This window comes from Streptomyces sp. NPDC029041 (genome assembly GCF_040637515.1).
GTDB lineage: Bacteria > Actinomycetota > Actinomycetes > Streptomycetales > Streptomycetaceae > Streptomyces.
Genome location: NZ_JBEZWO010000004.1, coordinates 579650 through 627314, shown reverse-complemented (window position 1 = coordinate 627314; position 47665 = coordinate 579650). Strand labels below are relative to the sequence as shown.

General features: G+C 70.5%; 39 protein-coding genes and 1 pseudogene (1 of these 40 only partly in view). 22 read left to right on the top strand and 18 right to left on the bottom strand.

Annotation, left to right across the window (positions count from 1 at the left end; genetic code table 11):
- Window positions 1–603: 603 nt before the first annotated feature.
- Window positions 604–1617, top strand: a complete 1014-nt coding sequence (gene trpS, locus AB0F04_RS13215) for a tryptophan--tRNA ligase (RefSeq protein WP_362040759.1) — start codon at window positions 604–606, stop codon at window positions 1615–1617.
- Between the two features lie 139 nt (window positions 1618–1756).
- Window positions 1757–2335 carry a 2'-5' RNA ligase family protein gene (locus AB0F04_RS13210; protein ID WP_362040756.1) on the top strand — a complete coding sequence of 193 codons (579 nt, stop codon included), beginning with the start codon at window positions 1757–1759 and terminating at the stop codon, window positions 2333–2335.
- 13 nt (window positions 2336–2348) lie between these two features.
- Here the strand turns inward: AB0F04_RS13210 and AB0F04_RS13205 are convergent, their stop codons facing one another.
- Window positions 2349–3104 (bottom strand): decaprenylphospho-beta-D-erythro-pentofuranosid-2-ulose 2-reductase, encoded by a 756-nt coding sequence (locus tag AB0F04_RS13205; RefSeq protein WP_362040754.1) that lies wholly within the window; start codon window positions 3102–3104, stop codon window positions 2349–2351.
- Between the two features lie 22 nt (window positions 3105–3126).
- A complete protein-coding gene (locus AB0F04_RS13200; protein ID WP_362040751.1) occupies window positions 3127–4509 on the bottom strand; it encodes an FAD-binding oxidoreductase in 1383 nt (460 codons plus the stop codon).
- Window positions 4510–4642: 133 nt separating this feature from the next.
- Here AB0F04_RS13200 and AB0F04_RS13195 point away from each other — a divergent pair, with 133 nt between their 5' ends.
- From AB0F04_RS13195 to AB0F04_RS13180, 4 genes are read left to right on the top strand one after another with little or no spacing between them, the layout of a single operon-like run.
- The gene (locus tag AB0F04_RS13195) at window positions 4643–5164 is read left to right on the top strand and encodes a phosphatase PAP2 family protein (protein WP_362040749.1); all 522 of its coding nucleotides are present in this window, start codon (window positions 4643–4645) and stop codon (window positions 5162–5164) included.
- Window positions 5157–6101 (top strand): decaprenyl-phosphate phosphoribosyltransferase, encoded by a 945-nt coding sequence (locus AB0F04_RS13190; RefSeq protein WP_362040747.1) that lies wholly within the window; start codon window positions 5157–5159, stop codon window positions 6099–6101. Before AB0F04_RS13195 ends, AB0F04_RS13190 begins: the two co-directional genes overlap by 8 nt.
- The gene (locus tag AB0F04_RS13185) at window positions 6098–6550 is read left to right on the top strand and encodes a GtrA family protein (RefSeq protein ID WP_362040745.1); all 453 of its coding nucleotides are present in this window, start codon (window positions 6098–6100) and stop codon (window positions 6548–6550) included. The genes AB0F04_RS13190 and AB0F04_RS13185 overlap by 4 nt, the downstream gene beginning before the upstream one ends.
- Complete coding sequence (locus AB0F04_RS13180; RefSeq protein ID WP_362040743.1) at window positions 6538–7455, top strand: YihY/virulence factor BrkB family protein; 918 nt, start codon at window positions 6538–6540, stop codon at window positions 7453–7455. Before AB0F04_RS13185 ends, AB0F04_RS13180 begins: the two co-directional genes overlap by 13 nt.
- On the opposite strand, the gene AB0F04_RS13175 is transcribed toward AB0F04_RS13180, so the two are convergent.
- Window positions 7403–8710 carry a D-alanyl-D-alanine carboxypeptidase gene (locus tag AB0F04_RS13175; protein WP_362040741.1) on the bottom strand — a complete coding sequence of 436 codons (1308 nt, stop codon included), beginning with the start codon at window positions 8708–8710 and terminating at the stop codon, window positions 7403–7405. The two genes, AB0F04_RS13180 and AB0F04_RS13175, sit on opposite strands and share 53 nt — an antisense overlap.
- A gap of 91 nt (window positions 8711–8801) precedes the next feature.
- On the opposite strand from AB0F04_RS13175, the gene AB0F04_RS13170 reads away from it, so the two are divergent.
- The 3 genes from AB0F04_RS13170 (at window position 8802) to AB0F04_RS13160 (ending at window position 12157) form a co-directional block, all read left to right on the top strand.
- Window positions 8802–9041 (top strand): SCO4848 family membrane protein, encoded by a 240-nt coding sequence (locus AB0F04_RS13170; protein WP_003992504.1) that lies wholly within the window; start codon window positions 8802–8804, stop codon window positions 9039–9041.
- 22 nt (window positions 9042–9063) lie between these two features.
- Entirely contained in the window at window positions 9064–10422 is a 1359-nt protein-coding gene (locus AB0F04_RS13165; RefSeq protein WP_362040739.1) for a metallophosphoesterase, read from the top strand.
- Window positions 10423–10603: 181 nt separating this feature from the next.
- Complete coding sequence (locus tag AB0F04_RS13160) at window positions 10604–12157, top strand: ABC transporter substrate-binding protein (RefSeq protein WP_362040736.1); 1554 nt, start codon at window positions 10604–10606, stop codon at window positions 12155–12157.
- Window positions 12158–12172: 15 nt separating this feature from the next.
- Here the strand turns inward: AB0F04_RS13160 and AB0F04_RS13155 are convergent, their stop codons facing one another.
- The 4 genes from AB0F04_RS13155 to AB0F04_RS13140 all read right to left on the bottom strand — a co-directional run bounded on the left by AB0F04_RS13155 (window position 12173) and on the right by AB0F04_RS13140 (window position 17569).
- Complete coding sequence (locus tag AB0F04_RS13155) at window positions 12173–12919, bottom strand: TetR family transcriptional regulator (RefSeq protein ID WP_344458172.1); 747 nt, start codon at window positions 12917–12919, stop codon at window positions 12173–12175.
- A 32-nt stretch (window positions 12920–12951) separates the two neighbouring features.
- Window positions 12952–13461, bottom strand: a complete 510-nt coding sequence (locus AB0F04_RS13150) for a DCC1-like thiol-disulfide oxidoreductase family protein (protein ID WP_362040735.1) — start codon at window positions 13459–13461, stop codon at window positions 12952–12954.
- A gap of 12 nt (window positions 13462–13473) precedes the next feature.
- Window positions 13474–13881 carry a hypothetical protein gene (locus AB0F04_RS13145; RefSeq protein ID WP_362040733.1) on the bottom strand — a complete coding sequence of 136 codons (408 nt, stop codon included), beginning with the start codon at window positions 13879–13881 and terminating at the stop codon, window positions 13474–13476.
- Between the two features lie 199 nt (window positions 13882–14080).
- Complete coding sequence (locus AB0F04_RS13140; protein ID WP_362040731.1) at window positions 14081–17569, bottom strand: DNRLRE domain-containing protein; 3489 nt, start codon at window positions 17567–17569, stop codon at window positions 14081–14083.
- Window positions 17570–18118: 549 nt separating this feature from the next.
- Between AB0F04_RS13140 and AB0F04_RS13135 the strand changes: the two genes are divergently transcribed.
- Together AB0F04_RS13135 and AB0F04_RS13130 are read left to right on the top strand one after the other, a co-directional pair.
- A complete protein-coding gene (locus tag AB0F04_RS13135) occupies window positions 18119–25312 on the top strand; it encodes a polymorphic toxin-type HINT domain-containing protein (protein WP_362040839.1) in 7194 nt (2397 codons plus the stop codon).
- A 167-nt stretch (window positions 25313–25479) separates the two neighbouring features.
- Complete coding sequence (locus AB0F04_RS13130) at window positions 25480–25884, top strand: hypothetical protein (RefSeq protein ID WP_362040728.1); 405 nt, start codon at window positions 25480–25482, stop codon at window positions 25882–25884.
- A gap of 639 nt (window positions 25885–26523) precedes the next feature.
- Here the strand turns inward: AB0F04_RS13130 and AB0F04_RS13125 are convergent.
- The 6 genes from AB0F04_RS13125 to AB0F04_RS13100 all read right to left on the bottom strand — a co-directional run bounded on the left by AB0F04_RS13125 (window position 26524) and on the right by AB0F04_RS13100 (window position 31414).
- A complete protein-coding gene (locus AB0F04_RS13125; protein ID WP_362040727.1) occupies window positions 26524–27144 on the bottom strand; it encodes a Uma2 family endonuclease in 621 nt (206 codons plus the stop codon).
- A 154-nt stretch (window positions 27145–27298) separates the two neighbouring features.
- On the bottom strand, window positions 27299–28078 hold the full coding sequence (locus AB0F04_RS13120; RefSeq protein ID WP_030842154.1) for a succinate dehydrogenase iron-sulfur subunit: 780 nt from the start codon (window positions 28076–28078) through the stop codon (window positions 27299–27301).
- The gene (gene sdhA / locus AB0F04_RS13115) at window positions 28078–29832 is read right to left on the bottom strand and encodes a succinate dehydrogenase flavoprotein subunit (protein ID WP_362040725.1); all 1755 of its coding nucleotides are present in this window, start codon (window positions 29830–29832) and stop codon (window positions 28078–28080) included. Before sdhA ends, AB0F04_RS13120 begins: the two co-directional genes overlap by 1 nt.
- 19 nt (window positions 29833–29851) lie before the next feature.
- Window positions 29852–30334, bottom strand: coding sequence for a succinate dehydrogenase hydrophobic membrane anchor subunit (locus AB0F04_RS13110; RefSeq protein ID WP_031107857.1), 483 nt, complete (start codon window positions 30332–30334; stop codon window positions 29852–29854).
- Window positions 30335–30339: 5 nt separating this feature from the next.
- A complete protein-coding gene (gene sdhC / locus AB0F04_RS13105) occupies window positions 30340–30720 on the bottom strand; it encodes a succinate dehydrogenase, cytochrome b556 subunit (protein WP_031107855.1) in 381 nt (126 codons plus the stop codon).
- Between the two features lie 220 nt (window positions 30721–30940).
- Window positions 30941–31414 carry a 2-oxo-4-hydroxy-4-carboxy-5-ureidoimidazoline decarboxylase gene (locus AB0F04_RS13100; protein ID WP_362040723.1) on the bottom strand — a complete coding sequence of 158 codons (474 nt, stop codon included), beginning with the start codon at window positions 31412–31414 and terminating at the stop codon, window positions 30941–30943.
- A gap of 224 nt (window positions 31415–31638) precedes the next feature.
- Between AB0F04_RS13100 and AB0F04_RS13095 the strand changes: the two genes are divergently transcribed.
- The 4 genes from AB0F04_RS13095 (at window position 31639) to AB0F04_RS13080 (ending at window position 35114) form a co-directional block, all read left to right on the top strand.
- On the top strand, window positions 31639–33300 hold the full coding sequence (locus AB0F04_RS13095) for a glycoside hydrolase family 20 protein (RefSeq protein WP_362040721.1): 1662 nt from the start codon (window positions 31639–31641) through the stop codon (window positions 33298–33300).
- Window positions 33301–33395: 95 nt separating this feature from the next.
- Window positions 33396–33902 carry a hypothetical protein gene (locus AB0F04_RS13090; RefSeq protein WP_362040720.1) on the top strand — a complete coding sequence of 169 codons (507 nt, stop codon included), beginning with the start codon at window positions 33396–33398 and terminating at the stop codon, window positions 33900–33902.
- Window positions 33903–34010: 108 nt separating this feature from the next.
- Window positions 34011–34565, top strand: coding sequence for a hypothetical protein (locus AB0F04_RS13085; protein ID WP_362040718.1), 555 nt, complete (start codon window positions 34011–34013; stop codon window positions 34563–34565).
- Window positions 34566–34718: 153 nt separating this feature from the next.
- Window positions 34719–35114, top strand: a complete 396-nt coding sequence (locus AB0F04_RS13080) for a hypothetical protein (RefSeq protein ID WP_078956266.1) — start codon at window positions 34719–34721, stop codon at window positions 35112–35114.
- 1 nt (window position 35115) lies between these two features.
- Here the strand turns inward: AB0F04_RS13080 and AB0F04_RS13075 are convergent, their stop codons facing one another.
- Window positions 35116–36333 carry a peptidoglycan recognition protein gene (locus tag AB0F04_RS13075; RefSeq protein WP_362040716.1) on the bottom strand — a complete coding sequence of 406 codons (1218 nt, stop codon included), beginning with the start codon at window positions 36331–36333 and terminating at the stop codon, window positions 35116–35118.
- 212 nt (window positions 36334–36545) lie between these two features.
- Between AB0F04_RS13075 and AB0F04_RS13070 the strand changes: the two genes are divergently transcribed.
- From AB0F04_RS13070 to AB0F04_RS13055, 4 genes are all read left to right on the top strand, one after another.
- Window positions 36546–37163, top strand: a complete 618-nt coding sequence (locus tag AB0F04_RS13070; protein ID WP_362040713.1) for an RNA polymerase sigma factor — start codon at window positions 36546–36548, stop codon at window positions 37161–37163.
- A gap of 134 nt (window positions 37164–37297) precedes the next feature.
- Complete coding sequence (locus tag AB0F04_RS13065) at window positions 37298–38101, top strand: hypothetical protein (RefSeq protein ID WP_362040711.1); 804 nt, start codon at window positions 37298–37300, stop codon at window positions 38099–38101.
- 382 nt (window positions 38102–38483) lie between these two features.
- A complete protein-coding gene (locus AB0F04_RS13060; RefSeq protein WP_362040837.1) occupies window positions 38484–39158 on the top strand; it encodes an RNA polymerase sigma factor in 675 nt (224 codons plus the stop codon).
- On the top strand, window positions 39158–40162 hold the full coding sequence (locus tag AB0F04_RS13055; protein ID WP_362040710.1) for a hypothetical protein: 1005 nt from the start codon (window positions 39158–39160) through the stop codon (window positions 40160–40162). The genes AB0F04_RS13060 and AB0F04_RS13055 overlap by 1 nt, the downstream gene beginning before the upstream one ends.
- Before the next feature lie 265 nt (window positions 40163–40427).
- Here AB0F04_RS13055 and AB0F04_RS13050 read toward each other — a convergent pair whose 3' ends face one another.
- The gene (locus AB0F04_RS13050; RefSeq protein WP_362040708.1) at window positions 40428–41297 is read right to left on the bottom strand and encodes a L,D-transpeptidase family protein; all 870 of its coding nucleotides are present in this window, start codon (window positions 41295–41297) and stop codon (window positions 40428–40430) included.
- Between the two features lie 140 nt (window positions 41298–41437).
- Here AB0F04_RS13050 and AB0F04_RS13045 point away from each other — a divergent pair, with 140 nt between their 5' ends.
- The 3 genes and pseudogenes from AB0F04_RS13045 to AB0F04_RS13035 all read left to right on the top strand — a co-directional run.
- Complete coding sequence (locus AB0F04_RS13045) at window positions 41438–43018, top strand: methylmalonyl-CoA mutase family protein (RefSeq protein ID WP_362040706.1); 1581 nt, start codon at window positions 41438–41440, stop codon at window positions 43016–43018.
- Window positions 43019–43066: 48 nt separating this feature from the next.
- On the top strand, window positions 43067–43714 hold the full coding sequence (gene leuE / locus AB0F04_RS13040; RefSeq protein ID WP_362040704.1) for a leucine efflux protein LeuE: 648 nt from the start codon (window positions 43067–43069) through the stop codon (window positions 43712–43714).
- A 253-nt stretch (window positions 43715–43967) separates the two neighbouring features.
- Window positions 43968–44099, top strand: a pseudogene (locus AB0F04_RS13035) (TetR/AcrR family transcriptional regulator C-terminal domain-containing protein); the annotation flags it as partial.
- A 41-nt stretch (window positions 44100–44140) separates the two neighbouring features.
- Here AB0F04_RS13035 and AB0F04_RS13030 read toward each other — a convergent pair.
- The 3 genes from AB0F04_RS13030 to AB0F04_RS13020 form a co-directional block, all read right to left on the bottom strand.
- A complete protein-coding gene (locus tag AB0F04_RS13030) occupies window positions 44141–45061 on the bottom strand; it encodes a class I SAM-dependent methyltransferase (RefSeq protein ID WP_362040702.1) in 921 nt (306 codons plus the stop codon).
- A 64-nt stretch (window positions 45062–45125) separates the two neighbouring features.
- Complete coding sequence (locus AB0F04_RS13025) at window positions 45126–46232, bottom strand: acyltransferase (RefSeq protein WP_362040835.1); 1107 nt, start codon at window positions 46230–46232, stop codon at window positions 45126–45128.
- A 225-nt stretch (window positions 46233–46457) separates the two neighbouring features.
- Window positions 46458–47665: the 3' portion of an alpha-2,8-polysialyltransferase family protein gene (locus tag AB0F04_RS13020; protein WP_362040699.1), read on the bottom strand. The gene runs 124 nt beyond the window's last position; the window shows 1208 of its 1332 coding nt (coding positions 125–1332); the start codon falls outside the window, past its right edge; its stop codon occupies window positions 46458–46460.

Genomic DNA, 47665 nt, shown 5'->3' with positions numbered 1-47665 from the left:
GCCGCACCGCCCGGGCTGGGCGTCGCCGTGACATCGCCGTGTGGCGCTCCCGTCCCGTCAGGGTTCGGCGTCGCGGCCGCACCGCCCGGGCTGGGCGTCGCCGTGACATCGCCGTGTGGCGCTCCCGTCCCGTCAGGGTTCGGCGTCGCGGCCGCACCGCCCGGGCTGGGCGCCGCCGTGACACCGCCGTGTGGCGCTCCCGTCCCGTCACGGTTCGGCGTCCCGGCCGCACCGCCCGGGCTGGGCGCCGCCGTGACACCGCCGTGTGGCGCTCCCGTCCCGTCACGGTTCGGCGAACCGGCCGCACCGCCCGGGCTGGGCGTCGCCGTCACACCCCCGCACGGCACTCCCGCCCCGTCACGGCTCAGCGCCCGGCCTCGGCCCCGTACTCTCCCCGTCCTGCCCACTGCCCGCATCGGTCCCCCTCCGCCTCCGCCTCCGGGCCCGCGCCGCCCCGGTACGGCCCGGGACAGCCTCCCCGTGCCGGCCCCTCCGTACCCCCCGCGTGTCCCACACCCTTGTCACACCGCCGGGCCCGGCCGGGATTCCGTCTGTTTCCGGCCGGTTCCGGATCGGCCCCCGGGACCTGAGAGAATGGTGAGCATGGCCTCTGACCGACCTCGCGTGCTCTCCGGGATCCAGCCCACAGCCGGCTCGTTCCACCTCGGCAACTACCTCGGCGCCGTCCGCCAGTGGGTGGCCCTGCAGGAGACCCACGACGCGTTCTACATGGTCGTCGACCTGCACGCGATCACCATCCCGCAGGACCCGAAGGACCTGCGCGCGAACACGCGCCTGGCCGCGGCCCAGCTCCTCGCGGCGGGGCTCGACCCGGACCGCTGCACGCTCTTCGTGCAGAGCCACGTCCCCGAACACGCCCAGCTCGCCTGGATCATGAACTGCCTCACGGGCTTCGGCGAGGCCGGCCGGATGACCCAGTTCAAGGACAAGTCCGCCAAGCAGGGCGCCGAGCGCGCCTCGGTCGGGCTGTTCACGTACCCGATCCTCCAGGTCGCGGACATCCTGCTCTACCAGGCCAACGAGGTCCCGGTCGGCGAGGACCAGCGCCAGCACATCGAGCTCACCCGCGACCTCGCCACGCGCTTCAACGGCCGCTTCGGCGAGACCTTCACGCTGCCGAAGCCGTACATCCTCAAGGAGACGGCGAAGATCTACGACCTGCAGGACCCGTCGATCAAGATGAGCAAGTCGGCATCCACGCCGAAGGGCCTCATCAACCTCCTCGACGAGCCGAAGGCCACCGCCAAGAAGGTCAAGAGCGCCGTCACCGACACGGACACCGTGATCCGTTACGACGCCGAGAACAAGCCGGGCGTCAGCAACCTCCTGACGATCTACTCGACCCTCACCGGCGAGAGCATCGCCGAGCTGGAGGAGAGGTACACCGGCAAGATGTACGGCGCGCTCAAGACCGACCTCGCCGAGGTGATGGTCGAGTTCGTCACGCCGTTCCGGGAGCGCACCCAGCAGTACCTGGACGACCCCGAGACGCTCGACTCGGTCCTGGCCAAGGGCGCCGAGAAGGCCCGCGCGGTCGCCGCGGAGACCCTCGCCCAGGCCTACGACAGGGTCGGCTTCCTGCCCGCCAAGCACTGAACCGGCCCCGGCACACAGCCGTACCACCGAACAGCGCTGTACATCACTCCGGTTGCGCCTGCCCGTAACCCGGTCGTGGCCGTACAGTCGATAACCGGGTGGTCGTATCAGCGGCCACACTGACACGACGGGAGACGACGTGGGGACCGTAACGATCGGTGTTTCGATCGCGGTCCCGGAGCCTCACGGCAGCGAGCTCCAGCAGCTGCGCGCGGGCTTCGGCGACGCCTCTGCTCACGGCATCCCCACGCACGTCACCCTGCTGCCGCCGACAGAGGTCGACGAGAGCGCCCTGCCGGCCGTCGAGGCGCATCTGGCCGAGGTCGCCGCCGCCGGCCGCGCGTTCCCCATGCGGCTGTCCGGCACCGGCACCTTCCGCCCGCTGTCGCCGGTGGTGTACGTCCGGGTCGCCGCGGGCGCCGAGGCCTGCACACTGCTCCAGCAGCAGGTCCGCGACCCCGCCGGGCCGGCCGCACGCGAACTGCAGTTCCCGTACCACCCGCACGTCACCGTGGCGCACGGCATCGACGAGGCGGCCATGGACCGCGCCTTCGAGGAACTCTCCGGCTACGAGGCCGAGTGGCCCTGCACCGGCTTCGCCCTCTACGAGCAGGGCGCCGACGGCGTCTGGCGCAAGCTGCGCGACTTCCCCTTCGGCGGCTCGGTGGTCCCCCCGCAGGCCGGGCGGGTGGAGCGCGGTTCGGTGCCCACCCGCTGAGCCCGCCCGCGCGTCAGACCGGCAGCCGCCGGAACACCCCGCGCGGCAGGTGCCGCAGCGCCGCCATCACCACCCGCAGCGTCCCCGGCACCCACACCGTCTCCGAGCGGCGCCGCAGCCCCAGCTCCACGGCGCTCGCGACCGCCTCGGGCGTGGTCGCCAGCGGTGCCTCCGGCAGCCCGGCGGTCATCCGCGTCCGCACGAAGCCGGGACGTACGACCATGACGTGCACGCCCGTGCCGTGCAGCGCGTCGCCCAGTCCCTGCGCGAAGGCGTCGAGGCCGGCCTTGCTGGAGCCGTAGATGAAGTTCGCGCGGCGGGCCCGCTCGCCCGCGACGGAGGACATCACGACCAGCGAGCCGTGCCCCTGGGACTGGAGCGAGCGGGCGCACACCAGACCGGCCGAGACCGCGCCGGTGTAGTTGGTCTGCGCGACCCGCACCGCCGCCTCGGGGTCCCGCTCGTCGCGGGCCTGGTCCCCGAGCAGCCCGAAGGCGAGCAGCACCATGTCGACGTCGCCCTCGGCGAAGACCTTGCCGAGCACGGCCTCGTGGGAGGACGGGTCGAGGGCGTCGAAGGCGACGGTGTGCACGTCGGCCCCGAGCCCGCGCAGCTGCCCGGCGGCCTCCTCCAGGGCGGCGGAGGGGCGGCCGGCCAGCCAGACCGTACGGGTGCGGCGGGCGATCAGGCGGCGTGCGGTGGCCAGCGCGATCTCCGACGTACCGCCGAGGACGAGCAGGGACTGGGGGAGGCCGAAGGCGTCCTTCATGACAGCAGCTCCTAAAGGTTGCTCAGAGACTGAGGCGGCGGGCCAGGTCGGACACGAACACCCCGCGCGGATCCATCCGGGCGCGCAGCTCGCGGAAGTCGTCGAGGCGCGGGTACATCGCCGCGAGCAGGTCCGGGCGCAGCCGGGCGTCCTTGGCGAGGTAGACGCGACCGCCCGCGGCGGCGACCTCCTCGTCCAGTTCGTCGAGGAACGCGCCGAGGCCGGGCAGGCCCGCCGGGATGTCCAGCGCCAGCGTCCAGCCCGGCACGGGGAAGGACAGCCAGCCCGGGTCGGCCTCCCCGAAGCGCTTGAGGACGGCCAGGAAGGACGGGCAGCGGCGTTCGGAGATGCGGCGCACGATCCGGCGCAGGGCGTCCTCCCGGCCGTGGCCGACGACGAACTGGTACTGCACGAAGCCACCGCGGCCGTAGACGCGGTTCCAGTGGGGCACGCCGTCCAAGGGGTGGAAGAAGCCGGAGATCCGCTGGAGGCGGCCGATGCGGGCGCGGGGGGACTTGCGGTACCAGAGCTCGTTGAACAGGCCGACCGTCGTCCGGCTGAGCAGGCCCTCGGGGAGGATCGCGGGGGCCGCCGGAAGGCGGGGGGTGCGGAAGGCGAGCGGGTCCCGGCGCAGGCGGGTGGGGAGCGCGTCCAGCGGGGCGTGGTCGCCGCGGGTGAGGACCGCGCGCCCGGTGGCGGCGCCCCGGGCCAGCAGGTCGATCCAGGCGACCGAGTAGCGGTAGCGGTCGTCGGTCGCCGCGAGCCGGGCCATCAGGTCGTCCAGGTCCGTCGCCCGCTCGGTGTCGACCGACATCAGCGACGTCTCGACGGGCTGGAGCCGGATCGTCGCGGTGAGGATCACGCCGGTCAGGCCCATGCCGCCGGCCGTCGCGTCGAACAGCGGCGTGCCGGGGACCACGGTGCGGATCTCGCCGTCGGCGGTGAGCAGTTCGAGGGCGAGCACATGCCGTGCGAAGGAGCCGGAGACGTGGTGGTTCTTGCCGTGGATGTCGGCGCCGATCGCCCCGCCGACGGTCACGTAGCGGGTGCCGGGGGTGACCGGCACGAACCAGCCGAGCGGCAGCAGCACCTCCATCAGCCGGTGCAGGGAGACGCCCGCGTCGCACAGCACGGTCCCGCCGTCGGCGTCGATCGCGTGCACCCGGTCCAGGGCCGTCATGTCGAGCACGGACCCGCCCGCGTTCTGCGCCGCGTCCCCGTAGGCCCGTCCCAGGCCCCGGGGGATCCCGCCGCGCGCCCCGCAGTCCCGGACGGCCGCCGCGGCCTCCTCGTACGTCCGCGGCCGGATCAGCCAGGCGGCGGTGGGGGCGGTACGGCCCCAGCCCGTGACGGTGGTGTGGTCCAGGCCCATGACGTCCGGGTCGGAATCGGTGTCGGCAGACATGTCCGTGACCGTATCGCCCTACTGTGAGCGAATAGTTAGCGAACATGGCATCCCTCCCCGAAATGGGTGATTAATGGGATGTCGCCCAATATTGCCGGAGTTCAGGCCTGAGGGACGTGAACAGTGAGTCCACATGGACGACCTCGACGACCTGCACGACATGGACCACCGGATCGTTTCGGCGCTCAGGGAGTGCGGCACCGACCCGCGCGTCGCCGGCGCCGCCCGTGCCCTGTCCTGGGCGGGCGAGCACGCGGCGCTGTGGCTGGCGGCGGGGCTCGCCGGAGCCGCCGCCGACGGCGCGCGACGCGGCGCCTGGCTGCGCGGCACCGCACTGACCGCGGGGGCGCACCTGGTCAGCATGGGGGTCAAGCGGGTCGTGCGCAGGCCGCGCCCCGCACACGTCGTTCCCCTGATGCGCACCGCCGGCCGGCACTCCTTCCCCAGCTCGCACGCCGCCTCCGCGGCGGCCGCAGCCGTCGCCTTCGGCGCTCTGGGCGCCCACGCCGTCCCGCCGCTCGCCGGGCTGGTGTGCGTCTCACGCCTGGTCGCCGGAGTGCACTTCCCCACGGACATCGCCGCCGGCGCGGCCCTCGGCGCCCTCACGGCCCGGCTCGGCGCCCGCTGGATGCGGGAAGGCGCCCGCCATGACTGAGACGGCCGTCCTGCGCCAGCGCACCCACCAGGAACGGCCCGAACGACCCCGCAAGGGTGGTCTCCTGGCCGGTCTGCTCAGGACCGCGCGCCCCAAGCAGTGGGTCAAGAACCTCCTCGTGATCGCCGCCCCGGCCGCCGCCGGTGAGCTCTTCTCCCGGCACGCGCTGCCGCAACTCGCCCTCGTCTTCGGCCTCTTCACCGCCTGCGCCGCCGCCGTCTACCTCGTCAACGACGCCCGCGACGCCGACGCCGACCGCGCCCACCCCGTCAAACGGCACCGCCCGGTCGCCGCCGGGCAGGTCCCGGTTCCCCTCGCCTACGCCGTCGGCGGCTGCCTGGGCGTCCTCGCGCCCGCCGCCGCGGCCTGGCTGTGCGGCCCCGCCGTCGCCACCCTGCTGACCGCCTACCTCGCCCTGCAACTGGCCTACTGCGTCAGCCTCAAGCACGTCCTGGTCGTCGACCTCGCCGTCGTCACCACCGGCTTCCTGATGCGGGCCGTGGTCGGCGGACTCGCCCTCGGCATCCCGCTGTCGCGCTGGTTCCTGATCACCACCGGTTTCGGCGCGCTGTTCATGGTGTCGGCCAAGCGCTACTCGGAAGCCGTCCAGATGGCCGGGAAGGCGGGCGCCACCCGCGCGCTGCTCACCGAGTACACCACCGGCTACCTCCGCTTCGTCTGGCAGCTCGCGGCCGGCGTCGCCGTCCTCGGGTACTGCCTGTGGGCCATGGAGGAGGGCGGCGTCCCGCACACCAGCGTGCTGCCCTGGCGCCAACTGTCCATGATCGCCTTCATCCTGGCGATCCTCCGCTACGCCGTCTTCGCCGACCGCGGCACGGCCGGCGAACCCGAGGACGTCGTCCTGGGCGACCGCGCCCTCGCGCTCATCGGCATCGCCTGGGTGGCGATGTACGGCCTGGCCGTGGCGAACTGGTGACCCCGCGCACGTGGCGCGGTCCCACGCTCCCGGACCGCCGCGAACTGCTCGGCTTCGCCACCGTCGGCCTCCTCGCCTACGCCGTCGACCTCGCCCTGTTCACCGCCCTGCGCGGTCCCGCCGGACTCGACCCGATCACCGCCAAGTCCCTGTCCTTCCTGGCCGCCTGCACGGTCGCCTACGCGGGCAACGCCCTCGGCACCTACCGCGCCGCACGCGCACCGGGTCTGCGGGCGTACACCGTGTTCTTCGCGGTGAACCTCGCCGGAGCCGCCGTCCAGCTGCTCTGCCTGGCCGTCAGCCACTACGGCCTCGGGCTCACCTCGCAGCGCGCGGACACCGTCTCCGGCGCGGTCATCGGTATGGCGCTGGCCACAGTCCTGCGGTTCTGGGGTACCCGTACATGGGTGTTCCGGGCGGAGGGCAGAGTCGGATCATGGACTGGCTGAAAAGACTCCCGGTGATCGGGCCGTGGGCGGAGCGGCTGATGATCACCCATGCGTGGCGGTCGTACGAGCGGCTCGACCGCGTGAAGTGGACGCGGCTGGCCGCCGCGATGACCTTCACCAGTTTCGTCGCGCTGTTCCCGCTGCTGACGGTGTCCGCCACCATCGCCGCCGCCACCCTCAGCACAGCGCAGGAGCACAAGCTTCAGGACAAGCTCGCCGAGCAGGTCCCCGGCATCTCCGACCAGCTCGACATCGCCGGCCTGGTCGACAACGCCGGCACCATCGGACTCATCGCGGGCGCCCTGCTCTTCTTCACCGGCGTCAGCTGGGCCGGTTCCATGCGCGAGTGCCTGCGGGCCGTGTGGGAGCTGTCCGACGACGAGGAGAACCCCGCCCTGCGCTACGGCAAGGACGCGGGTGTCCTGATCGGCCTCGGCGGCGCGCTCCTCGTCACCATCGCCGCCTCCGCCGTCGCCTCCGCGATGATCGGCTGGATCACCAGGGAAGCCGGCATCGACGAGGGCGGCTGGGGCGGGGTCCTGCTGCACATCGCCGCGTTCCTGATCGCCGTGCTCGCGAACTTCCTGCTCCTGCTCTACGTCCTGACCCTGCTGCCCGGCGTCGAGCCGACCCGCCACCGCCTGTTCGTGGCGGCGCTGACCGGCGCGATCGGTTTCGAACTGCTGAAGCTGCTGCTCAGCGGTTATCTGCAGGGCGTGGCGGCGAAGAGCATGTACGGCGCGTTCGGGGTGCCCGTCGCCCTGCTGCTGTGGATCAACTTCACCTCGAAACTGGTGCTGTTCTGCGCCGCCTGGACGGCGACGCAGAGCAAGGAGGACGAGCTCCCGGACCTCACGGCCGGGTCCGGCGGCGCACCAGATCCGGCAGCGGCCACCGGCGGTTGACGAGGAACGCGGCGCCTGCGAGCAGTACCAGCACCCCGCCCGTGATGCCGAGCGCGGTCCCGATGCCGCTGGAGCCGTCCGCGGCCGAGGCGCCGGCCACCGGCTTCGAACCGGTCCCGGCCGTGCCGCTGCCGCCGTCCCCGGAACCCCCCGCCTCACCCGAGGGGTTCGCGCCGGGCTGGGCCTGCTCGGCACCCTTGGGGGGCACCAGCTCACCCACCGGCTGCACCTTCCCGGCCGCCTTGAAGCCCCAGTCGAACAGCCGGGCCGTCTCCTTGTAGACCTCGTTGTGCTCGGGCTTCTCCGGGTTCATCACCGTCACCAGCAGTACCTTGCCGCCGCGCTCGGCGACACCGGTGAAGGTGGCGCCGGCGTTGGTGGTGTTGCCGTTCTTGACGCCCGCGATGCCCTCGTAGACGGGCACGTCGGAGTCGCCGGCGAGCAGCCGGTTGGTGTTCCGGATCTCGAAGGGCTTACGGACCGTCTTGCCCTTCTTGCCCTTCTTCGTCTCGCCGGGGAACTTCGCCGTGACGGTCGAGGCGTACTCGCGGAAGTCCTCCTTCTGCATCCCGGAGCGGGCGATCAGCGTCAGGTCGTAGGCCGACGACACCTGCCCCTCGGCGTCGTAGCCGTCCGGGCTGACCACGTGCGTGTCGAGGGCCTGGAGTTCCTCGGCGTGCTCGTTCATCTCCGCGACGGTGTTCTCGACGCCCTTGTTCATCGCGGACAGCACGTGCACGGCGTCGTTGCCGGACTGCAGGAAGACACCGAGCCACAGATCGTGGACCGTGTACGTCTCGTCCTCCTTTATCCCGACCATGCTGGAGCCCGGGCCGATACCGGCCAGGTCGGAGGGGACGACCTTGTGCTTGGTGTCCCTCGGGAACTTCGGCAGCAGCGTGTCCGCGAACAGCATCTTCAGCGTGCTCGCCGGGGCGAGGCGCCAGTGCGCGTTGTGCGCGGCCAGCACCTCCCCGGACTCGGCGTCCGCGACGATCCAGGAGCGGGCGCTCAGGTCCTTCGGCAGCACCGGCACGCCGCTCGCCAGATTCACCTGCGTGCCCGGCCTGCCCAGCCGGGCGCCGCCCACGCTCGACATCGAGGCCGGGGGAGTGGCCGAGGGGCTCGCGCTCGCCGACGGGCTGCCCGAGGGCTTCGGGGCGGCGACGGCGGCGGGTGCGGCCAGGGCGAGGGACGACAGGACGGCGGAGGTGACCAGCAGGGATCGCCTGATGGTCTGCTTCGGAGCGGGCACGGTCGGAAACGTACATGCCGTACGGGGTGAAGTCCCGTCTCCGGCCCCACCCCGCGAACGGAACCGGACACGGCCTGGCGATACTGGGTGCATGAAGCTCAGCCGCCCCGTCTCCTGGTTCCTGCTCGCCTTCGGGGTGTGGAGCTGGGTCATCTGGATCACTTTCGTCAAGAACCTGGTCAAGGACGGCAGCGGGCTCGCCTTCGACGACGGTCGTCCCACGGCCTACTTCTGGGTGCACCTGCTGCTCGCCGTCGTTTCCTTCGTATTGGGGACGGTCATCGGGGCCATCGGGTTGCGTGGTCTGCGCGCACTGCGCCGGACGTCATAGGGCGATCGGGAGACACGGCACCGTGGTCATCGTTTTCGTACTCGTCGCAGTGCTGGTCCTGGCCGTCGTCGTGACGGCCAACTGGTACGTGTGGCGCCGCCTGTTCCGCGACACGACCAGCGGCCCGGGTCTCGTCCGCCGGGCGGGTGCGGTCCTCGTGGCGGGCGGCTGGCTCCTCGCGATCACCGCCCTGGTCGCCGAACGCTCCGGCGCCCCCTTCCGGCTCCAGCAGGTACTGGCCTGGCCGGGCTTCCTCTGGCTGGCCCTGTCGATATACCTGCTGCTGGCGGTGGTGGCCGGTGAGATCGTCCGCCCCCTCCTGCGCCGCTTCCTGGAACACCGGGCGAGACGGACGGACCGGGACCCCCAGGGGACCGGCACCGGCGCGCCCACCGCCGCGCCGCCCGCGCCCGAGCCCGCGACGGCACCGGCAGCGGCGCCCCGGCCCGGTCACGGCGCCCCTGCGACGCCCCCGCACCCGCCGGCCGGCCCGGTACCCGGCACCGATGGCGCACCCCAGCGGCTCACCACAGCGGACCACCCCGCCCCCGTCGGCCCCTCCCGCCGCCTCTTCGTCTCCCGGGTCGTCGCCGGGGCCGCCGCGGCCGCCGCCGTCGGGACCGTGGGGTACGGGACGTACGGTGTGCTGCGCGGGCCGAAGGTCAAGCGGGTCACCGTGCCCCTGGCCAAGCTGCCGCGCGCCGCCCACGGGTACCGGATCGCCGTGGTCAGCGACGTGCACCTCGGCCCGGTCCTGGGGCGCGGCTTCGCGCAGAAGGTCGTCGACACGATCAACGGGACCCAGCCCGACCTGATCGCGGTCGTCGGCGACCTGGTCGACGGCAGTGTGAAGGACCTCGGCCCCGCGGCGGCCCCGCTCGCCCGACTGAGGGCCCGTCACGGGTCCTACTTCGTCACCGGCAACCACGAGTACTTCTCCGGCGCCGAGCAGTGGGTCGAGGAGGTCCGCCGGCTGGGCATCCACCCCCTGGAGAACGCCCGCAGGGAGATGCCGTACTTCGACCTGGCCGGAGTCAACGACCTCGCGGGCGAGGACGAGGGCCAGGGCCCCGACTTCGCGAAGGCGCTCGGCGACCGGGACACCGCACGTGCGTGCGTCCTGCTCGCCCACCAGCCCGTCCAGATCCACGACGCCGTCGAGCACGGCGTCGACCTCCAGCTCTCCGGCCACACCCACGGCGGCCAGCTCTGGCCCGGCAACCTCATCGCCGCCGGCGCCAACCCCACCCTCGCGGGCCTGGACCGCTACGGCGACACCCAGCTCTACGTCTCGCGCGGCGCCGGAGCCTGGGGCCCGCCCACCCGCGTGGGCGCACCGTCGGACATCACCGTGATCGAGCTCGCGTCGAAGCAGGCCTGAGCGCGCACCCGGCCGGTGGGAACGCTGTGCGACAGGACCGGAAGGCCCGTCGGCAAGTTCTTTCCCAACTCATACGATCCGTCTTCCCCTCCGCGCGAAATCCTGTGATTGGGTGAGCCCGCCACAAAGGGGTGTGGCATTCGCACAAGGGCCCCAAGGGGGCCTGGGGAGGGCAAAGCCGATGCGATCGGTTCGCATACGGATACTCGCGGGGCTGCTGGTCCTGGCCGCCGCGGGCGTGGGCGCCTGGCAGTTCCTGCCGTCGAAGGACGACGGGAAGACCATCACGGTCGGCACGACGGACGGCGTCACCTCACTCGACCCGGCCGGTGCCTACGACGCGGGCTCCTGGGCCCTGTTCAGCAACGTCTTCCAGTCACTGCTGACCTTCGCGCCGGGCGGCACCGCCCCCGTACCGGACGCGGCGAAGAGCTGCGCGTTCGTGCACGGCGACCTCACCACGTACCGCTGCGAGCTGCGCGACGGCCTCACCTTCCCCGGCGGCCGGACGATGGACGCCGAGGACGTGAAGTACTCCTTCGACCGGATCCTGAGGATCAAGGCCCCCGTCGGCCCGGCGTCCCTGCTCGGCACACTCGGCTCCGTGGACGCCGCCGGCATGACCGTCACCTTCCACCTGACCTCGCCGGACGCGACGTTCCCCTTCAAGGTGGCCACCGGCGCCGGCTCGATCGTCGACCACACCGCGTACCCGGCCGGCAAGCTCCGCACGGACGCCGGTGCCGACGGGACGGGCCCGTACACCCTCACCTCGTACACGAAGGACCACGAGGCGGTCCTCGCGCCCAACCCGCACTACCGGGGTGCCGTCAGCGGCACCGGCCGGCCCGTCGAGCTGCGCTACTACGCCACCCCCCAGGCCCTGGACACCGCCTGGAAGGACAAGCAGGTCGACGTCGCGACCGACCAGCTGCCGCCCGGCGTCCTCGCCGGACTCAACCCGAGCGACCCCGCCCAGCACGTCTACGAGGCGGACGGCTCGGAGACCCGGAACCTGTACTTCAACACCCGCAAGGGCAAGCCGCTGCACGACCCGCAGGTCCGGCAGGCCATGGCCTGGCTGATCGACCGCGAGCAGCTGGCCGCCACCGTCTACGACGGCACCGTCGACCCGCTGTACTCCCTGATCCCGGCAGGCCTGACCGGGCACACCGCCTCGTTCTTCGACGACTACCCGAAGCCCGACCCGGACAAGGCCCGGCAGCTCCTCACCAAGGCGGGCGTCAGCCTGCCGGTGCACTTCACCTACGGCTACGCCAAGGGGCGCGGTGCCGGTGAGCAGGAGGCGGCCGGGATCAAGAAGGAGCTGGAGGCGAGCGGCCTGTTCCAGGTCACCCTCAAGGGCTACGAGTGGACCGCCTTCCAGAAACAGTGGGCGACCGGCAAGCTCGACGCGTACGCCGTCGGCTGGGTCGCCGACTTCCCCGACCCGGACACCTTCGGCGCCGCACTCGTCGGCACCGGCAGCGCCATGAACACCGGCTACAGCAGCAAGACCGTCGACCGGCTCATCAAGGACAGCCGGCGCTTCGCCGAGCGGACCGAGGCCGAGCGGGACTTCCGCTCGGTGCAGGAGACCGTCGCCGAGGACGTACCGGTGCTGCCGCTGTGGCAGGCCAAGGAGTACGTCGTCACCACCGAGGACGTCGGCGGCGGCCAGTACCTGTCGGACGGCACGGGCGTGTTCCGCCTGTGGAAGCTCACCGCGCTCTGACGGCCCGCCCCGCCGTCAGGAGTCGGTGCGCCGCCGTGCCGCCGGATCGGGGATGGCGTTGGTCATCCCCGGCAGGAACTCCGTGAACAGCTCGTGCACCTCGCGCACGAGCGGCCGCAGCACCCGGAAGCGGGCCAGGGCCACGCCCCGCGCGGTGAGCCGGGCGCCGCGCTCGGCCAGCCGGTAGCTGCGCTCGCGTCCCTCGGTGCGGTCGAAGATCCAGTACAGGACGAGTCCCATCTGGGACAGCCACATCAACTCGGGCAGGACGTCCCGCAGTTCCTCGGGCACCTTGGTCTTCGTGGCCCCGGCCAGCACCTCCCGGTGGACGCTGATGGCCTCCTCGCGCGCGTGCTCCGACTCGGGCGAGAAGGGGCTCAGCGGGCTGTCCGGGTCGGCGGCGTTCTTGAAGAACTGCACCGCGAACTCGTGGTAGGGCGCGGCGATGTCGAGCCAGGCCCGCAGCACCCCCGCGAGCCGGGCCTCCAGGTCGCGCTCCCGGTCCAGGATCTCCCGGACCGCCACCTGGTGCTCGGCGGCGATCCGGTCGTAGAAGCCCTGGATCAGGTGCTCCTTGCCCGCGAAGTAGTAGTACGCGTTGCCGACGGAGACCCCGGCCTCCTTGGCGATGGCCCGCATCGTCGTCTTGTCGTAGCCGCGCTCCTGGAACAGCCGCATGGCCGTCTCCAGGATCAGGGCGCGGGTCTGCTCGGACTTGGTGGGGAGGGCGCCGTCGTCGGGGCCGTCGTTCTTCGCGGACACGGGAAGAGAGCCTAACGTCAGCGCCGGGGCCGCTACCGGGGGGCGCAGGTGCCGTCGGCGCAGCCCGGCGCGGTGTGGCTCCAGCCGCTGCCGGGGTCGTACGACCAGCCGTCCGCGCGCCGGTACACCTGGCCGCCCCACTGTGCCCCGCCGCCCTGCCCCCGGTGCCACTGCGCCCCGCGCCACTTGGCGGCGGCGAGCACCGCGCCCTTGGCCAGCCGGGCACCGGCCGGGGTGCTCAGCCGGTGGGCCAGCGGCCGGTGTTCGCGCAGCGCCCACAGGGTGACCACCCAGGCGGCCGGGCCCCGGTAGATCTGCCCGGCGTCGCCGACGACGGTGATCTCGTCGAGGGTGGCGCCGTGGTCGAGGCCGGGGAAGCGCCGCCGGGCCTCCTCGGAGGCGGCCGGGACCAGCTCCAGCGGCACCAGCTTCGGCTGCCGCAGGAGCCAGTCGCGCAGGAACGCGCACAGGGAGCACTCGGCGTCGTACAGGACGGTGAGCCGGCGGACCGGGGCGGCCGCGGGCGTGCCGGTGGCGTTCACGTGGTTCTCCGCTCAGGCCTGCGGCTGCGGGGCGACCCAGCCCTGCGGCGGGACCGGCGGCACCTGCTCGCGCTCCATGGCACCCCGGCGCCGGATCCTGTTGAGCACGTAGACGTTGCCCAGGTGCATCACGCCGAGCACGAGCAGCACCACGCCGAGCTTGGTCGACAGGGCCTCGAAGATGCCGCGGGCGTCGGTGATGGTCCCGTCGCCGCTCAGGTACAGCGCGACGAACCCGAGGTTGACGAGGTAGAAGCCGACCACCAGCAGGTGGTTGACGGCGTCGGCGAGCTTCTCGTTGCCATGCAGCACGTCGGCGAGGAACACCTTCCCGTTCCGGCTGAGCGTACGGGCCACCCAGACCGTCAGGCCGATGCTGACCAGCAGGTAGATGACGTAGGCGACGACCGTGCGGTCCATTGCCCCACCCTTCTTGAACACGTTCAAAACGCTGTCGGGGATGACTCTAGACCTACTTTTGAACATGTTCAACACGTGGGCGGCGGTGGTCGTCAGGGGTGCCTGGTGCGGTTGGAGACCCGCAAAGGGAGATCGAGCTGTGAAAAGGGCCAGGGCGGACTCCTCCAGGAGAGTCCGCCCCGGCCCGTGCCCCGCCGCGTCACCCGATGTCGATACGCGTCTTCCAATAGTCGGCCCGGGCGATGACCTCCGTACCCGAGCCGCTCAGAGCGGTCTTGCCGCCCGGATGGAAGCGCACGGATCCATCGGCCAGGACGGCCCAGATGTCAGGAATGGTGTCGCCGTCGGCGCTCGGGGTGCCCATCAGGTGTGGCTTCGCGCTGCTCGCCCAGCCGGAGGCGCCGTACTCGTTGTCCTCACCGCCTGAGGAGTTCGCCGCCGTCGCCAGCGAGTTGAGATTGACTCCCCCACCGGATGCGGCGACGCCCTTGCGCAGCCACAACTTACCGGACACGTCGGATCGGTAGACGAGGTCGGTCACGCCGTCACCGGAGACGTCCTGCGCGACCACCAGGTCGCGCTCCTTCCACGCCGAGGAGCTGAGGCGGACGGCCTGGTCCACCGTTGCGCCGTGGTAGCCGGTGAAGGCCCATAGTTCGTCGTCGGTGCCGGCGCTGTTCCGCACCGTGGCGAAGAAGTCGGGGCGGCCGTCTCCTGTGACGTCTCCCGCGCAGACGATCTGAGTGAAGTCGACGGGGGCGGGCGCCCCTTCCGGCAGAAGGATCTCCTGACGCCGGTCGACGTTCACGGCACCATAGCCGTCCCCGGGGTAGACCCAGAGTTTGCCGGCGAGGCGGACGACGAGGTCCTGCAGTCCGTCACCGCCGTATATATCGCCGTTGTGAGTGATCAGGGCTCCCTTGAAGTGCCCTGACGGCGCCGGGACGTACGGGGGCAGGTCGTCTCCGTTGGGGTCCTTGTCCGGGTTGGACCGATAGGCCCCGGCCATCGAGTAGTCCAGGTCGCCGGTGCCCTTGGCGAGATCGTCCTTGTCGGCCTGGGACGGGTACATGGCCAGGTTGCCGCCCTCGGTCACCACCATGAGGTCGGGCAGCTTGTCGCCGGTGAAGTCGCCGGGGCTGTCGGCCTGGTCCCGCGGGGAGACGTAGAAGAAGTACTTTGTGGGATCAGAGGGATTGCCCGCGCCGTCGATGACCCGGACGTAGAGCACGTTGGGCCCGGCAGTCGGAGGCTTTGCCCCGGACAGAGCGGCACTTACGCTTGTCGCCGTACCGCTCGTCCGCCCGACACTGCCCGTGTAGGTGGCCGAATTGAAGCCGTACTCGTAGCGCACGACGTCACTGTTCAGGGCCCGCACGGTGAACGACCCAGGTGTGCCGAACTTCTTGGCCGACCAGTTGGCGTCCTCGGCGTCATTGCCGAAGCCGTTCTGGTTTCCGTCCGCGTTGGGGTAATCGGTGGAACTGACCACGGGCGGCCGGGGAGCGGAGGTGTCCAGCACGAACCGGCAGGGTGCCTTCACCGGGTAGTACGGCGACGTCGTGCCGGCATCGTCGATGGCCCGGACCCGCCACGAGTACGTGGTCCCGTTCTTGAGTTTGCTCGTGGAGAACTCCTTCGTCGACCGCAGAGCAGTGCCGGTATCGCCTCCTACGGACACCTTGCCGGTCGAGCCGAGCAGATCTCCGGCGGAATTCCACTGTCCGGTCGGCCAGAGGTCGAAGTCGAGGTAGTCCAGGTTCTTGTCCTTGTCGGTGCCCTTCGCGGTGAAGGTCAGGGCACCGGAACCCATGCGAACGTACGGCTTGGTCGTGGTGCACTTGCCGTCCGGACCCATGTCCAGCGAGTTCGAGACGACAGAGGGCCGACGGTTGTAGACCAGCTCGAGGACAGGTGCGTAGTCCTGATTGGCGTGGAACTTCTTCCATGCGTACTGGGAATTCTCGTCGCGAGCGCGCAACCCGAAGGTGATGTTGTCGTCACCCTTGTCCGCCACCTTCTGCGCACCCTTCTTCACGTCGAAGGTCTCGAAGGCGTCCCGGCAGCCGGACTTGTAGCCGTGCGCGAAGCTCTTGGTCGCCAGTTTGTTGCCATCGTGGAGCTTGGGGGCGTTCTTCCAGTTGGTGTGCGAGTCGATCTCTCCGGTGAGGTGCACACTCATCGAACGGGCGCTGCAGGACCAGGAGTAGGACTCGAGCAGCCGCAACTTGGCTTTGGTGATCTTCGTGCCCTTGAGGTCCTTGTCGAAGGCAATGTTGAAGAACGAGCGGGAGGTCCCCCAGGTGTCGGACTCGAAGCCCACGCGCGCCTCGTGGGTGCCGCCCTTGTTGAAGCCTTTCCCGTTGTAGAACGTGGCGTTGGGGTGGCGGTTGTAGGCGGTGGTCCAGTCCTGAGTGTGCTTTTTGACGGACGGGTCTATGAACACCGGGTACGTCGTGGCCGGGTCGTCGAGGAAATCCTTGTCCGGTGTGAGTTTCCACTGCCCGGCGGACAGGTCCGCCTCGACGAGTTCACCCCGTGAGTCGGGAGAAGGACCCTCCAGGGACGGCAGACCGAGCGTCGCGGCGGAACCCGACTGCGACGGTGCCGGAGTCGGCTCCGCCGGCGCGGAGGGCAGCGGCGACTCTGCCGTTTCAGGGACAGAACCGTCGCTCGCAGAAGGGAGCACCTCGACGTCCGTGTCGCTCTGCTCGTCGGACTCGACAGCTTCCTCTTCGGAGGTAGGGGAGGGGCTTTCGTCGGGAAGCCCGCCCGTGTCCGCCGGGTCGGGGGTCTCGGATCCGGTCGGTTGGGCCGTCGCTCCGACACCGCCATCGGTGATGGCCGGCTGCCCGCTGCTGTCCCACATCAGCGGGGTGGGCGACATCGCGACTTCTTCGTCATCGGCGTTCTCGGCGCTGACGATTCCGGTGACCGGGTCGAGACGGAAGGTCAGCTGGGCGGAGTGCAGGCCGTAGACCAACTGGCGGACGTGCGGGTCGGATGCCGCCTGACGGTTCTTCAGCACCATCAGCTGTCCGAATCCGTCGTCGTCGGCGGTGAGCACGAGGTCTCCACCGGGGAAGATCTCGGGGTACAGCGCGCGGTTGCCGTCGATGATCGGTGTCGGGACGGGGCCGGGCCAGGTGAGCTGGATCTTGTACTCGCTGCCGGCACCGACATACAGAGTGACCAGCGGATTCTCGGTGGCGTCAGCGACTGTCCGCCGTACCAGGGACACGCGTCGCACCGTGGCGCGGGAAGCACGCTGCCCGCCCTGCTTTTCGGACCCGGGCGAGAACACCATGCGGGTGTTGGTGGCCTTTGGCTCCCACCCGCTCCCCGTGCGGCGCAGATTCGGATCGATCTTCCTCCACTCACCGTCCACCTTGGCGCGAATGGGCGTGGAGCGGAGCTGTTTGGCCATCAAGCCGTCCGGGCGGGCCCACGTCGTGGAACGGGCGGTGCGGTCGGCCGTGACCTCGACGGGTTTCCCGGTTCGCGCCGCCTGCTTGAGGGCGTTTGCTTCCGTGACGGTGCTCGAGCCCGACCGGTGGTCGCGGCTGTCCGGTGCGGGACCACCGTCCAGTCGTAGTCCGGCGTAGACGATGCCGGTGGTGGCGACTGCGGTGGCGAGCAGCGCCACACCACCTCGACGGCCGGGCCTCGAGCGCCAGTTGCGCGTCATCGGGCGGGTTCCCTTCCCCCGTAGTTCCCCCTGGAATCCGGCGTGCGACTGGGCGCAGCCGGGCGAGCCGATGATGACCCATGGGGAATCTGTCGTCACCCTGTGGAGATTCGAGGGGCCCGACATGAGAGCCGGTGACCGGACATTCGTATAGAAGGCACGAGAGCCCGGTAAGGCATGGAGAGCCACTTCGGCGCGTGTCTACAAAAAGGGATGAACCGGCCCTAGAGGTGTTCTTCTGTAAGCCGCTTTGCGGGCGCCTGTCTTATACATGCGAAAAACACCACTGAGGGGCGGAACTGTTCCGCCGTGCAGCGCTTTCCCGGGTTGACCTCCTTTCGTTGCGTAACCGCCCGCTACATTCCGTGATGATGATCACAGCGAAGCGTCACCTCTGGCTTTCCTTCACAGGGTGATCACAGAATCTTCTGCTGTCTGATACGTCGTCACGCGTGGTCCGTAGCCGGTCCCGCTCCAGTGGTCCGGGGGGACCTCGCCGTGTTCGATCGACTTTCGCATGCCCGCAAGCCGCGCCTGGCGCGTACCGCCGTGCCGGTGACCGCTGCCGCACTGCTGCTGGGGCTGCTGCCCGTGCCGGCGCTCGCCCTTCCCCCGGACCCGGCCAGGGAGGAAGTCGGGCGCGAATCACTGACGCTCGAGGAACTGGAACGCGACGAGCCGGTTCCGGGCGGCGAGTTCAGCCGACACCTCAGCACACTGAAGGCCGACGTTCCCGACGATCTGCTCGCTGCCCCGACGGGCACCATCAATCCGCCCTCCAACCAGACCGGCACGGTCACCTTCGGTTCCGCCCCGACGCCCGCGTCGGTCCGAACCGCCGCGGCCACCGCCGAGTCGGCTGCTCTGAACCCAGTCGGGTCACTGCCCGTCAGCCTGGGCCAAGCCCCCGACCAGCCCGCGCCGACCGGCACCTGGCAGGTCACCATCCCGGACCGGGCCTCCCCGGTCGCCCAGGGAGTGGAAGGCGGCCTCCTGCTGGTCCAGGCACCCGACAACGGCTCGGTGCCCGTCTCGGTCAAGCTGGACTACGCAAAGTTCAAGAACCTCTACGGCGCGGACTGGGCGTCCCGGCTGAGCTTCGTCATGTTCCCCGACTGCTACTGGACGACGCCGGACGACGAGGCGTGCCAGACGTACGAGGAACTGGAGACGACCAACGACACGGCGGCCAAGTCCCTTACGGCCACTGTCGATCCGGCCGCGGACGGGACGGTCACGCCTGCTGCCGCCCCCTCCACCCGCAGCGGCTCCTCCGGTGTGATGCAGGCGTCCTACCGGCGCGCGTCCACGGCGATTCCCGCGGCCGCCGCAGGAAGCACCGCGGTCGTCGGAGTGGTCGACTCAGGCAACAGCGGCGGCGGCACCTTCAAGGCGACGCCGCTCGCTTCCGACGGAAAGTGGGAGGCGGGCGGCTCCTCCGGCGCCTTCAACTGGTCCTATCCGCTGACCGTGCCGAGCCCGCCGGCGGGCCCCGCACCGACGATCTCCTTCAACTACAGCTCGCAGACCGTGGACGGGCGTACCGCGGTCTCCTCGCCCCAGGCCTCCTGGATCGGTGAGGGCTGGTCCTACGACCCGGGCCACATCGAGCGCCGCTACCGCTCCTGCCGGGACGATCGCAAGGCCCTCAAGGTGGGGACACCCAACAACACCGCCAAGAAAGACAAGACGTCCGACCTGTGCTGGGTTTCCTACAACGCGGTGATGTCCCTCGGCGGCCGGACCACCGAGTTGGTACGCGACGCGGGCTCCGGCAGCGACCCGGACAAGGACACGGAGATCTACCGTCCCCAGCAGGACGACGGCACCCGGATCGAGCACCGCGTCGGCGGAAGCAACGACGATAACAACGGCGAGTACTGGGTCGTCACCACGTCGGACGGCACCAAGTACTACTACGGCCAGAACAGCGTCGGCGGAGGTCACGCCGACACGTCCTCCGTCTCCACCGTGCCGGTTTTCGGCAACCATCCCGGGGAACCGTGTCACGCCGATGCCTTCGCCGACTCGCGCTGCGGCTCCGGCAAGCAGCAGGCCTGGCGCTGGGGCCTCGACAAGGTCGTCGACGTCAACGGCAACACGATGATCGTCAACTGGAAGCAGGAGACGAACCACTACGCCGTCCGCAAGAAGTTCAAGTCACCGGAGCAGTACGACCGCTACGCCTACCCGACCTCGATCGAGTACGGCATGCGCCCGGACACCCTCACCACGCCGTCGGCCACCGTCACCTTCGGGGCGAAGCAGCGGTGCCTGAGATCCGAGTCGGCGTGCGACGCGGCGAACTTCGCCAAGACCGACGACCCGGGTGCCTACCGGCCCTGGTGGGACACGCCGGGCAACCTCAACTGCAAGTCCACCTCCAAGCTCTGCCCGTCGTTCCCCTCGTTCTGGACGCAACTCCGCCTGGACACGGTGACCACGAAGGCCGCGCGTCCCGGACAGACCGGCCTCGGCAAGGTGGACACCTACACCCTGCACCAGTCGTTCCCGGAGGACTGGTACGACACTTCACCCGGCCTCTGGCTCAACTCGATCACCCGCACCGGGTACGGCCCGGCAGACACCACCGGCACCCTCCAGTCGAAAGACGGCATCAGCTTCGCCCCCTACAAGGTCGGAGCCTCGTCGCCGCTGCACGCCCGGCTCAAGGACCGCCAGCTGCCCAACCTGGTGCTCACCGGCAAGAGCGACCAGCGCCCCGCGTTCACCCGTCCACGCATCGGAACGGTCTCCACCGAGCACGGCGGCGACATCGAAGTCGAGTACACCGGCGGGTGCGCGAGTGAACCCTCCGAGGACAAGGGCGAGAACAACGGCACCTGTTACCCGGTGCGCTGGTCACCCGACGGAGACGAGAAGACTCCGGCGAAGTCCTGGTTCAACAAGTACGTCGTCGCGTCCGTGACCGAGACCGACAAGGTCACCTCGCACAGCAAACCGACCGTCACGATGTACTCGTACTCCGGCCCGGCGTGGGCCAAGAGCGACGACGAGTTCACACGTCCCGCCCTGCGGACGTACAGCGACTGGCGGGGGCACCGGCAGGTCACGGTCCGGAAGGGCAGCAAGACCAGCTCGGAGCCGGGCGTTCCCCAGTCCCAGTCGAAGTCGGTGTCGCGCTACTTCCTGGGCACCGGCGGCGAGGTCAAGGACTCCGAGAGCAAGTACACGCTGCTGGCTGACGACCAACCGCAATACGCGGGCATGACCGCCGAAACCATCGCCTATGTCGACTCGGGCGGCGAGGTCTCCCAGCGCACGCTGAACTTCCCCTGGTCCAAGGAAACCGCGTCCCGCACCCGTGAGAACGAGGACGCGACGACCGCCGATCCGCTGCTCGCCCACCGCACGGGCATCAAACGATCGGACGAGATCCAACAGATCGGATCGAGCTGGCGAGCCGTCCGCACCCTCACGACGCCGGACGATACCTACGGGCTGCCCGTCCAGGTCGAGACAGCCGTCGTGAAGCCGAGCGGCTCCTCCGAGAGCTTCTCGGACCAGAGCTGCACCAAGACGTCCTACCTGCACAACACCACGGCCTGGCTCATCGGCCTGCCCAAGGAACAGCGCATCACCGGCACGTCCTGCGCCGGTTACGCCACCGCCGATCCGGCCACCGAACTGAAGTCGGCCCGGCAGTACAGCTACGACAAGCTGGCGCACGGCGCGACGCCGACCAGGGGCATGCCCACCATCGTGGCCGAGACCGACGGCACGGGAACCTCGTACTCGGTCGCCACCGAGACCACGTACGACGCTCTCGGGCGCGTCCGCACAGTCACCAAGCCGGGCGCGGGCACCTCGGAGACGAGATACACGCCCGAGACCGGTGGCCCGGTCACCATGACAAAGACGATCAACGCAAAGGGCCACACCGTCACCACGACCTACGACCCCGGCCGGGGCCTGCCGCTGACGGTCACCGATGCCAACGGCCGCACGACACGCAGTGAGTACGACGCGCTCGGCCGTCTCGTGAAGGGCTGGACGGCTTCCCGCGCCTCTGGTGGCAAGTCCCCGAACGTCCTCGTCTCGTATCAGCCGGCAACCGCCACAGCCGGCGCGAACAAGCCTGCCGCAGTGACGGTGGGAACACTCAAGGACGACGGCTCCTACAGCCAAGAGGTCACGCTCTACGACGGTCTGACGCGTGAAGTGCAGAAACAGGCCGAGGCCCACGGATCCGGCCGGATCGTCGTCGACACCAAATACAACGACCACGGCCTGGTCGCCGAGAAGACCGGCACCTATCTGGCCAAGGGCGAACCGGACACGGCGCTCTTCAGGCCCAGATCCACCTCGCTGATCCCGTCCTGGACCCAGTACCGCTACGACGGCCTGGAGCGCGAGGCCCGAGCCTCCGTGTACCAGGGCGGCGGCTACAAGTACGCGACCTTCACGTTCTACGATGCCGTCAGCAAGACGGTGAACCCGCCCGGTTCCACCGCCCCGAGGACACGCACCTACTTCGACGCCCTCGGCCGGACCACATCCGTCAGGCACTTCACCCAGGACGCCTCGAGTGCGACCGCGGGCCGCACCACCACGTACGGCTACGACGCACGAGGCAATCGCGACGAGGTCACGGACCCCGCCGGCAACGTCTGGTCCTACACCTACGACGCCCGCGGCCGGGTGACGTCCGCCACCGACCCCGACACGGGGACCACGGACACCTGGTACGACGCCGCGGACCGGCCGAACCGTGTCCGGAACGCGCGCGGCCAGGAGACCTTCACCGAGTACGACGTCCTCGGCCGGCCCAGATACGTCCGGCAGGGATCGGCAGGCGCCACCCCGGTCAAGGAGTACACCTACGACGAAGCCCCCGGCGGTATCGGCCAAGCCACGTCGTCCAAGCGGCACACCGACAGCGGTGACTACGTCAACCGCGTCACGGGCTACGACTCCGAATATCGCGTCACCGGCAGCGAAACGGTCATCCCGGCCAACTCGATGACCACGGGACTCGCCGGCACCTACCCCTACGCGTACACGTACACCCCGACGGGCAAGCCCCAGTCGGTCACCCTGCCGGCCGTCGGCGGCCTGGCCAAGGAAAAGATCGTCACGCGTTACAACGGTGACGGCATGCCCGAGTCGACGTCAGGCCTGACGTGGTACACGGCCGACGCCACCTATTCGCCCTACGGGGAGGTGCTGCGCACGGTCTCGGGCGCACAGCCGAACCGCGTCTGGACCACCAACTTCGTGGACCCGCACACCGGCCGCCTCCAGCGCACGGTCGCGGACCGGGAGACGGCGGGCCCGCACCGCATCACGGACAGCTACTACTCCTACGACGCGACCGGCACCATCACCTCCAACGCGCGCAAGCTCAGTGAGGCGACGGGCAGCACGTGGGACACCCAGTGCTTCACCTACGACGTGATGGGCGAACTGACGCACGCCTGGACGTCGAAGATCGAACCGACCGGCGGCGGCACGGGCTGTAAGTCGGCGAACGGCACCACGTGGGGCCACCGCACCACCTACGCGATCTCCTCAGGCCCGGTCGCCGACGCCGCGGACGCGGAATCGGACACCTCGTCCCCCGACGACTCCCTCGCCTCGACACTCGCCGCGGCGGCCCCGGCCCCGGACACGGTGGCCACGGGCACGACCGCGTACCGCCAGTCGACCACCTTCGACTGGCTCGGCAACCGCGCGACGCTCATGGAGCACGACCCCGCCGACGCGACGAAGAACATCACGTACTCCTACGGCTACGGCAAGACGGTCGCGGGCAGCGGCACGACGGCGTACAAATCCCAGCCGCACACGATGACGTGGATCAGCTCCACCCCGACGGGCAAGGGCAGCGCCTACACCTACGACGCCACGGGCAACACCACAGCCCGAGACCTGTACAACACGACGCAGACCCTGGGCTGGACGCCGGAGAACAAGCTCGACTCCATCACGGACGACGGCAAGAAGACGACGTACGTCTACGACGCCGACGGCAACCGTCTCCTCGAGAACTCACCGACGGGCTCGACGCTGTACCTCGGCGAGGCCGAAGTGACGACCAGTGCGGCAGGCACGATCACCCGAGCCTCCCGTTCCTACGGCCAGGCCGGCGCCCCCACGGTGGTCCGCACGACGACCAACGGCTCGACGACAGGCCACAAGATCAGCACGCTGCTCGCCGACCACCTGGGCACGGCGAACACCTCGGTCGACCTCACGGCCGGCCAGCCGGTCACCCGCCGCGCGTTCAAGCCGTACGGCGAGAGCCGTGGTGCGAAGCCCTCCACATGGCCCAACAAGCGCGGCTACCTGGGTGTCGGCGTCGACGACACGGCCACGGGCCTGACGCACATAGGCGCCCGCGAATACGACCAGACCTCGGGCCGCTTCCTCTCAGCCGACCCGATCATCGACATAGCGGACCCACTCCAGATGAACGGGTACGCCTACGCCAACAACAGCCCGGTTTCACACTCCGACCCCACAGGGTTGTGGATCGATGACGGATCGGGCCACAGCGAGCCGCGCCGCGACGGTGGCCCCACGGGGCCGCAGAACCCGAGGGGGCCCGGCGTGCCCAGGGGCGGCACGGGTCCGGGGGGCTGCTACTACAGCTGCAAGCAAGAAGCCGGGTGGGTAAAGACTCACACCCCTGCAACGAACGACTCTCAGCGGCTGCTGGATCTCTTCTACGAACACGGGCCGAACGGACGCTTCCCGGACGGAACGTATTGGAAAACGCCCATCGTCGAGGAGAGCGGCACAAACAACGTGTGCTTCGGGCGGGAAGGCTGCCGCCAGGCGTACAAGTTCCTCCTGAAGAGCGACGACGTCGCAGAGGCCAAGCGCATCGCCGCCAACTATTGCGTCCAGAACTTCCAGAAGTGTCTGGACGATGCCGAATCGTATGAGCGGGGCAAGAGGTGGGAAAGCCTCGCTTATGCCCTCATCCCCGGAGGCAGGGCGGGCAAGGGAGTAGCCGCAGGCTGTAAATGCTTCCTGGCCGGAACCGATGTCCTCATGGCGGACGGCACCCGCAAGAACATCGAAGATGTCGCAGTCGGCGACATGGTCCAGGCCACCGATCCCACCACAGGGGAGACCGGCCCCCGAAAGGTGACCCGGCTCATCCGGACCGAGTCTGACAAGCACTTCGCCGAACTGTCCATCGCCACCGAGGATGGGGTTGACCACCTCACCGCCACCCACGAGCACCCCTTCTGGTCCCCGTCCGAACAGGACTGGATCGAGGCAGGCGAGCTCAGGCCGGGCATGACCCTGCTCACCGACGAGGGCGACACGGTCATCGTCACGGGCAACCGACCGTTCACCAAGCACGCCCGGACGTACAACCTGACGGTTGACGACCTGCATACGTACTATGTGCTGGCGGGGGAGACGCCGGTACTCGTTCACAATTCCACTCCGTGTGGTCCCGATCTGGATGCTCTTTCGCAGAGTGGGATGCGTCCCGCTAAGGGGAACACGACTCATGCGGGACGCGAATATCAGAAGCATATGAACCGTGGGGATCTTCCCGTGGTTCCAGGGAAGCAGTTGAAGTCTGCCGGTCAGGAACTGTTGGACGACATTCTGACCAACCCGAAAACTGCTACATCTCCTGTAAATTCCGGAAACTTCGCTGGCGGGACGCGGTATATCATGCCGGACCCCGCTGGTGGACGCGGGATCGGGGCAACCTTCGATGCCAATGGCCAGTTCCAGTACTTTGGGCGGTATTAGAAATGTTGGTAATCAACCCGTGGGATGCTCTGGCCCGTAGCGATGCTGGGCTCGCTGAACTCCGGGAGGCTGTCTCGGGTGAGGCCGTGAGAACGGTTCGCTACGTGGCGCCGCGGGGGGAGGGCTGGCCCGAAGGGCATAGGGAAGATCGTGCTCACGAAGTCGACATGGCCGTTGAGCTGGGCATGGAGAGCGGGGCCGTGCTGGTTCTGTCCTGGGCAATGGATGGCGTCAACGAAGGCATGGCGATTGAATTCAGCAGTCCCGGAGAAGCGGGCACCAGTCTGCCCGGGGATCCAATCGACGTGAGTGACCACGTCGATTGGGGGAGGTTCTTGGGTGCGCCGATCGTGAGTATCGGAATCGCCTGGCATATCCCTAACGAGGGATGCCCAGAGATGCCTTGGGCCTACAACTTCGGGTTCCCTGATGGGTCGAACCTAGTCATTGCACTAGGTGAGGCTGAGGGTGCGGGATTCACGTATATGCCCGATGCTCTGCTCGTGATCTTCGATAAGAGCCTTGCGGCCGCCTACAAGATCCCGGCGAGCGCCACTTCTTCGCGCGGGTAGATTGCATCGGGGTGCATGGTTTGATGCGCCCGGGTTCGAGTTTCGGCTCTTCTAATTCCTGGGCGATGTAATTCCTGGGGAAAGAAGGCAGAGAAAGGGGCCCCACCGGAGTGATCTCCGGTGGGGCCCCTTCCGTCGTTTGACGGCAACGGTGACGGCAACGTCAGCGGACGACGGCTGCGGTGGGCGGGTCGTCCGGGGCGTCGGTCGGGCCGAGGATGCTGCCGAGGGTGTCGATGGCCTGACGCTGGATGCGGAGTTGTACGTGGGCGTAGACGCCGGCGGTGACGCCGATGTGGGCGTGGCCGAGGAGTTCCTTCTTTGAATGACGAAGATTACCTCTTGCTTCAGTCGGTCAACGAAAGTGTCAAGTCCGTAGCTGCGGGCCCTGAGGAAATTTGGGCCGAAGATGCACTTAAAGCGGCCGCTGAATGGGAAGAGGTGCGTGCGGCGTCGAGGGTGGCAAAGTCGGGTCTTGAGCAGTCCTGGAGCCGCGAACCCGGCGATTAGCAGGGAACTTCTGGTCGGTAATTGGTGGCGAGTGTAATTCGCTTTCGATTGCCCCAATGTAGGACGTTCAGGAGTGGAACAACTGCCGGCCGAACCAGTTCTGATCCGGCCGATTCCGGGCGTCGCGGCTCAGTCGATCGTTTTCGGCCGGCCCGCCCTGAGGATCTCCGACACGTCGAGGGTCACCTTCGCGCCGATGGAGTCGGGGAGGGTGACGAGCTCGCCGGGGGCGTGCGGGCGGTGGTTCTCGTAGCCGCTTTCCACCGGCTCGGTCAGGACGTGCAGGCGCCGGTGCTTGCGGTCCACGACGACGTAGACGGGCACCTTGGCCTCGGCGTAGGCGGCCACCTTGGTCTTGAGGTCGTCCTTCCAGTTGCCGGAGGTGACCTCGAGGACGAGACGGAAACAGGCCGGGTCGTAGGCGTTGTTCTCGACGAGGTGGTCGTCGATGTCGGCGTCCACCACCACGAGGTCGGGGATGGCGTAGTCCTCGCCGCCCGTGGGGAGCCGAAGTCCGACCTTCTGGAGGACTTCGGTTTCGCCGTCGTCGAGTCCTGCTGCGATGAACGGACGCATGAGTTTGGTCAGGGCTCGGGCGTGAGGTGCATCCGGGGACGGGGTCACGAGGAGATGGCCTCCGATGATCTCGACGCGGTAGCCCGGATGGCGCTCCATGATCTCGTCGGCGATGGTCGTGAGGGTGACCGGCTCTTCGTCGTGGAAGGGCTGCTCGACGGAAGCTGCGGACATCAGGTGCCTCCTGGGAACTGGTGTCGAGAGCATCATCGTAGGTCGGACACCGTCCGCGCGTCCGGTCCCGGACCCGTTCATTTGATGGTGTGGCATATGCCAGAGGGCCCCGTCTCCAGCGGAAACGGGGCCCTCACGAGCAAGCGGCAAGCGCTCAGTAGCGGCGCGTGATCAGCGCACGCTTCACCTCGGCGATCGCCTTCGTGACCTCGATGCCACGCGGGCACGCGTCCGTGCAGTTGAACGTCGTGCGGCAGCGCCACACGCCGTCGCGGTCGTTCAGGATCTCCAGGCGCTGCTCGCCCGCCTCGTCACGCGAGTCGAAGATGAAGCGGTGCGCGTTGACGATGGCGGCCGGGCCGAAGTACTGGCCGTCGTTCCAGAAGACCGGGCACGAGGTGGTGCAGGCCGCGCAGAGGATGCACTTCGTTGTGTCGTCGAAGCGCTCGCGGTCCTCGGCCGTCTGGAACCGCTCACGCGTCGGTTCGTTCGTGTCCTTCGTGATGAGGAAGGGCATGACGTCGCGGTACGCCTGGAAGAACGGCTCCATGTCGACCACGAGGTCCTTCAGGACCGTCAGGCCCTTGATGGCCTCGACCGTGATCGGCTTCTCGGGGTTGATGTCCTTGATCAGCGTCTTGCAGGCGAGGCGGTTCTTGCCGTTGATCCGCATGGCATCGGAGCCGCAGATGCCGTGCGCGCAGGAGCGGCGGAACGTCAGCGTGCCGTCCAGGTCCCACTTGATCTTGTGGAGGGCGTCGAGGACACGCTCCTTCGGGTCGATCTCCACCTGGAAGTCTTCCCAGACCGCCTCCGCCGCGACCTCCGGGTTGAACCGGCGGATGCGGAAGGTGACCGTGATGTAGGGGGAGTCGGCGAAACCGGGCTCGGGCTTGCCGGCCGCGTCTTCCTTGTCCAGAACAGGGGTAGCCATCAGTACTTACGCTCCATCGGCTGGTAGCGGGTCTGGACGACCGGCTTGTAGTCGAGACGGACGGTTTCGGAGCCGTCGGCGCCGACCTCGCGGTACGCCATGGTGTGCCGCATGAAGTTGACGTCGTCGCGGTTCGGGTAGTCCTCGCGGTAGTGACCGCCGCGGGACTCCTTGCGGGCGAGCGCGGAGACCGCCATCACCTCGGCGAGGTCGAGCAGGTTGCCCAGCTCGATGGCCTCCAGCAGGTCCGTGTTGAACCGCTTGCCCTTGTCCTGGATCGAGACGTTCCGGTACCGCTCGCGCAGCTCCGCGATCTTCTCGACCGCCGTCTTGATCGTCTGCTCGGTGCGGAACACCATGACGTTGGCGTCCATGGTCTCCTGCAGCTCACGCCGCAGCTCCGCCACCCGCTCGTTGCCGGTGGCGTCGCGCAGCCGCTCCACCTGCGCGACCACGAGCTCCGCCGGGTTCTCCGGCAGCTCGACGAACTCCGCCTTCTGCGCGTACTCGGCGGCCGCGATGCCCGCGCGCTTGCCGAAGACGTTGATGTCCAGCAGGGAGTTCGTGCCGAGGCGGTTGGCGCCGTGCACGGAGACGCAGGCGACCTCGCCGGCCGCGTACAGGCCCGGGACGACGGTGGTGTTGTCCGCCAGGACCTCACCCTCGACGTTGGTCGGGATGCCGCCCATGGCGTAGTGCGCGGTGGGCTGGATCGGGATCGGGTCCGTGTAGGGCTCGATGCCGAGGTAGGTGCGCGCGAACTCGGTGATGTCCGGGAGCTTGGCGTCCAGCTGCTCCGGCGGGAGGTGCGTGAGGTCGAGGTAGACGTGGTCGCCCTCGGGACCGCAGCCGCGGCCCTCACGGATCTCCGTGTAGATGGAGCGGGACACGACGTCACGGGACGCGAGGTCCTTCATGACCGGCGCGTACTTCTCCATGAAGCGCTCGCCGTCCTTGTTGCGGAGGATGCCGCCCTCACCGCGGGCGCCCTCCGTCAGCAGGATGCCCATGCGCCAGATGCCGGTCGGGTGGAACTGGAAGAACTCCATGTCCTCCAGCGGCAGCCCGCGGCGGTAGACCGCCGCCTGGCCGTCACCGGTCAGCGTGTGCGCGTTCGACGTCACCTTGAAGAACTTGCCGCAGCCGCCGGACGCGTAGACCACGGACTTCGCCTGGAAGACGTGGATCTCGCCGGTCGCCAGTTCGTAGGCGACCACGCCGGCGGACTTCTTGACGCCGTCGACCTCGGTGATCAGCTGGTCCAGGACGTAGAACTCGTTGAAGAACTCCACGCCCTCCTTGACGCAGTTCTGGTACAGCGTCTGGAGGATCATGTGGCCGGTGCGGTCGGCCGCGTAGCAGGAGCGGCGGACCGGGGCCTCGCCGTGGTTGCGGCTGTGACCGCCGAAGCGGCGCTGGTCGATCGTGCCGTTCGGGGTGCGGTTGAACGGCAGGCCCATCTTCTCGAGGTCGAGGACCGAGTCGATGGCCTCCTTCGCCAGGATCTCGGCGGCGTCCTGGTCGACCAGGTAGTCACCGCCCTTGACCGTGTCGAAGGTGTGCCACTCCCAGTTGTCCTCCTCCACGTTGGCCAGCGCGGCGGCCATGCCGCCCTGCGCGGCGCCCGTGTGGGAGCGGGTGGGGTAGAGCTTGGTCAGCACGGCGGTGCGGCTGCGCTTCGTGGACTCGATGGCCGCGCGCATGCCCGCGCCACCGGCGCCGACGATGACGGTGTCGTACTTGTGGATCTTCATGATTCTCGCAACCCCGTGCCTAGCGGATGTTCGGGTCGAAGGTGAAGATCACCAGCGTGCCCAGCAGGATGGTGAACACCGTGGCGGTGTAGAGCAGGCCCTTGAGCCACAGCCGGGTGTTCGCGCGCTCCGCGTAGTCGTTGATGACCGTGCGCAGGCCGTTGGCGCCGTGCAGCATGGCGAGCCACAGCATCAGCAGGTCCCAGACCTGCCAGAACGGGGACGCCCAGCGGCCCGCCACGAAGGCGAACCCGATCTTGGAGACGCCGCCGTCCAGCACGAGCTGGATCAGCAGGTGGCCGAGGACGAGGACGACCAGTACGACGCCGGACAGGCGCATGAACAGCCAGGCGGCCAGCTCGAAGTTGCCCCGGGTGCTCTTCGGGGTCTTCTTGGTGCGCTGCCGCGGGGCCTCGATGAAGGGCGCCGGGTTGTCGACGGTGTAGACGGCGCCGCCCTCGACGGGGCCGACGCCCGCAGCGGTCTTGTCAGTCGTGGACATTGGCGTCAGCTCCCGAACAGTTCACGAGCGGCGTGGCCGAGGACGGGGTAGATCGCCCCGAGCATCAGCACGACCCACAGGGCGACGACGGTCCAGAGCATCTGCTTCTGGTACCGGGCGCCCTTGATCCAGAAGTCGACGGCGATGACACGCAGGCCGTTGAGCGCGTGGAAGAGGATGGCGGCGACGAGGCCGTACTCCAGCAGCGCGACGATCGGCGTCTTGTACGTGGCCACGACGGTGTCGTAGGCCTCAGGGGACACGCGGACGAGGGCGGTGTCCAGCACGTGGACGAACAGGAAGAAGAAGATGAGGACGCCGGTGACTCGGTGAGCCACCCAGGACCACATTCCTTCCCGGCCGCGGTACAGCGTTCCAGCCGGCACGGAAGTTTCCTCCGGGAGCGGGGATTGGGGCCGCGCCGGCTTGGTGTGTCGGTCGGGCCCGGCCGGGTACGGTCCACCGGCCCCCAGCATCGTAGCGAGGCGCTGCGGCGGGGCTGCGCCGGGGTCCCGGGGTGTGATCAAACTGGCACGCAAAGGGGTACCGGTGGGCTAGTGCGGCCACGGGGGCGAGGGTGTCTGTGGTGACGCCGGGTGCGCGTCGTCAGTGGTTGCTCGCGCAGTTCCCCGCGCCCCTCAGGGCGCTGACCAGCCGAACGCCCGCCAAGCGCCGGAGTTCGTCGGCCACGACCGCGCGCTCCTCTTCGGGATCGTTGGTCAATCGTGACCGGATGGCGGCGAGGAGGCGGTCCAGGGTCTCGGACGGGGACAGGCCGTCCAGGCAGATGACGAACACGTGCCCGAAACGGGCCTCGTAGGCGGCGTGGGCCGCGCTGAGGGCGGTGTGCGCCGCGGAGTAGGTGCCCGGCGGGAGCGTCGGCAGGGGCTCGGCCGCCAGTGCTTCCGTGAGGTCCGGCCAGGCCAGGTCGTAGGCCGCCTCGTCAGCCGCGGCCAGCAGGGCGTCCACGTCCGGGTAGGGGCGGTGGTCCGCGACGCGCCGGGCCCAGCGGAGGCTGCGCAGGCAGGAGAGGAGGGCCTGGTGCAGGTCCTCCTCCGAGGCGGCGTTGAAGTGCTCCACCGGTATGGCGAGCCGGCCGGGGAGATCTGGGACAGGGTGCGCGGGCAGCGTGGGTCCTCGTGGGCGTCACGTGTGTCGGCAGGGCAAGGTGTGAGAGATGTGACGTCACGCTACCGAGTGCGACCGTGACGTGTCCGAAGGATGCACGAATTTCACCCGGGAGGGAGGGTTTCGGCACGCGTGGTGGACGCGCGCCGAGCGGCCCCGGGTTTTAGGTTGGCTGGGTGAGTCAGCACAGGCGCCGGACTTCGGCGAAGCAGGAGAGCAAGCGGCAGGTGCTGGTCGTGGCCGTGGCTGTAGCCCTGGTCGTGGTCGCGGCCGGGGTGAGTCTCGGGCTCTGGGCGGCCTCGGGCGGCGACGGCGGGTCGACGGCCTCGGAGGCCGGCTCCTCGCGGGGAGCCTCGGCGGCGGCGCCCCCGGACAGAGCGCCGGAGGCGGCCCCCAGCCCGACCCGCTCCTACCCCCTGTCCGAGGCTCCCCGCACCATCCCCGCCGTGCGCGACCACGAGCCGGCGCGCGGCCCGGGCTGGAAGCCCGAGAAGGGCAACCGGGTGGTCGTGGACGATCCGGCGCTGACCGACGAGGGGCGGCTGGTCGCCGGCGAGCTGGGCATGACGTACGCGGGCGAGAAGAGCGACAAGCGGGCCGGGGACCTGCGGCTGGCGCTGAACCGCGGCGAGGGGGCGAACCCGGAGTCGTACGTGATGACCGTGCGCGACGGGCGGGTGGAGATCGGCGGGCCCACCGACACCGGGGTCTTCTACGGCACCCGCACCCTGAAGCAGGAGACGCACGACGGCGGCACGGCCCCCGAGGGGGTCGTGAAGGACGAACCGGCCAAGCCGCAGCGCGGCTTCATGCTGGACATCGCGCGCAAGAACTTCACGGCCGGCTGGATCGAGGACCGGATCCGGGAACTGGGCGATCTGAAGTTCAACCAGCTGGGGCTGCACTTCTCCGACGACCAGGGGTTCCGGATCGAGTCCTCCTCCCATCCGGAGATCGTGTCGCAGCAGCATCTGACCAAGGCACAGGTGCGCAAGATCATCGCCCTCGCCCAGAGCCGGCACGTCACGATCGTCCCCGAGATCGACTCGCCCGGGCACCTCGGCGCTGTCCTCGACGCCCACCCCGACCTGCAGCTGCGCTCCGCTCAGGGCTCGGCGGTGCAGGGCGCCATCGACATCTCCAAGGCCGAGAGCGCCGAGATCGTCGACGACCTGCTGAACGAGTACGCGGACCTCTTCCCCGGCGGGCCGTGGCACCTCGGCGGTGACGAGTACCAGGCGCTGACCCGGTCGAACCCGGAGGCGTCGTTCCCGCAGCTGGCCGCCGCCGCCCGGGAGAAGTACGGCTCCGGCGCCACGGTCGCCGACCTCACCACCGGCTGGCTGAACGACCGGGCCGACACGGTCCGCGGGCACCAGCGCGTCCCGCGGGCCTGGAACGACGGCTTCTTCCGCGGGACGTCCGTCCAGGCCGCCAAGGACATCCAGGTCGCCTACTGGACCGGCAAGGAGATCGGCGCCCGGGAGCCCCTGGAGTACCTCCAGGCGGGCCGCAAGGTGATCAACTACAACGACGAGTTCCTGTACTACGTGCTCGGCGAGCCGCAGACCTTCGTCTACCCGACGGGGCAGCGGATCTACGAGCAGTGGACGCCCCGGGTGCTGCGCGGCACCGCGGCCGTGCCGGCGCGCTACGACGGGCAGATCCTCGGCGGGTCCTTCGCGGTGTGGTGCGACCTCGCGAACTCCCAGACCGAGGACCAGGTCGCCGCCGGGATCCGGATGCCTCTGCGGGCGACCGTCCAGAAGCTCTGGGACCCGGGCGAGCCGGAGCTGTCCTGGGCGGAGTTCCGGGCGCTGGCGGACAGGCTCGGCTGACCGGCACGAATTGGCCCATATGGCTGCGAACTCCCGTACGGCTGTGGTGGTCTTCTGACGCGACCGCAATCGAACATGCCGGGGGGAACCGGGACATGGGCTACTGGGGATATTTCGTCGTGGGCCGGGGGGAGCGGCCGCTGCCGGAGCTGGACGCGCTGGCGGGGGCCGGGGACGGTCCGACGCAGCGCGCCTCGGCGCCCGGTGGATGGCAGGTCTGGGAGTACCCGAGCAGCGACGGCGACATCGGCGACATGAACGCCCTCGCCCGGGAGACGGGAGCGCCGGCGCTCTTCGGGTACGTCATGAACAGCGAGTGCGTCGTCCTGGAGGCCGCGGCTCCCGAGAGCGGGGCGTGGACGACCTGTCTGGCGCGCACCGCGATGGCCGGGTACCTGGGGGCGGACCGGGAGGGCCTCACGCTGGAGGACTACTTCCTCGACCCGGGCGACGCCGCCGGGCACGCCGTGCGCTGGGCCGCGGAGGCCGGGCGTGAGGTGAACGCCGACGCGCTGGTGGACGTACTCACTTCAGACCCTGATCCCCTGGCTGAAAACCTGCTGTTCCGCTTCCTCGACAGGCTGGGCGTGGTGCCCCTGTGACACTCCCGGCCCGTCGCACGCAGTAAGGGGAAGTGCGGGTTCCGTGAGGGGTGAGGGCCGGCAGCGGCCTGATCGGGCCCCGGAGACGGCCCGCGGAGGGAGGCGTGGATGAGCCTGGTGGAGTTGATCGCGCAGGCCGACGAACGCGGGCTGGCCGCGAGCGGGCTGGCTTGTTTGGATCGGTGTGTGCCCCTGCTGGGCGGCGACGACGAGGTCCTCAGACCGGTGTGGGCGAGTCTCGGCGACGGCGCCGGTGCCGAGGAGTGGGGTGAACGGCTGGAGCAGGCGCGCGGCAAGCTGGACGCGGCCGACGCCGGGGACGAGGCGGTGGTGCTCGCCCACCGGATGCTCGAGGCCGCTCCCGCCGAGCGGTCCGCCGCCGCCATCCGGGTGTGGGCCGACGCCTGCTCCGTCGCCTCCCTCCAGATCCACCGGCTCCTGGACACCGCCGCGGGCGAGGCCTCGTCCGTCGACTCCCGCCGCGAGGGCCGTACGGAGGGCATGTCGCCCCTCGTCGCCGCCGAACTGCGCCGCCAGATCACCGTCCTGGAGGTGCTGGCCGGACATGGCCCGGCCGGGCTGCGCCGGGCGCTGGAGCTGTCGGTCGAGGGACGGCGGGTCCTGCGTGCGGTGGTGTCCCGCCGGAGCCGGCGGCGCGGCTGACGGGCGGCGCAGCCGACGGCCCGGACGGCCTAAACCCCCTTCCTGGGAAAGTCCTGTGACTGTCCCTTGGGTGAGGTGGGTCGGTCCTGCGCCGCTTCGGGGAAGCCGCCGATTCCGGGTGACGAAACGCTTCGCCGCAGCGCTTTCCGGGATGTGACGACTCAAGCGGAGACCAGGCCATCGGCGGCTGCGAAGCCGCTGCGATGGGCGGCGGACACAGTGGCGACGATGCGCGAGGGAGCACGGCTGCGCCTCGACTACTCGGCGCAGAGCCTGTGGAGCATCGACCGGATGATCGAGGGGATACGGCAGGAGGGAGCGCCCGACGCGGCGGTCCAGCAGGTGCTGCGCGGCTTCGGCGCGTACGCGGGTGAGGTGATGGCGCGTCAGACCGGTGCCGAATGGTGGGCGACCGGCGGGGACCACTGGATCCGCACCCCCGACGGGCGCCTGTGGGACCCCATCGACGAGGCCCGCCGGTGCTACGGCGGCCATGGATCGCTGCGGCTGCTGTGCCGGGACGCGATGAGCACCGCGCCCCGGCGTTAGGTCAGCGGGCGCGGACGCCCTCGATCACGCCCTCGATCACACCCTCGTTCACGCCCACGGGGCCGCCGGGCGGCTCGGCGGCGGGCGCGCCCGTCGTCGCGGCGTCCGCGGCGTTCGCCGGGTTCGCCGCGAGGGTGCGGATTCCGGGGAGGTCGTCGTACAGGTTCTGTCCGGGGCACTCGGTCGGGTAGCCGTCGCGGTGGCCGGAGATGCGGTGGAACGTGGCCTTCTGGCCCAGCTTGTACTTGCCGTTGTCGGCACCGGAGGTCAGTACGACCGTCCCGGTCGGGTCGATGCCGTAGAGACCGAGCTTCCACGCCGCGACCTTCGCGACCGACTCGCGCACCGCCGCGTTCGTAGCCGCCGTGGAGTAGTCGCCGAGCACCGAGACGCTGCTGGTCGCGGTGTTGAACCCGTAGGTGTGCGCGCCGAGGACGGGTTTGTCGATGCCGCCCGCACGCCCCTCGAAGACGGTGCCGCACTTGTCGACGAGGAAGTGGTAGCCGATGTCGTTCCAGCCGTTGCTCTGCACGTGGTAGAGGAACACGCCGCGCACGATCGACGCCGACTGGGAGCAGCTGTAGTCGTTGGTGCCCGCCGTGTGGTGGACGAACATCGCCTTCGTGCTGCCCGTCAGGGTGGGCGGGTCCTTCACCAGGGACTCGTCGGCGCCCCAGGCGGAGCGCGACGTCACGGTGGGGCGCGGGGCCGAGAGCGGTCCGGCGGCCGGCCCGGCCGCGTCCGGCTCGATGTTCACGGTGTGCACGGCGTCCGACCCGGCCTCGGGGTCGACCAGTTCGACCCGCAGGCCCTCCGGCAGGCGTGAGCCCGTCACCCGCACCTGGACCCCGTCCGAGGGCCCCGTCCACAGCGGCTGGGTGCTGCCGCGCACGCCGGTCCGGTCGCGGTCGGGGCCGGTCTCGGGCGTGCGGCCTTCGGTGTCCAGCGGGCGCCACGCGGTCCACGCGCCGCTCTCCCGGGAGCGGGTGCGCACCTGGACGTCGCCGTCGAGGGCCGCGTCCGGGTCGTCCCAGGTGATGCCGATCAGACTGAACGGCTCGGTGGTGCGGGGGGCGAGGGACCGGTCGTGGGGGTCGCCGTCCGGCACCCGGACGGTGTGCACACCGTCCGAGGGGGTGGCCCGGGCGGACTGGGTCAGGCCGAGGGCACCGAGGGCCAGGGCGGTGGCGACGGCGGTGCGCAGGAGGCGGTGTGTCATACGGCGCTCGCCTTTCGTGGGCGGTGACATCGCGAGCAGAGCTCCCCGGTGCGTCACTCGGCCGAAACCTCCGCGGGGCCGGGCTCCCGAGGACGGCGGGCCGGGTTGACCCGAACGGGCGCGGGCCCGGCGCCTGACGGGCTGTGACACTTCCGCGCGGACCGGCGCTGATCACCGTGGGAGGGCGCACTCGGCACGGACGAGGACGGTACTTGGGTCAGGGAGCGGAACCCCGGCGCGGGCAGGCGCACGACGGGGAGCTGGGCGAGGCCGTGGTGCGGGCCCAGCAGGGTGACGAGGCGGCCTTCGCGGCCGCCTACCGGTTCGTGCAGCCCGGACTGCTCGGCTATCTGCGGGGTCTGGTCGGGGACGACGCGGAGGACGTGGCGTCCGACGCCTGGTTGCAGATCGCCCGGGACCTCGGGCGGTTCCGGGGCGACGGGGCCGGCTTCCGCGGCTGGACGGCGACCATCGCCCGGCACCGGGCGCTGGACCACCTGCGCCGGCAGCGGGTACGGCCGCGGTCGTCCGAGCTGGAGCAGGACGTCCTGGACCTGCCCGGCCCGCAGAGCACGCACGACCAGGCACTGGAGGCCATCTCCACCGAGCGGGCCCTGGAGCTGGTCCGGGGGTTGCCGCGGGACCAGGCCGAGGCCGTGCTGCTGCGGGTCGTGGTCGGCCTCGACGGCCCCGCCGCCGCGCGGGTGCTGGGCAAGCGGCCGGGTGCCGTACGCACGGCCGCCCACCGGGGTCTGAAACGCCTCGCCGGGCAGCTGGGCGCGGAGAGTGTGACGGATGAGGCTCCCCGGACGCTGGGTGAGTCGACGTAGCGGAACCGGTGGTTTCGCTGACGGCCCGGCAGGTCGCGCGGACCCGGCGCCCTGAACAGGGCGGGCCGGCGGGACGTACTGGGGCCCGGCGCCGGAGTGGCAGCGGGATCGATCGAGCAGGGACGGAAACGGACATGGGTGAACGGCCGAGCGACGGCGGGCTTTCCGGCCGTGGTTCCCGCCATGCCCTCCTCGACTCCGGCGTGGAGGCGCTGATCGTCGCCTCCCTCGTCCGGGACGGTGTCGACGCCGAGGGCGAGCAGCGGGCCGTGGCCGCCTTCCGGGCCGCCCGCGCCGCCGGGGCCCTGGGCCCGCGGACCCGGCGCCGGGACGACTGGCGGGCTCACGAGCGGCGTCACCCGGGGCGGTACCTCAAGACGACGCTCTCCGTGCTGCTCGCCAGCCTCACGCTGGGCGGGGTCGCCGTGGCGGCGATCGGAGTGGCGGGATCGCAGCGGGAGGGCACGAAGGACGCCCCGGAGCGCCGGCCCACCCCGAGCAGCACCCCGCACGACCCGGCGGGACAGCCTCCCGGCGGTGGCCACCGTCCCAGCCGCAGCCCGGGAACCGGCCCCGGCCCGGCCCCGGCACGCCCCGGGCGGCCGACCCCCGCCCAGGACACCGCGGCGCAGTGCCGCGCCTACGAGGACGTCCGGCAGCGGGGCAAGACGATGGAGGCGACCGCCTGGCGGCGTCTCGTGGCCGCCGCGGGCGGTGAGAGCAACGTCACGGCGTACTGTGCCGGGCGACTGGGCGAGCCGCAGGGCAAGGGCGGCGACTCCAAGAACGGCAACGCCCCCGAGGGCGCCGTGACACCCACCGCGAACAACGGCGCGGGCAACGAGGCGGACGGCAGCGCGGGGAACAACGCGGACACCGGCGCGGGCAGGAGCCGGAGCGAGGACCAGAGCTCCCGGCCCAACGGCCGTCACCCGTAAGGGATTCGGCGAACGCGGGCCGTCACTGCCGAGTGATGCCGTGCTCTCCCCGCTCCCTGCCATGGCAACGGCCGAGGCCGCCACCCCCCACAGGAGAGGCCCCGGCCGTCGCGCGGCACGGGCCGCGCGGCGGCCCGTACTCCCTACAGCGCCCGGGGTGCGTTTTCTGTCACACCCCTGCGCTTCACGGCTTAGTAGCATCCTGGACGGACATGGACGGGGAGCGGTTTCAGGTCGTAACGTGCCATTCGCGCCAACGCGGGGGCGGTACGACCACCGCAACCACCTGCGGTCCAGGCACCGCAACCACCAATTGAGCAACCACGACGGCGAGAACCCGGTCCGCGAGAGCGGCGCCGGCTCAGGCGCAGAAGGGCGCGCGGTGCTGGGGGACGACGCGGAGCTGACCGCCGCGGTGCGCGCGGCACAGGACGGAGACGAGAACGCGTTCCGGACTGTGTACCGCACCGTGCATCCGCGGCTGCTCGGGTACGTACGGACACTGGTCGGCGACCCCGACGCCGAGGACGTGACGTCCGAGGCGTGGCTCCAGATAGCCCGCGATCTGGAGCGGTTCACCGGCGACGCGGACCGCTTCCGCGGCTGGGCCGCGCGGATCGCCCGCAACCGCGCCCTGGACCACATACGCATGCGCGGGCGCCGGCCCGCGATCGGCGGCGACGAGACCGAGCTGACCGGCCGGGCCGCCGAGTCGGACACCGCCGGCGAGGCCATCGAGGCACTCGCCACGAACGGCGCGTTCTCCCTGATATCCCGGCTGCCGCAGGACCAGGCCGAAGCGGTCGTGCTGCGTGTGGTGGTGGGGCTCGACGCGAAGACCGCGGCCGAGACGCTCGGCAAGCGCCCGGGCGCGGTCCGTACGGCGGCGCACCGCGGCCTGAAGCGGCTCGCCGAACTGCTCGGCGACGACCCGCAGGCCGATCCGGAATCGGCCGGGGTGCTCGACGCCCTGCCGCCCCAGAGAGAACCGCGCGGCGGTGCGGTGACGTCCGCAGGTGTGACGCACAGCGTCGCGCGGACGCAGAAGGATGTGTGATGGCCGACGAGCAGTACAGGTGGCTGGACCGCGAAACGGCGGAGCGTTTGCTGAGCGGAGAGCCACCCGGAGCTGTCGAAGGCGTAGGCCGGGAGCAGGCCGAACACCTTGCCAGGACCCTCGGCGCGCTGTCCGTCACACCCCCGCTGACCAGCGATGAACTCCCCGGCGAGGCCGCCGCGGTGGCCGCGTTCCGCAAGGCCCGCGCGGAACGCGCCGACGCGGCCGCAGCCCGTGCGGACACCGCGGGACGGGCCGCCGCCCCGACCGCCGAGGCAGGGCTGATCAGGATCGGGACCCCCGGTGACAGGGGCACCGTCACGGTCCGCCGGCCTCGCTGGGCCCGCCCCGCACGCCTGGCCCTGACCGCCGCGCTGGCCGTCGGCATGGCCGGCGGGGTCGCCCTCGCGGCCGGAACCGGAGTCCTGAGGGCGCCGTTCGGCGGCGACGCGCCCCGGCCCGGCGCCTCCGTCTCGGCGTCCGTCACTCATCCGGAACGCCCGCTGGTGTCACCGTCGCCCAGCGACGCCGTTCAGGGCGGTTCCGTCCCGGACGACGTCCCTTACCAGGGCCGGGGCGAGCCGCGCGACGACGGCGCCCCGGCGCCGGACGAGCACGAGGACCGCACCGGGGGCCGCGGCAGCGAGATCACCGCGGCCTGCCGCGACCTGCGCGAGGGAAAGCGGCCGGACCCGGAGCGCCGGCGGGCCCTGCGGGAGGCGGCGGGCGACCTGCGGGTGTGGACGTACTGCAAGGGCGTCCTGTCCTCGGCCGGCCCCCGCTCGAAGGAGCGCCGCAGCGACGACCGCGCGGACCAGGGACACCGCCAGGGCAAGGGCGCGGACGGGCGCCGGCAGCAGGACCGCAAGCACCACCGCGAGCAGGACCACGAGCCGGACCGGACGCAGGACCGGAAGCAGAACGACCGGAAGCAGGACTTGGACGAGGGGAAAGCCGAGCGGACGGCCGACCCGAAGTCCGAGGAGCGGGCCGACAGGGATTGAGACGCCGGTGGCGACCCGGACCGTGACCGGCGCCGGACGGCCGGGATCCCGCTCGCGCCGCTGTGACCTGCGGTTTCGTGCTCCGTGAAAAGGGGTCGGCCGAGAGTGTGACGTTTTCGGCCGCCCCGGCGCAGTAATGAGTGAGCCGACTGGTCATCGGCCGTCGCACAGAGCCGGGGTTCCCCCCGTACCTACGGCTCGTGCACCGAGCGCGGGCGGGACACGTTCCCCCGGTCCCGCCCGCGCCCCAACTTCCTCCCCGCCGTCACCAGGACACGACGACCTTGTCGCCGTTGCGGACCTGCGCGTACAGCCGTGCGATCGCCGCCTCGTCCCGTACGTTGACGCAGCCGTGCGAGGCGCCCGCGTAACCCCGGGCGGCGAAGTCCGCCGAGAAGTGGACGGCCTGGCCGCCGCTGAAGAACATCGCGTACGGCATGGGCGAGTCGTAGAGCGTCGAGACGTGATCGCGCGACTTCCAGTAGACGGAGAAGACACCCTCCCGGGTCGGTGTGCCCCGCGAGCCGAAGCGGACCTCCGTCGTCGACACGGTCCGTCCGTCGACCATCCAGCGCAGCGTCCTGCTGGTCTTGTCGATGCACAGCACCCGGCCGGACCGGCAGCGGGCATCCGGCGGGTCGGCCGGCTGGCCGCCCATCAGGTACAGGTCCCAGCGGCCCGGCTCCCGTGTCATGGCCAGCAGCCGCTGCCAGGTGACGGCGTCGGCCTTCCCGGTGCGCGGCAGCCCGCGCTTGCCCTGGAAGCCGCTGACCGCCCGCTGCGTCGGCTCGTCGTACGTCCCGGTCGGCCCCTCGAAGAGCCAGGCGACCTGGCGCAGCCGGGCCTGCAGCTCGCGGACATCGCGGCCGGTGTCGCCGCGCGACCACAGCACGCGGGGCGGGCTGGGAGCGGCACGGGGCGGGCTCGGAGCGGCGCGGGGCTTGTCGTCGCCCGCCGGCGGCGCGGAACGCGGCGTGCCGCCGGCACCGGTGGGCGGGCGGTCCTGCGACGGGGTGCCGCTGGGCAGCTCGATGTGCACCGGCGAGCGGCGCTCGCCCTCGCCGCCGGGCGTCTGCACCGTGCAGCCGGTCAGCGCGGCCAGTACGGCGAGTCCCGCTGTGAACGCTCTCCCCATGCCCGTACTACGCACACGGCCCCCCGCTCGTCTCACCGGCCCGCCCGGATGTCACCTGAGATGTTCCCCGGGCGTGACCGGTCGCGAACCAGGGGGCATGGTGGTGAGCGAGGTCACTGCTCTGCGGGAGGCAACCCACCATGGCGCGTGAGTCGGAGTCCGGACTGCCCATCGAGCCGCTCTACGGTCCGCAGCACCTACAGAGCTGGGATCCGGCGGAGAAGCTGGGGGAGCCGGGGGCGTACCCGTACACCCGCGGTGTGTATCCGTCGATGTACACGGGCCGCCCCTGGACCATGCGCCAGTACGCCGGTTTCGGCACGGCCGCGGAGTCCAACGCCCGCTACCGGCAGCTGATCGCCCACGGCACGACGGGACTGTCCGTCGCCTTCGACCTGCCCACCCAGATGGGCCACGACTCCGACGCGCCGATCGCCCACGGCGAGGTCGGCAAGGTGGGGGTGGCCATCGACTCGGTCGAGGACATGCGGGTGCTGTTCGGCGGAATCCCGCTCGACCAGGTCTCGACGTCGATGACGATCAACGCCCCGGCGGCCCTGCTGCTGCTTCTGTACCAGCTGGTGGCCGAGGAACAGGGGATCCCGGCGGACCGGCTGACGGGCACGATCCAGAACGACGTGCTGAAGGAGTACATCGCCCGGGGCACCTACATCTTCCCGCCCAAGCCGTCACTGCGGCTGACCGCGGACATCTTCCAGTACTGCCGGGCCGAGATCCCGAGGTGGAACACCATCTCGATCTCCGGGTACCACATGGCCGAGGCGGGTGCCTCGCCCGCGCAGGAGATCGCCTTCACCCTGGCCGACGGCATCGAGTACGTGCGCACGGCGGTGGCGGCCGGCATGGACGTCGACGACTTCGCGCCCCGCCTGTCGTTCTTCTTCGTGGCCCGCACCACGCTCCTGGAGGAGGTGGCCAAGTTCCGTGCGGCGCGGCGGATCTGGGCGCGGGTGATGCGTAAGGAGTTCGGCGCGAGGAACCCCAAGTCGCTGATGCTGCGCTTCCACACCCAGACGGCCGGGGTGCAGCTGACGGCCCAGCAGCCCGAGGTCAACCTGGTGCGCGTCGCCGTGCAGGGGCTGGCCGCGGTGCTGGGCGGGACGCAGTCGCTGCACACCAACTCCTTCGACGAGGCCATCGCCCTGCCCACCGACAAGTCGGCCCGCCTCGCCCTGCGCACCCAGCAGGTCCTCGCCCACGAGACCGACGTGACCGCCACCGTCGACCCCTTCGCCGGGTCCTACGCCGTCGAGAGGATGACCGACGACGTCGAGGCCGCCGCCGTGGAGCTGATGGCCAGGGTCGAGGAGCTGGGGGGCGCCGTCGACGCCATCGAACAGGGTTTCCAGAAGGGCGAGATCGAGCGCAACGCCTACCGCATCGCCCAGGAGACCGACTCCGGCGAGCGGGTCGTGGTCGGCGTCAACCGCTTCCGGCTCGACGAGGAGGAGCCCTACGAGCCGCTGCGTGTCGACCCGGCCATCGAGGCCCGGCAGGCCGAACGCCTGGCCAGCCTGCGCGCGCGGCGCGACCAGCCGGCCGTCGACGCGGCCCTGAGCGCGCTGAGGAAGGCCGCCGAGGGCGAGGACAACGTCCTCTACCCGATGAAGGAGGCACTCAAGGCCAGAGCCACCGTCGGCGAGGTCTGCAACGCGCTGCGCGAGGTGTGGGGGGCGTACGTCCCGACCGACGCCTTCTGACCTGCAGCCCAGCCGGGAGTGTCAGACCCGCGTGCGACACTCATTCGCATGTTCGGTGTCGTCGATCTGCCCACCTACCTGGCGGGCCTCGCCCTGATCGTTCTGCTGCCCGGTCCCAACTCGCTGTACGTGCTGTCCGTGGCCGCCCGCCGTGGTGTGCGCGCCGGGTACACCGCCTCGGCCGGAGTCTGGTGCGGGGACGCGGTGCTGATGACGCTGTCCGCGGCCGGAGTCGCCTCGCTGCTCCAGGCGAACGCCGTGCTGTTCGCCGTCGTCAAGTACGCGGGCGCCGGATACCTGACGTGGCTGGCCATCGGCATGCTGCGCGCCGCGTGGGGCATGTGGCGCACGCGTGCGGAGCGGACCACCGGTGGCGAGGCGCCCGCGCCCGCCGAGGAGCGGCCCTTCCGCCGTGCCTTCGTGGTCAGCCTGTTCAACCCCAAGGCGATCCTCTTCTTCGTCGCCTTCTTCGTGCAGTTCGTGGACCCCGGGTACGCCTACCCCGCCCTGTCCTTCGTCGTCCTCGGCGCCCTCGCCCAGTTCGCCAGCGTGCTCTACCTCAGCGCGCTGATATTCGGCGGCACCCGGCTGGCCGCCGCCTTCCGCCGCCGTAGGCGCCTGTCGGCGGGTGCGACCTCGGCGGCGGGTGCGCTGTTCCTCGGGTTCGCGGTGAAGCTGTCGCTGGCGAGTTCGTAGCGCACCCGGCTCAGCCGACGTGGCCGTCGGGACGGACGAGACACAGGCCGGGTCCGTAGGCGGCGGGTGCGGGGCCCCGCACGAGCGGGATGCGCGCCGAGGTCCGGTGCCTGCGTGTCCCCGAGGGCCGGCAGTGTCCAGTGCGGGCCGCGGAACGCGTCGAAGAGCCGGACCCCGGGTGAGCGACGACTCCCGGTAGCCGATCCCGGGTCGGCGGGTGGCCTCGCCGCGCCGGGTCTCCGCGGTGCACACGCGTGGAGGCTACGACATGGAGGAACGCGCCCGCCTGAGGGCCGACTTTCCCTTGTCGGCCCAGGCGGGCGCGGAGATCTTCGAGGACTGCGACCGGCACTTCGAGGAGGGACTCGCCCTCGTGATCGGGGGGACCGGGGTGTGCTGCGGCGTCTCATGCCGTTGGCCGGCGGGTCAGGACCGTCGCGCGCGGGCCCGCCGGACGGCCCGGGTGACGACGGGGGGCAGCAGGTCCCTGGCAAGGCGGCGGGCCATGGACGGGGCGGGCCGGGCCGGGCGCGCCGCAGGTGACGCGCCGGACTCGGGCGCTGCGGCCGGTGCGGACGAGGGCTCCACGTAGTGGCGTGAGGGCGGGAAGGCCGGTGGCTTCATGCCCCGGGAGCGGGTCCGGATCAGCCGGTGCCCGGCGGCCTCCTGCACGCTCAGCCCGACGTCGGCGCGCAGCCGGAGCATGGCGAGCAGTTCCTCCTGGAGCGGCTCGGGGTCGCCCCAGGTCGCGTACAGCTTCTGCGTGCTGAGACAGATCGGGCGCAGACCGCGGTTGAGGACGGCCTCCCAGGCGGCGACCGAGACACCCGGGGTGTGCTCGGACCGGAAGTCGTCCAGGACCACGATGCCCTCGGGCAGCAGGATGTCGTGGGCCGCGCCGATGTCGCCGTAGACGTGCTCGTACAGGTGCGAGGCGTCGATGTGGATGAAGCGGCAGGAGTCCGGGGCCACCTTCTCGTCCACGAGGGAACTGGGGCCGGTGATCACCGTGGGCAGCGTGTCGTGGAAGGAGAGGTAGTTCCGTTCGAACGCCTGCTGGGTGAGGGAGGCGTACGACTTGGCCGACTCGGCCTTGTTGGCGTCGTCCGGGGCGTCCCCTTCGAACAGGTCGCAGACCGTGAACCGCTCGCCGTCCTGGAGGTGGTGGCCGAGGAGGATCGCGCTCTTGCCCAGGTAGACGCCGAGCTCCAGCAGGTCACCCTTTATGCCGGACTTCTTCTGCTGTTCGAGGAACCAGGTGAACAGCGTCTGGTCCAGGGCCGGGAACCAGCCGGGGACGTCGGCGAGTTCGCCGGGGTGCGTGTCGATCGCTTGTGCGTGGGTCATGGGAGGAGCCTTCTCTCCGAGCGTTGCCCCGGTCGACGGCCGGCTGAACGTCCCGTGAACAGGGTCAGCGGGTCTTCGTCAGAGCCGCCCGCAACCGGGGCGTCAGCGGCTTCTCCACATATTTGTGCAGCAACCACGCCAGCAGCAGCATTGACGCCACCGTCAGCACGAAGGTCACCCCGGACGCCAGCCCCAGGCCGCGGTGCAGGGCCTGGATCACCACCCAGCCCAGGTGCTCGTGGACCAGGTAGAAGGGGTACGTCAGGGCGCCCGCGACCGTCAGCCACCGCCAGTTCACCCGGCCCAGCAGGCCCAGCGCGATCGCGGCGACCGCCACGAAGCCGAACGTCACGACGGCGATGATCCCGAACGAGGAGCGGTAGGAGAAGGCCTCCGGGTCGGGGGCGTGCCACAGCGACCGCACCGCGTAGTGCTGGCCGATCAGCCAGCCGGCGGCGACGATGGCCCACCCGTAGACGTCCCGCCGGTCGCGGTGCACGAGGTAGAGGCCGACGCCGCCGATGAAGAAGGGCGCGTACTCGGGCATCAGGACGATGTCGAGCAGCGGCATGTCCGCGTTCTCGGCGATCACGGCCGCCAGCAGCCAGCCCGCGCAGAACATGACCACCCGGCGGCGGTTCGCCCCGGGCAGTACGACGCACAGGGCGAACAGGGCGTAGAAGCGGACCTCCGCCCACAGGGTCCAGCACACCCCGAGCACCCGGTCCACGCCCAGCGGCATCTGCAGCATGGTCAGGTTGACCAGGGCGTCGCTGGGGGAGACGGCCTGGTAGGCGACCACCGGCAGAGCGAACACCGCCGTGACGATGAGCACCGCCACCCAGTAGGCCGGCAGCAGCCGGGAGGCACGGGAGGCGACGAACGACTGCAGGGGGCGGCCCCAGCCGCTCATGCAGATCACGAACCCGCTGATCACGAAGAAGACCTGGACGCCGAGGCAGCCGTAGGCGAACAGCGAGTGCAGCGTCGGGAACTGGTCCCGGGGCGAGGTGCCCCAGGCCTGGGCGACCTCGCCGCCGCGCCCGCCGTAGTGGTAGAGCGCCACCATCAGCGCGGCCACCAGCCGCAGTCCGTCCAGGGCGCGCAGCCGCCCGGCGGAGTCGTTTCTGCGCCGTGGGACGGTCGTGGCGCCCGGTGGGTCGACCAGCACGGCGACGCCGGGCTGGGGCTTGCGGGTGCTGACGACCGTCTCGGTCACGCTGGAAACCTCTGTGTGGTTCGTATGTCCTTCGTCTGAGCCGCCTGTGGGCGGGCGCCTGTCACCCTAGGACGAGAGTTGACGGAATTACGTTCGATGGCGACAGGCTTCGCCTGCCGGTCCCCATGGGTTCATCTGGATGTCGCCGGGGCCGGTCGGGCCCCGGGCGGGACCGGCTCAGCGGCGCACCGCCTTGCGCAGGGCCCGGGCCCGCCGGACCACCCGGCGTGCCGTGGCATTGCGCGGCAGGAACGCCAGCCGCTGCGGGATGCCCCCGGGCAGCCCGAGCGCGGTGAGGCGGCGCTTCTTGAAGTAGCGCCGGGTGCGCGGGCCGAGGTGCCGGGCGAGGAACCGCTCGGCCTGCGGGCGCAGGTCCTGGTAGATCTGCGGTTGCATGGTGAACCCGAGGGCCGTGACGAGGGCGGACAGCCGCTCGGCCGGCAGGGGGTCACCGTCCCCGCCGCCCTCCAGGCCGGGCAGCAGCGCGTCCGCCAGGGCGGTCGGGACCCGGTTGCTGTTCTGATACGGCGTCAGCCGCTCCAGCAGCAGCTCGGTCCCGATGCGGGCGACCGGCAGGTCGTAGAAGGCGGAGGCCGTGAACAGCGCCGTCGAGAAACAGCCGACGACCAGCGCGGGCCGCGCCCGGTCGAACAGCACCTCGGCCAGCACGGGTGTGTCCAGGACCGTGAGGTCCACGCCGAGCTTCTCGGCCTCGGTCTCCAGGGCACGGCTGTAGCGGGCCGGTGCGGTGGGGTGGGGCTTGAAGACGACCGTGCGGTGGCCGCGGGCGACGGCGCCCCGCATCATCCGCACGTGCAGGTCCTCTTCCTCCTCGGGGGAGAGGATGTTCAGCGCGGACAGGTACTGGCCGAGCAGCAGCGCCGAGTCGCCGGGCAGGGCGGGCAGTTCGGGCACGGTCGCGGTGACCTCACCGAGCACCTTCAGGAACGCGGGCGTCGGCACCAGGTGCGCCGGCACGCCGAACTCGGTGAGCAGCATCGGCGTGAGCCCCGGCACCAGATCGAGGTGCAGCAGCCGCCGTACGCGCGTGCCGACCAGCGGGTCGAGCTTGTTGCGGGTGGGGCCGTAGCTCATCAGCCCGTCGGCGTAGACGTCGACGGGGGCGTCGGTGAACAGCTGGGCCACCGTCAGGGCGGGCGCCACCTGGATCGATTCCAGCACCAGGCTCACCCGGTCGTCGCCCAGGCCCCACAGCAGCCGCAGATGGCGCTCGAACAGCGGGATGTCGTCGGAGCGCGGCGTCCAGGCCCCGGGGTGGAAGGGGCGGATCGCCTCGTTCCAGGAGAGCACCTCGTCGAAGTGCTCGCGCAGCGGGGCGAAGCCCGGCATCTCGTCGAGGGCCGGAGTGGTCTCCGGGGTCGCGG

Coding starts and splice junctions, on each gene's coding strand:
- trpS (WP_362040759.1), top strand. CDS start 604: ATGGCCTCTGACCGACCTCGCGTGCTCTCCGGGATCCAGCCCACAGCC.
- AB0F04_RS13205 (WP_362040754.1), bottom strand. CDS start 3,104: ATGAAGGACGCCTTCGGCCTCCCCCAGTCCCTGCTCGTCCTCGGCGGT.
- AB0F04_RS13200 (WP_362040751.1), bottom strand. CDS start 4,509: ATGTCTGCCGACACCGATTCCGACCCGGACGTCATGGGCCTGGACCAC.
- AB0F04_RS13195 (WP_362040749.1), top strand. CDS start 4,643: ATGGACGACCTCGACGACCTGCACGACATGGACCACCGGATCGTTTCG.
- AB0F04_RS13190 (WP_362040747.1), top strand. CDS start 5,157: ATGACTGAGACGGCCGTCCTGCGCCAGCGCACCCACCAGGAACGGCCC.
- AB0F04_RS13180 (WP_362040743.1), top strand. CDS start 6,538: ATGGACTGGCTGAAAAGACTCCCGGTGATCGGGCCGTGGGCGGAGCGG.
- AB0F04_RS13170 (WP_003992504.1), top strand. CDS start 8,802: ATGAAGCTCAGCCGCCCCGTCTCCTGGTTCCTGCTCGCCTTCGGGGTG.
- AB0F04_RS13160 (WP_362040736.1), top strand. CDS start 10,604: ATGCGATCGGTTCGCATACGGATACTCGCGGGGCTGCTGGTCCTGGCC.
- AB0F04_RS13145 (WP_362040733.1), bottom strand. CDS start 13,881: ATGGACCGCACGGTCGTCGCCTACGTCATCTACCTGCTGGTCAGCATC.
- AB0F04_RS13140 (WP_362040731.1), bottom strand. CDS start 17,569: ATGACGCGCAACTGGCGCTCGAGGCCCGGCCGTCGAGGTGGTGTGGCG.
- AB0F04_RS13130 (WP_362040728.1), top strand. CDS start 25,480: ATGGCCGTTGAGCTGGGCATGGAGAGCGGGGCCGTGCTGGTTCTGTCC.
- AB0F04_RS13125 (WP_362040727.1), bottom strand. CDS start 27,144: ATGTCCGCAGCTTCCGTCGAGCAGCCCTTCCACGACGAAGAGCCGGTC.
- AB0F04_RS13120 (WP_030842154.1), bottom strand. CDS start 28,078: ATGGCTACCCCTGTTCTGGACAAGGAAGACGCGGCCGGCAAGCCCGAG.
- sdhA (WP_362040725.1), bottom strand. CDS start 29,832: ATGAAGATCCACAAGTACGACACCGTCATCGTCGGCGCCGGTGGCGCG.
- AB0F04_RS13110 (WP_031107857.1), bottom strand. CDS start 30,334: ATGTCCACGACTGACAAGACCGCTGCGGGCGTCGGCCCCGTCGAGGGC.
- AB0F04_RS13090 (WP_362040720.1), top strand. CDS start 33,396: ATGGGCTACTGGGGATATTTCGTCGTGGGCCGGGGGGAGCGGCCGCTG.
- AB0F04_RS13085 (WP_362040718.1), top strand. CDS start 34,011: ATGAGCCTGGTGGAGTTGATCGCGCAGGCCGACGAACGCGGGCTGGCC.
- AB0F04_RS13075 (WP_362040716.1), bottom strand. CDS start 36,333: ATGACACACCGCCTCCTGCGCACCGCCGTCGCCACCGCCCTGGCCCTC.
- AB0F04_RS13065 (WP_362040711.1), top strand. CDS start 37,298: ATGGGTGAACGGCCGAGCGACGGCGGGCTTTCCGGCCGTGGTTCCCGC.
- AB0F04_RS13055 (WP_362040710.1), top strand. CDS start 39,158: ATGGCCGACGAGCAGTACAGGTGGCTGGACCGCGAAACGGCGGAGCGT.
- AB0F04_RS13050 (WP_362040708.1), bottom strand. CDS start 41,297: ATGGGGAGAGCGTTCACAGCGGGACTCGCCGTACTGGCCGCGCTGACC.
- AB0F04_RS13045 (WP_362040706.1), top strand. CDS start 41,438: ATGGCGCGTGAGTCGGAGTCCGGACTGCCCATCGAGCCGCTCTACGGT.
- leuE (WP_362040704.1), top strand. CDS start 43,067: ATGTTCGGTGTCGTCGATCTGCCCACCTACCTGGCGGGCCTCGCCCTG.
- AB0F04_RS13030 (WP_362040702.1), bottom strand. CDS start 45,061: ATGACCCACGCACAAGCGATCGACACGCACCCCGGCGAACTCGCCGAC.